At 68.8% G+C, this 54,079-nt stretch carries 61 protein-coding genes (1 of these 61 cut by a window edge); 34 read left to right on the top strand and 27 right to left on the bottom strand.

Annotated elements, in window-relative coordinates:
• From ACT54R_RS23820 to pdeM, 3 genes are all read left to right on the top strand, one after another.
• On the top strand, window positions 1-435 hold the final stretch of the coding sequence (locus ACT54R_RS23820) for a primosomal protein N' (RefSeq protein ID WP_476331049.1). Its footprint begins 1,746 nt before the window's first position; only the last 435 of its 2,181 coding nucleotides appear in the window; its start codon lies beyond the left edge, outside the window; its stop codon occupies window positions 433-435.
• Between the two features lie 5 nt (window positions 436-440).
• On the top strand, window positions 441-902 hold the full coding sequence (locus ACT54R_RS23815) for an NUDIX hydrolase (RefSeq protein WP_476331382.1): 462 nt from the start codon (window positions 441-443) through the stop codon (window positions 900-902).
• A gap of 67 nt (window positions 903-969) precedes the next feature.
• Window positions 970-1,671, top strand: coding sequence for a ligase-associated DNA damage response endonuclease PdeM (gene pdeM, locus ACT54R_RS23810; RefSeq protein WP_476331046.1), 702 nt, complete (start codon window positions 970-972; stop codon window positions 1,669-1,671).
• A 12-nt stretch (window positions 1,672-1,683) separates the two neighbouring features.
• Here the strand turns inward: pdeM and ACT54R_RS23805 are convergent, their stop codons facing one another.
• The 3 genes from ACT54R_RS23805 to ACT54R_RS23795 are packed head-to-tail and all read right to left on the bottom strand — an operon-like array spanning window position 1,684 to window position 4,286.
• Window positions 1,684-2,277, bottom strand: a complete 594-nt coding sequence (locus ACT54R_RS23805; RefSeq protein ID WP_476331043.1) for a Smr/MutS family protein — start codon at window positions 2,275-2,277, stop codon at window positions 1,684-1,686.
• Window positions 2,274-3,569, bottom strand: a complete 1,296-nt coding sequence (gene mltA / locus ACT54R_RS23800; RefSeq protein ID WP_476331040.1) for a murein transglycosylase A — start codon at window positions 3,567-3,569, stop codon at window positions 2,274-2,276. Before mltA ends, ACT54R_RS23805 begins: the two co-directional genes overlap by 4 nt.
• A 3-nt stretch (window positions 3,570-3,572) precedes the next feature.
• Window positions 3,573-4,286 carry a Tim44/TimA family putative adaptor protein gene (locus tag ACT54R_RS23795; protein ID WP_168457672.1) on the bottom strand — a complete coding sequence of 238 codons (714 nt, stop codon included), beginning with the start codon at window positions 4,284-4,286 and terminating at the stop codon, window positions 3,573-3,575.
• A gap of 518 nt (window positions 4,287-4,804) precedes the next feature.
• On the opposite strand from ACT54R_RS23795, the gene ACT54R_RS23790 reads away from it, so the two are divergent.
• Window positions 4,805-5,746 carry a glucokinase gene (locus ACT54R_RS23790; protein WP_476331037.1) on the top strand — a complete coding sequence of 314 codons (942 nt, stop codon included), beginning with the start codon at window positions 4,805-4,807 and terminating at the stop codon, window positions 5,744-5,746.
• A gap of 10 nt (window positions 5,747-5,756) precedes the next feature.
• Here the strand turns inward: ACT54R_RS23790 and ACT54R_RS23785 are convergent, their stop codons facing one another.
• The gene (locus ACT54R_RS23785; RefSeq protein ID WP_476331034.1) at window positions 5,757-6,605 is read right to left on the bottom strand and encodes a LysR family transcriptional regulator; all 849 of its coding nucleotides are present in this window, start codon (window positions 6,603-6,605) and stop codon (window positions 5,757-5,759) included.
• A gap of 106 nt (window positions 6,606-6,711) precedes the next feature.
• On the opposite strand from ACT54R_RS23785, the gene ACT54R_RS23780 reads away from it, so the two are divergent.
• On the top strand, window positions 6,712-7,638 hold the full coding sequence (locus ACT54R_RS23780; RefSeq protein ID WP_476331031.1) for a DMT family transporter: 927 nt from the start codon (window positions 6,712-6,714) through the stop codon (window positions 7,636-7,638).
• Here ACT54R_RS23780 and ACT54R_RS23775 read toward each other — a convergent pair.
• Window positions 7,626-8,540, bottom strand: a complete 915-nt coding sequence (locus ACT54R_RS23775; RefSeq protein WP_476331028.1) for a hypothetical protein — start codon at window positions 8,538-8,540, stop codon at window positions 7,626-7,628. The genes ACT54R_RS23780 and ACT54R_RS23775 overlap by 13 nt on opposite strands.
• A 193-nt stretch (window positions 8,541-8,733) precedes the next feature.
• Between ACT54R_RS23775 and ACT54R_RS23770 the strand changes: the two genes are divergently transcribed.
• A complete protein-coding gene (locus ACT54R_RS23770; RefSeq protein ID WP_168457119.1) occupies window positions 8,734-9,519 on the top strand; it encodes a Bax inhibitor-1/YccA family protein in 786 nt (261 codons plus the stop codon).
• A gap of 87 nt (window positions 9,520-9,606) precedes the next feature.
• Here the strand turns inward: ACT54R_RS23770 and ACT54R_RS23765 are convergent, their stop codons facing one another.
• A complete protein-coding gene (locus ACT54R_RS23765; RefSeq protein WP_476331024.1) occupies window positions 9,607-10,362 on the bottom strand; it encodes an SDR family oxidoreductase in 756 nt (251 codons plus the stop codon).
• A gap of 86 nt (window positions 10,363-10,448) precedes the next feature.
• Window positions 10,449-11,507 carry a GTP cyclohydrolase II RibA gene (ribA, locus tag ACT54R_RS23760; protein WP_476331020.1) on the bottom strand — a complete coding sequence of 353 codons (1,059 nt, stop codon included), beginning with the start codon at window positions 11,505-11,507 and terminating at the stop codon, window positions 10,449-10,451.
• Window positions 11,508-11,550: 43 nt separating this feature from the next.
• Between ribA and ACT54R_RS23755 the strand changes: the two genes are divergently transcribed.
• The 4 genes from ACT54R_RS23755 (at window position 11,551) to ptsN (ending at window position 14,619) form a co-directional block, all read left to right on the top strand.
• The gene (locus ACT54R_RS23755; RefSeq protein ID WP_476331017.1) at window positions 11,551-12,504 is read left to right on the top strand and encodes a RibD family protein; all 954 of its coding nucleotides are present in this window, start codon (window positions 11,551-11,553) and stop codon (window positions 12,502-12,504) included.
• Window positions 12,505-12,520: 16 nt separating this feature from the next.
• Window positions 12,521-13,012 (top strand): cytochrome b, encoded by a 492-nt coding sequence (locus ACT54R_RS23750; RefSeq protein ID WP_476331014.1) that lies wholly within the window; start codon window positions 12,521-12,523, stop codon window positions 13,010-13,012.
• A gap of 168 nt (window positions 13,013-13,180) precedes the next feature.
• Window positions 13,181-13,765 (top strand): ribosome hibernation-promoting factor, HPF/YfiA family, encoded by a 585-nt coding sequence (gene hpf / locus ACT54R_RS23745; protein WP_168457115.1) that lies wholly within the window; start codon window positions 13,181-13,183, stop codon window positions 13,763-13,765.
• A gap of 389 nt (window positions 13,766-14,154) precedes the next feature.
• Entirely contained in the window at window positions 14,155-14,619 is a 465-nt protein-coding gene (gene ptsN, locus ACT54R_RS23740; RefSeq protein WP_168457114.1) for a PTS IIA-like nitrogen regulatory protein PtsN, read from the top strand.
• A 90-nt stretch (window positions 14,620-14,709) separates the two neighbouring features.
• Here ptsN and ACT54R_RS23735 read toward each other — a convergent pair whose 3' ends face one another.
• From ACT54R_RS23735 to ACT54R_RS23700, 8 genes are all read right to left on the bottom strand, one after another.
• On the bottom strand, window positions 14,710-14,976 hold the full coding sequence (locus tag ACT54R_RS23735) for a BQ00720 family protein (RefSeq protein WP_168457113.1): 267 nt from the start codon (window positions 14,974-14,976) through the stop codon (window positions 14,710-14,712).
• A gap of 43 nt (window positions 14,977-15,019) precedes the next feature.
• The gene (locus ACT54R_RS23730) at window positions 15,020-15,445 is read right to left on the bottom strand and encodes an Hsp20 family protein (protein WP_476331008.1); all 426 of its coding nucleotides are present in this window, start codon (window positions 15,443-15,445) and stop codon (window positions 15,020-15,022) included.
• A gap of 140 nt (window positions 15,446-15,585) precedes the next feature.
• On the bottom strand, window positions 15,586-17,226 hold the full coding sequence (locus tag ACT54R_RS23725) for an FMN-binding glutamate synthase family protein (protein WP_476331379.1): 1,641 nt from the start codon (window positions 17,224-17,226) through the stop codon (window positions 15,586-15,588).
• Window positions 17,227-17,435: 209 nt separating this feature from the next.
• A complete protein-coding gene (locus ACT54R_RS23720) occupies window positions 17,436-18,359 on the bottom strand; it encodes a sugar phosphate isomerase/epimerase family protein (protein ID WP_476331005.1) in 924 nt (307 codons plus the stop codon).
• A 147-nt stretch (window positions 18,360-18,506) separates the two neighbouring features.
• Window positions 18,507-19,277 carry a glutamine amidotransferase gene (locus ACT54R_RS23715; RefSeq protein WP_476331002.1) on the bottom strand — a complete coding sequence of 257 codons (771 nt, stop codon included), beginning with the start codon at window positions 19,275-19,277 and terminating at the stop codon, window positions 18,507-18,509.
• A 10-nt stretch (window positions 19,278-19,287) separates the two neighbouring features.
• Window positions 19,288-19,764, bottom strand: coding sequence for a tellurite resistance TerB family protein (locus tag ACT54R_RS23710; RefSeq protein ID WP_168457109.1), 477 nt, complete (start codon window positions 19,762-19,764; stop codon window positions 19,288-19,290).
• A gap of 113 nt (window positions 19,765-19,877) precedes the next feature.
• The gene (locus tag ACT54R_RS23705; protein ID WP_476330998.1) at window positions 19,878-20,282 is read right to left on the bottom strand and encodes a DUF1398 domain-containing protein; all 405 of its coding nucleotides are present in this window, start codon (window positions 20,280-20,282) and stop codon (window positions 19,878-19,880) included.
• Between the two features lie 19 nt (window positions 20,283-20,301).
• On the bottom strand, window positions 20,302-20,763 hold the full coding sequence (locus ACT54R_RS23700) for a MarR family winged helix-turn-helix transcriptional regulator (RefSeq protein WP_476330991.1): 462 nt from the start codon (window positions 20,761-20,763) through the stop codon (window positions 20,302-20,304).
• Window positions 20,764-21,070: 307 nt separating this feature from the next.
• Between ACT54R_RS23700 and ACT54R_RS23695 the strand changes: the two genes are divergently transcribed.
• Together ACT54R_RS23695 and ACT54R_RS23690 are read left to right on the top strand one after the other, a co-directional pair.
• A complete protein-coding gene (locus tag ACT54R_RS23695) occupies window positions 21,071-21,613 on the top strand; it encodes a PRC-barrel domain-containing protein (RefSeq protein WP_476330988.1) in 543 nt (180 codons plus the stop codon).
• A 206-nt stretch (window positions 21,614-21,819) separates the two neighbouring features.
• Complete coding sequence (locus ACT54R_RS23690; RefSeq protein ID WP_476330985.1) at window positions 21,820-24,687, top strand: response regulator; 2,868 nt, start codon at window positions 21,820-21,822, stop codon at window positions 24,685-24,687.
• An 89-nt stretch (window positions 24,688-24,776) separates the two neighbouring features.
• Here ACT54R_RS23690 and ACT54R_RS23685 read toward each other — a convergent pair whose 3' ends face one another.
• Together ACT54R_RS23685 and ACT54R_RS23680 are read right to left on the bottom strand one after the other, a co-directional pair.
• On the bottom strand, window positions 24,777-25,100 hold the full coding sequence (locus tag ACT54R_RS23685) for a DUF883 domain-containing protein (protein ID WP_168457104.1): 324 nt from the start codon (window positions 25,098-25,100) through the stop codon (window positions 24,777-24,779).
• Between the two features lie 146 nt (window positions 25,101-25,246).
• Window positions 25,247-26,032 (bottom strand): response regulator, encoded by a 786-nt coding sequence (locus ACT54R_RS23680; RefSeq protein WP_168457103.1) that lies wholly within the window; start codon window positions 26,030-26,032, stop codon window positions 25,247-25,249.
• Window positions 26,033-26,470: 438 nt separating this feature from the next.
• On the opposite strand from ACT54R_RS23680, the gene ACT54R_RS23675 reads away from it, so the two are divergent.
• The 6 genes from ACT54R_RS23675 to metW all read left to right on the top strand — a co-directional run bounded on the left by ACT54R_RS23675 (window position 26,471) and on the right by metW (window position 32,574).
• A complete protein-coding gene (locus ACT54R_RS23675) occupies window positions 26,471-28,285 on the top strand; it encodes a sensor histidine kinase (RefSeq protein ID WP_476330981.1) in 1,815 nt (604 codons plus the stop codon).
• Window positions 28,286-28,482: 197 nt separating this feature from the next.
• Complete coding sequence (locus ACT54R_RS23670) at window positions 28,483-28,773, top strand: KGG domain-containing protein (RefSeq protein WP_168457101.1); 291 nt, start codon at window positions 28,483-28,485, stop codon at window positions 28,771-28,773.
• A 270-nt stretch (window positions 28,774-29,043) separates the two neighbouring features.
• On the top strand, window positions 29,044-29,583 hold the full coding sequence (locus ACT54R_RS23665) for a sigma-70 family RNA polymerase sigma factor (protein WP_168457100.1): 540 nt from the start codon (window positions 29,044-29,046) through the stop codon (window positions 29,581-29,583).
• 118 nt (window positions 29,584-29,701) lie between these two features.
• On the top strand, window positions 29,702-30,586 hold the full coding sequence (locus tag ACT54R_RS23660; protein WP_476330977.1) for an AraC family transcriptional regulator: 885 nt from the start codon (window positions 29,702-29,704) through the stop codon (window positions 30,584-30,586).
• A 126-nt stretch (window positions 30,587-30,712) separates the two neighbouring features.
• Window positions 30,713-31,918, top strand: a complete 1,206-nt coding sequence (gene metX / locus ACT54R_RS23655) for a homoserine O-acetyltransferase MetX (protein ID WP_168457098.1) — start codon at window positions 30,713-30,715, stop codon at window positions 31,916-31,918.
• Between the two features lie 2 nt (window positions 31,919-31,920).
• Window positions 31,921-32,574 (top strand): methionine biosynthesis protein MetW, encoded by a 654-nt coding sequence (gene metW, locus ACT54R_RS23650; protein ID WP_476331376.1) that lies wholly within the window; start codon window positions 31,921-31,923, stop codon window positions 32,572-32,574.
• An 18-nt stretch (window positions 32,575-32,592) separates the two neighbouring features.
• Here metW and ACT54R_RS23645 read toward each other — a convergent pair whose 3' ends face one another.
• The 3 genes from ACT54R_RS23645 to ACT54R_RS23635 are packed head-to-tail and all read right to left on the bottom strand — an operon-like array spanning window position 32,593 to window position 33,923.
• Entirely contained in the window at window positions 32,593-32,916 is a 324-nt protein-coding gene (locus ACT54R_RS23645; RefSeq protein WP_476330974.1) for a type II toxin-antitoxin system PemK/MazF family toxin, read from the bottom strand.
• Window positions 32,913-33,134, bottom strand: a complete 222-nt coding sequence (locus ACT54R_RS23640) for an antitoxin MazE family protein (RefSeq protein ID WP_476330971.1) — start codon at window positions 33,132-33,134, stop codon at window positions 32,913-32,915. Before ACT54R_RS23640 ends, ACT54R_RS23645 begins: the two co-directional genes overlap by 4 nt.
• A gap of 57 nt (window positions 33,135-33,191) precedes the next feature.
• The gene (locus ACT54R_RS23635) at window positions 33,192-33,923 is read right to left on the bottom strand and encodes a methyltransferase domain-containing protein (RefSeq protein WP_168457097.1); all 732 of its coding nucleotides are present in this window, start codon (window positions 33,921-33,923) and stop codon (window positions 33,192-33,194) included.
• A 118-nt stretch (window positions 33,924-34,041) separates the two neighbouring features.
• Between ACT54R_RS23635 and gloB the strand changes: the two genes are divergently transcribed.
• Both gloB and ACT54R_RS23625 read left to right on the top strand, forming a co-directional pair.
• Window positions 34,042-34,815 (top strand): hydroxyacylglutathione hydrolase, encoded by a 774-nt coding sequence (gloB, locus tag ACT54R_RS23630; RefSeq protein WP_476330968.1) that lies wholly within the window; start codon window positions 34,042-34,044, stop codon window positions 34,813-34,815.
• 3 nt (window positions 34,816-34,818) lie between these two features.
• Entirely contained in the window at window positions 34,819-35,259 is a 441-nt protein-coding gene (locus ACT54R_RS23625) for a cupin domain-containing protein (RefSeq protein WP_476330965.1), read from the top strand.
• A gap of 16 nt (window positions 35,260-35,275) precedes the next feature.
• Here the strand turns inward: ACT54R_RS23625 and ACT54R_RS23620 are convergent, their stop codons facing one another.
• The 3 genes from ACT54R_RS23620 to ACT54R_RS23610 all read right to left on the bottom strand — a co-directional run bounded on the left by ACT54R_RS23620 (window position 35,276) and on the right by ACT54R_RS23610 (window position 36,708).
• A complete protein-coding gene (locus ACT54R_RS23620) occupies window positions 35,276-35,494 on the bottom strand; it encodes a hypothetical protein (RefSeq protein ID WP_476330962.1) in 219 nt (72 codons plus the stop codon).
• Window positions 35,495-35,611: 117 nt separating this feature from the next.
• A complete protein-coding gene (locus ACT54R_RS23615; protein ID WP_476330959.1) occupies window positions 35,612-36,082 on the bottom strand; it encodes an SRPBCC family protein in 471 nt (156 codons plus the stop codon).
• A gap of 182 nt (window positions 36,083-36,264) precedes the next feature.
• Window positions 36,265-36,708 (bottom strand): hypothetical protein, encoded by a 444-nt coding sequence (locus ACT54R_RS23610; RefSeq protein ID WP_476330956.1) that lies wholly within the window; start codon window positions 36,706-36,708, stop codon window positions 36,265-36,267.
• A 68-nt stretch (window positions 36,709-36,776) separates the two neighbouring features.
• Between ACT54R_RS23610 and ACT54R_RS23605 the strand changes: the two genes are divergently transcribed.
• Window positions 36,777-37,106 (top strand): hypothetical protein, encoded by a 330-nt coding sequence (locus ACT54R_RS23605; RefSeq protein WP_476330953.1) that lies wholly within the window; start codon window positions 36,777-36,779, stop codon window positions 37,104-37,106.
• Window positions 37,107-37,133: 27 nt separating this feature from the next.
• On the opposite strand, the gene ACT54R_RS23600 is transcribed toward ACT54R_RS23605, so the two are convergent.
• Window positions 37,134-37,625: a type II toxin-antitoxin system HicB family antitoxin gene (locus ACT54R_RS23600; protein WP_476330950.1), complete on the bottom strand. Its 492-nt coding sequence runs from the start codon at window positions 37,623-37,625 to the stop codon at window positions 37,134-37,136.
• Between the two features lie 531 nt (window positions 37,626-38,156).
• Between ACT54R_RS23600 and ACT54R_RS23595 the strand changes: the two genes are divergently transcribed.
• Complete coding sequence (locus ACT54R_RS23595; RefSeq protein ID WP_476330947.1) at window positions 38,157-38,975, top strand: exodeoxyribonuclease III; 819 nt, start codon at window positions 38,157-38,159, stop codon at window positions 38,973-38,975.
• 7 nt (window positions 38,976-38,982) lie between these two features.
• Here the strand turns inward: ACT54R_RS23595 and ACT54R_RS23590 are convergent, their stop codons facing one another.
• Complete coding sequence (locus ACT54R_RS23590) at window positions 38,983-39,615, bottom strand: hypothetical protein (protein WP_476330944.1); 633 nt, start codon at window positions 39,613-39,615, stop codon at window positions 38,983-38,985.
• Between the two features lie 973 nt (window positions 39,616-40,588).
• Between ACT54R_RS23590 and phoR the strand changes: the two genes are divergently transcribed.
• From phoR to phoB, 7 genes are all read left to right on the top strand, one after another.
• On the top strand, window positions 40,589-41,827 hold the full coding sequence (gene phoR, locus ACT54R_RS23585) for a phosphate regulon sensor histidine kinase PhoR (RefSeq protein WP_476330941.1): 1,239 nt from the start codon (window positions 40,589-40,591) through the stop codon (window positions 41,825-41,827).
• A 121-nt stretch (window positions 41,828-41,948) separates the two neighbouring features.
• A complete protein-coding gene (gene pstS / locus ACT54R_RS23580; protein ID WP_476330938.1) occupies window positions 41,949-42,989 on the top strand; it encodes a phosphate ABC transporter substrate-binding protein PstS in 1,041 nt (346 codons plus the stop codon).
• A gap of 99 nt (window positions 42,990-43,088) precedes the next feature.
• The gene (pstC, locus tag ACT54R_RS23575) at window positions 43,089-44,066 is read left to right on the top strand and encodes a phosphate ABC transporter permease subunit PstC (protein ID WP_476330935.1); all 978 of its coding nucleotides are present in this window, start codon (window positions 43,089-43,091) and stop codon (window positions 44,064-44,066) included.
• A 17-nt stretch (window positions 44,067-44,083) separates the two neighbouring features.
• Window positions 44,084-44,917, top strand: coding sequence for a phosphate ABC transporter permease PstA (pstA, locus tag ACT54R_RS23570; RefSeq protein ID WP_476330932.1), 834 nt, complete (start codon window positions 44,084-44,086; stop codon window positions 44,915-44,917).
• An 84-nt stretch (window positions 44,918-45,001) separates the two neighbouring features.
• A complete protein-coding gene (gene pstB, locus ACT54R_RS23565) occupies window positions 45,002-45,826 on the top strand; it encodes a phosphate ABC transporter ATP-binding protein PstB (protein WP_476330929.1) in 825 nt (274 codons plus the stop codon).
• 20 nt (window positions 45,827-45,846) lie between these two features.
• Window positions 45,847-46,578 carry a phosphate signaling complex protein PhoU gene (phoU, locus tag ACT54R_RS23560; protein ID WP_476330926.1) on the top strand — a complete coding sequence of 244 codons (732 nt, stop codon included), beginning with the start codon at window positions 45,847-45,849 and terminating at the stop codon, window positions 46,576-46,578.
• 67 nt (window positions 46,579-46,645) lie between these two features.
• Window positions 46,646-47,347, top strand: coding sequence for a phosphate regulon transcriptional regulator PhoB (gene phoB / locus ACT54R_RS23555; protein ID WP_476330923.1), 702 nt, complete (start codon window positions 46,646-46,648; stop codon window positions 47,345-47,347).
• A 234-nt stretch (window positions 47,348-47,581) separates the two neighbouring features.
• On the opposite strand, the gene ACT54R_RS23550 is transcribed toward phoB, so the two are convergent.
• Window positions 47,582-48,949, bottom strand: a complete 1,368-nt coding sequence (locus ACT54R_RS23550; protein WP_476330920.1) for a flavin monoamine oxidase family protein — start codon at window positions 48,947-48,949, stop codon at window positions 47,582-47,584.
• Window positions 48,950-49,136: 187 nt separating this feature from the next.
• Here ACT54R_RS23550 and ACT54R_RS23545 point away from each other — a divergent pair, with 187 nt between their 5' ends.
• From ACT54R_RS23545 to ACT54R_RS23525, 5 genes are all read left to right on the top strand, one after another.
• Window positions 49,137-49,628 (top strand): MarR family winged helix-turn-helix transcriptional regulator, encoded by a 492-nt coding sequence (locus ACT54R_RS23545; protein ID WP_024281356.1) that lies wholly within the window; start codon window positions 49,137-49,139, stop codon window positions 49,626-49,628.
• Between the two features lie 215 nt (window positions 49,629-49,843).
• The gene (locus ACT54R_RS23540; RefSeq protein ID WP_476330917.1) at window positions 49,844-50,596 is read left to right on the top strand and encodes an SDR family NAD(P)-dependent oxidoreductase; all 753 of its coding nucleotides are present in this window, start codon (window positions 49,844-49,846) and stop codon (window positions 50,594-50,596) included.
• 8 nt (window positions 50,597-50,604) lie between these two features.
• Window positions 50,605-51,501: a DMT family transporter gene (locus ACT54R_RS23535; protein WP_476330914.1), complete on the top strand. Its 897-nt coding sequence runs from the start codon at window positions 50,605-50,607 to the stop codon at window positions 51,499-51,501.
• 81 nt (window positions 51,502-51,582) lie between these two features.
• Entirely contained in the window at window positions 51,583-52,452 is an 870-nt protein-coding gene (locus ACT54R_RS23530; protein WP_476330911.1) for a type 1 glutamine amidotransferase, read from the top strand.
• A gap of 108 nt (window positions 52,453-52,560) precedes the next feature.
• Window positions 52,561-52,983, top strand: coding sequence for a hypothetical protein (locus ACT54R_RS23525; RefSeq protein WP_476330908.1), 423 nt, complete (start codon window positions 52,561-52,563; stop codon window positions 52,981-52,983).
• Here ACT54R_RS23525 and ACT54R_RS23520 read toward each other — a convergent pair.
• Window positions 52,964-53,857, bottom strand: a complete 894-nt coding sequence (locus ACT54R_RS23520) for a DUF72 domain-containing protein (RefSeq protein ID WP_476330905.1) — start codon at window positions 53,855-53,857, stop codon at window positions 52,964-52,966. The genes ACT54R_RS23525 and ACT54R_RS23520 overlap by 20 nt on opposite strands.
• Between the last annotated feature and the right edge of the window lie 222 nt (window positions 53,858-54,079).

Raw genomic sequence — 54,079 nt, 5'->3', positions numbered from 1 at the left:
CGCGCCGGGCGCGGCAAGGCGGAGGGGCGCGGGTTTATCCAGACCCACATGCCCGAGCATCCGGTGATGCGTGCCCTGGTGACGGGCGATCGCGACGCCTTCTACGACGTGGAGATCGCCGCCCGCGAGGAGGCGCAGCTTCCGCCGTTCGGCCGCATGGCGGCGCTCATCGTCTCGGCCAGCGAGGCCCATGTGGCGGAAGGCCATGCCCGGCGCCTGATTGCCTCCGCACCCATCGTGCCGGAGGTGCGCATCCTCGGCCCGGCGGAAGCCCCCCTGGCACTGCTGCGCGGACGCCATCGCTGGCGGCTTCTGGTGCGTTCGCCGCGCAATTTTGATCTGCCGGCCTATCTGCGGGAATGGCGGTCCGTCGCACCGAAGGTGACGGGCAACATCAAGGTCGCCATCGACGTGGACCCGCAGAGCTTCCTGTGAGCGCCATGGACGACGCCATCGATCGCCCTGCCGCCCGGCTCCTCGTGCTCGACGCCGAGGACCGGCTGCTGCTGTTCCGCTTCGCTTATGCCGACGGCGCGCTGGCCGGAAACGTCTATTGGGCCCCGCCCGGAGGCGGTCTTGAGCCGGGCGAGACCTACGAGGCCGCCGCCTGCCGCGAGCTTCGGGAGGAAACAGGCCTCGCGATCGCCCACCCCGGCCCGGCCGTCGCCCATCGCGAGGTCGCGTTCATGATGCCGGACGGGCGCCCCGTGCGCTCGCGGGAGCGCTATTACCTCGTGCGCGCGCCCGGTCTCGTGGTCTCGTCGGCCGGCTGGTCGGAAGATGAGCGCAAGGCGCTGGTGCATCATGCGTGGTGGACGAGGGACGCGCTGGCCGCCCTCGCCGAGCAGGTGTGGCCGCAGGATGTCGCCGCCATGCTCGCGGAGGCCGGCCTCTGGCGGTGATGGTGCCTCAATGCCGGCACTACCGTTCCGCTTGCTCGCGGCGCGCCGTTGGGCAAAATCCGCCGCCATGCTCGCCCTCGCCGAATCAGCGGACCTCTCCCTCGCGCGGATCGACCTCCGTGGGGCGGAGCTGGAGCTTGACCCCTCCGGTGCCCTGCTCTGGCCGGACGAGCGGCTGATGGTGGTGGCGGACCTCCATCTCGAGAAAGGCTCCGCCTTCGCGCGGCGCGGCCAGATGCTGCCGCCCTATGACACACTCGACACGCTGAAGCGCCTCTCCGCCGTCGTCGCCCTGCACCAGCCGCGCATGGTGATCGCGCTGGGCGACAGCCTGCACGACCGCTGGGCGGGCGAGCGCATGGCGGACTCCCTTCGCGACGAGATCCGGCGCATCCAGACCGGCCGCACCTTCATCTGGATCGCCGGCAACCACGATCCCCTGCCCCACGACCTTGGCGGCGAGGGCACGGCCATGCTCGCCCTCGGTCCCCTTCTCTTCCGCCACGAGCCGGAAGAGGGACCCGCGCCGGGCGAGGTGTCCGGACATCTGCACCCGGCGGCGCGCGTGGTCACGCGCGGACGGGGCGTGCGGCGGCGGTGTTTCGTCACCGACGGCAGCCGCATGATCCTGCCCGCCTTCGGCGCCTACACGGGCGGGCTGAGCGTCGCCGATCCCGCCATCGCCCGGCTATTCCCGGCGCGACGCTTCACCGCCCACCTTTTGGGCGCAGGCCGAACGTATGGAATGCCTGCGTCGGCCTGCCTCTGACCTGAACGGCGCTCAGCGCCGGCGGCGGATGCGCACGTAGAGCGCGCCCTCCCCGCCATGGCGTCGTCCGGCGGATTCGAACCCGACCACCACCGCCCGGAGGTCCGGCTCCGCCAGCCACAGCGGCACCGCGCGCTTGAGCACCCCCCGCCCCTCACCGAAGGCCGGCCCGGAGCTCATCAGGCGTTCGGGATCTCCCTTGCCGGTGATGACCAGCACCAGCGAATGGCCGCTCGCCTGCGCCTCCATCAGGAACAGGCGCAGCCGGCGATGGGCGGCGGCCTGGGTAAGGCCATGCAGGTCCAGGCGCGCATCCACCTCGGCCCCGCGGGTGAGGCGGCGGCGGGTCTTCGGCTCCAGCGGGCTGAGAGGCGGTGGCGGCGGGGAAGCGGGGGCGGCGGCCCTGGGCGGGGTGCCGGCCTTGGCTTTCGTCTTCGACTTGATCTCCGGCGCCGGCTCGACGGGTGGCGGCGGCTCGGCGGCCGGCACCAAGGGCGGCGCGACAACCGGCTTTTCGGGCCGCAGGCGCTTCACCGAGCGCACCACATGGTCCCAAAGCGCACGCTCTTCCGCATCGAGCACCCGGCGGCGGCCCCGGCGACTCATGGCGCGCCCCCGGAATCCACCGGGGCGAAGCGCGGCACGAGCATGGTGAACACGCCACGATGCCGAATGCGGCCCGCCACCGCGCCCGCCGCATCGCCGGCGCCGAAAAAGAGGTCCGCCCGCGCCGGCCCGACGATGGCCGAGCCCGTATCCTGCGCGATCATCAGCCGCCGGAACGGCTCGGCGGCGCCGGGGGCAGACAGCGGCAGGTCCGCCTCCACGAAGATGGGCGTACCGTAGGTGTGGAGCTTGCGGTCCACCGCCAGCGAGCGCCCCGCCGTGAGCGAAACGCCCTGCGCGCCCATGGCACCCGCATCGACACCAAGCGTCAGGGCCTTGAAGAACGTGAAGGTCGGGTTCTCCCGCCGCAATGCGCGGCCCGCCGCGGGATCAGCCTCCATGAAGGCGCGGATGCGCGCCATGGACATCCCTTCCCGCGGCACCACCCCGCGCTGGATCAGGAGACGCCCCACCGCCACATAGGGCTGGCCGTTGAAGCCGTCATAGCCCAGCCGCAGGATGCGCCCATCCGGAAGGCGCACCCGGGCGGAACCCTGAATCTGCATGAAGAACAGGTCGATGGGGTCCTTGAGCCAGACAATCTCCAGCCCGCGCCCCGCCAAGGCGCCATCCTCGATGGCCGCGCGGTCATGATACGGCACGAGGGCGTCCCCCTCGCGGCGGAAGGCGGGGCCGGAATTGGGCGTGGCGCCGGGTCCCGTCATGAGGAGATCGTCGGGACGCCCATAGACCGGAACGTCGAAGCCGTTGCCCGGCTGGAGCGATCCTTCCAACTCCGGCTCATAGTAGCCGGTGTAGTAACCACCGTCGCCCCCGTCGGGGACCACCCTCCACGCGCGGAAATTGGCCTCGAAGAACAGGCGAGCGAGGCGCGTCGATGGTGCGGTTGGCCCCAGCCGCGCGGCGGCGGCACAGGCACGGCGCAAGCCGCGCGCGAGCGTCGGCACGGAAGGCGGGCCCACCTCCTTCGGCGGCGTCTTCAACGCCGCGCAGCTGGCGCGAAAGGTGGCGAAGGCCGCGGCATGGTCGTCGGCGGTCCAGCCGTCCAGCGCGGCAAAAGGGACGGGCTCAAGCCTGGCCCCGGCTAAGGCTGGAACGATGGGCTGGAGCGACATGGCCGGTGCGGAGATGGGCCGAGAGGCGGGGTCGGCGGCGCAGGCGGACGTTGCCACGAAGACCGCCCCCACGATCCCGGCGAGGGTCGCGCCGCGTGCGGCAACGCCGGGAGAGACGCGCCGCACGCCGGCTGTGACGGCGCGCGCCTGTGCCATGGGCTACTGTGCGGCTTCCGTGGCCACCAGCTTCCAGTTGGGGTCGCGCGTGCCGAGATCGCGGGCGAAGGTCCACACGTCGGTCACGTCGGCCACCGTGTCGGGGCTGCCGTCCACCACCGAGCCATCCGGGCCGCGGGTGACGGAAATGAGCTTCGACACGAAACGGACGGTGAGCTGCGCATTGGTCCCGCGCACCGTGACGTCCTGCAGGTCCGCCGATTCGATGGAAACGAAGCGGGATTCCATCGTCTCCTTGCGGCTTTCGCGATCGGCGATGGCAGAGACGAAACCGTCATACACGTCCTTGGCCAGGAGATCCTTGAGCTGCCGGCGATCACCTTCGGCAAAGGCGGTAACGATCATCTCGTAGGCTGCGCGGGCACCGGTGAGAAAGTGCTTGGCATCGAAATCCGGCTCGATGCGGGCGATCTCGTCGAGCGCGGCAGCGGTCGCCGATCCCTCGGCCGCGACGCCCTCCCACCGGAACGCCGGGGCCTCCACCTCGGCCGGGCCCGCGGCGGCGGGCGGCGGACCATTGCGCTCGGGCAGGGTCACGACCTTGCCCTCCGGCGCGGGCTGCGGCGGACGGGCGGTATCACGGGAATAGGGGTCGTAGGGCGGCCGTTCGCGCCCCGTCCTCTGCCCCAGCACGCTGCGCAGCCGCACGAAGATGAAGACCGCGAGGGCCAGGAAGATGATCGTATAGATATCCAGCACTGCGCTTCGCCATGCCTCTCGGGCGAGCCGGTTCTCCGGGCCGCCGGGTTGCCTCGACCAGTCACGCCCACCCCGCCGCGCGCGTTTCCGGTCCTTCAGCTTATGTACGTCGAAGCTGCCTTATCGCCAGCCCCTGCGCTTGGGAAGCGCACCTTTTCCAAGGAAGCTTAAGCCACCGCGGCCGCCCGCGCCACCTCCCGTCGCAGCGACGGACCCGACTGCGCCGCGGTTGATCCGTCACCCATCATAACGTTAGGTCATCCAAACGACCGGATTTGGGCGGGCGAGGTGATTTCACCAACGGACACAAGACAGCCTTGGAAGATGAAGCCCCTCTTTCAGCCGGCACGACCCCTGAGACAGGATCGCGGCCCAGACCTGCGACATGAGGAGAGGCACGGGGGAACCGCAACGGCCCCGTCGCGCTTGAGATCCGGCCGGCACCGGTGGGGCCGGCGCGCTTGCGTCCCGGCCACGCTTGGCGCAGTAGAAGCTCTCCACCATCGGGTTCACCAATGGCTCCCACAGTCCTGCTAGCGGATATCGGCGGCACCACCACCCGGGTCGCCCGGGCCGGCGCCGACGGCATCCCGTTCGATGTCCGGCTCGAAGCCAACGATTCTTATGCCTCGCTCGAGGATCTGCTGGGCACGTACCTCGCCTCCGTCAGCGGAGAGGCTCCCAGGTGCGGCGCTCTGGCGGTGGCGGGCCCCATCGACGGCGACGATGTGCGGCTCACCAACCGCAACTGGCGCTTCTCCACGCAAAAGCTCGCGGCCGATCTCTCGTTCCAGCTGCTCTCGGTGCTCAACGATTTCGAGGCATTCGCCCACGGTCTGCCGCTGCTCACCCGCGACGATCTGCTGGAGGTGGGCACCGGCCGTGCGGTTGCCGGCGCGCCCATGCTGCTGTCCGGCCCCGGGACCGGGCTCGGCACCGCCCTCATCCTGCCGCGGGAAGCCGGCTACGAGGTGCTCGCCAGCGAGGCCGGGCACATGCGCCTTGGCGCGGTGACCACCGACGAGGCCCGCATCGTCGCCCATCTGGTGCGCGACCTCGGCCCGGTATCGGTGGAGCACGTGCTGTCCGGCCCCGGACTGGTGCGCCTGCACCGCATCCTCTCCGGCGAGAGCCTGTCCTCCCACGCCATCATCAAGGCGGCGCTGGACGGTCAGCGGCAGGAGAAGGAAAGCTGCCACATCTTCCTGCGCCTGCTCGGCCGGGTGCTGGGCGACCTCGCACTCGCCGTGGATGCCAAGGGCGGCGTGTATGTGGGCGGCGGCGTCGGCCGGGCCATGGCGCATCTGTTCGCCGAAAGTCCGTTCCGCACCGCGTTCGAGGAGCACCCGCCCTATCACGACCGCCTGGCGCAGATTCCCATTCACGTGGTGATGCACGCGACGCCCGGGCTCGTCGGCATCGGAGAGATCGGCCGCCGCCTGCTGGTGGAGTGCTGACGCCGATTGGTCAGGCTGCGGCGCGGGCTTCCCGGCCGCAGAAGGCGGCGATGAGGCTTGCCAGCTCCCGTGAGGCGGAACAGGCGTTGCCGGCGGCGCGTAGAGCGAGTTCCGTTGGCGGGATCGCCGGCCAGAGGTCGGACGTGGGCAGTTCCTTGAGCCTGGGGTTGAGCGCAAGGTCGCTCAGGACCGTCACCCCCAAACCACCTGCAAGGGCCGCCTCGATGCCGATCAGGCTCGGGCATTCATAGGCCACCCGCCAGGAGCGACCGGCCCTCTCCAAGGCGTGGACGGCCCGGTTGCGATAAAGGCAGCCCTGCCGGAAGGCGGCGAGGCTGACGACCTCCTCTTCCGGCTCGAAGCCCGCCCCACAGACCCACATCAGGCGTTCCGGCCAAGCTGCCACCGCCGGTCCGGAGCCGGGCTCGCGCTTGAGCAGCACCACATCCAGTTCGCCGCGGGTAAAGCCGGCATCGAGATCGCAGCTGAGCCCGCACTCCACCGCAAGGCGCACCGCAGGACGCGCACGTGCGAATTCGGCCACCACCGAGGTCAGGGCCGCGAGGGCGAAATCGTCCGGGATGCCGAGCCGCACCACCCGGGCCGGCGCCACGCCGGACAAGGCGGCGCGAGCCTCCGCACCGAGCGCAAGAATCCGCCGGGCGTAACCGAGCAGACGCTCGCCTTCGGCGGTGACGCTCACCCCTCGGGCGTCGCGGATCAGCAGTTGGTGGCCGAGCTGATCTTCCAGCCGCCGCACCTGCTGGCTGACGGTCGACTGCGTGCGATGGACGCGCTCGCCCGCGCGGGTGAAGCCACCCGCATCCACCACGCTCACGAACGCCTTCAGGAGATCCATATCCAGCATCGGACGCCCACAACATTTAGATTTCCACTAGCTAATATTGAATCATTCGATTTTTCAATCCTCGATCGGCGTGCTTCTCTGCGGGTCAGGAGATGTCATGACCGCCACGCCCCTCCCCCTCGTCGCCTCGCGCCGGACAGACGCACTGCTGCCCGTCTTCATCGCAGCGTTCTGCATCATCTGGAGCTCGGCCTTTGCGGTCGCCAAGGTGGCGCTGGCGGATTGTCCGCCCTTGCTGCTCCTTTCCGGACGCTTCCTCGTGGCCGGGTTGCTCGTGCTGGGTGCCTGCCTGCTATTCCTCCCCGCCTCCCACTTCCGCCGCCTGAACCTGCGCGATATCGCAGCGCTCGCCGCAATGGGCATCCTCAACAACGCGGTCTATCTCGGCCTGAGCTATGTGGGCATGACTCATGTGTCGTCGGGCTTCACCGCCGTTCTCGTCTCCGCCAACCCGCTGCTGACGGCCCTCGGCGCGGCGATGCTGCTGGGAGAGCGGCTCACGGGGCGCAAGCTGCTCGGGCTGGTCCTCGGCATGATCGGCGTGGCGATCGTTGTGCGCTCACGCATCGTCTCCGGCCACGAGGATCCGCTCGGCACCACCTATGTGGTCGGGGCTCTTCTCGCGCTCACGGCGGCGACGCTGATGTTCAAGAAGGTTCGCACCTCGGCGTCCCTGTTCGTCGGCAGCGGCATACAGTCTTTGGCGGGCGGGCTCGCGCTGCTGCCGGTGGCGCTGTGGCGGGAGGACGTAGCATCCATTCACCCGACCCTCACGCTGGGCCTGTCCTTCGCCTGGCTGACGCTGGCCGGCTCGGTCGGCGCGTTCAGCCTGTGGTTCTTCATCCTCGGCCGCACCAGCGCTACCCGCGCGAGTGCCTTGCACTTCCTGATGCCGCCGCTTGGGCTGATGTTCGGATGGCTCCTGCTGGGCGAGCCGGTGCCGCCGCTCGATCTCGTCGGCATCGTGCCGATCGCCCTCGGCATCCGCCTCGTGACGACAACGCCATCGACTCAGAAGCGGTAATAGGCGGCGAGCACCACGCCGTTTTCCTGCGGCGCGTTGCGGGCGAAGGCGGTGCCGAACACCGATAATTGCAGGGTGACGGCCGCCGAGAGGTCGTAGGCCGCACCCATCTGCACCTTGTAATACTCGTAGGAGTCGCCGAAGTACGGCCCCGTCCCCGCCCCCTCAGAGATCACGTTGAACGACTGTGCGAGAAGCTGCCAGCGTTCGACAACCCGCCAGCCCAACGTGACATCGAGATGCAGTTCGTCCGGGGGCGGGCCGAAGCGCATGCGCTGGGCGAGCTGGACATCGAGGAAAGCGGGCTTTCCGAACATGGTGAAGGACAGGCCGTAGAGCAGCCGCAGGTCGATCTCGGGGTCCTCGTAGCCCACCGCGGCGGCGCTCTGGGAATTCCCGGTACCCGGAAAGCGGCCAACGAACTGCGCCGAGACCACGCTCGTGTCGTCGCGCCACAGCCGCACGCGCGCCCCGACATCCTGATAGCCTAGCCCCGTATAGGACGATGGCGAAGGCTCACCAAACGAGACCGAGAGGAACTGAGGCGCTGCGACCAGCGTCAGCCAGTCGGTCGCGCCGTACTCGAAGACGAGGGTGACCTCCGCCTTGTCATAGGGTCGGCTGGCATAGAGATCGTACGAGGGTCCGAATTCGGTCGCGGAATAGGCTGCCGAGCTTTGCAGGATGACCTGCCCGTGCCCTTCCTCCTGCGTCCAGGCGCCTCCGCGTACCGGCGCGGGGACCGCCAGAACGATCAGGACAATGAGCGCGCTTGCAGGGCAGAACCTGGTCCGCTCGAAAGCGAATTTGCCGAGGTGGATTTTTCCACGCGCCAGTCTCCAGGCGGCAAGACATGCCCGCCCGACCGTGATCCGGTGCTTCAGATAATCCCCCAACCGCATGCCCTGACCCCATGCGGGTTGAAACTATACCTTAACGCAGCCGCAACGGTATGCCTGACGTAAAGTGACCTTGCGTAAATTTCATCCAGCCTCGTCTTGCCGCCTCATCGCGAACCCACCATATTGACGGCGAACGCGCAGGCTCGGCCTCGGCCGGTCTTGGGCGTTTGAGATTTCTTCAAGGGGAACGACGATGTCCGATTATGATCGCAACGTCGCCGGGCGTTTCAACCCGTCGGTGGCACGCTCGCAGGCCGCGATCGACCAAGGGCTGCGGACGTACATGCTCAGCGTGTACAACTACATGGCGCTGGGCCTCGCCATCACCGGCGCGGCAGCGCTCGGCATCTACATGCTTTCGGTGACCACCGATCCGGCGTCGGCCGCGGGCCGTGTTGCCGGCGGCATCATGCTGACGCAGTTCGGTTACGCTCTGTTCGTGAGCCCGCTGAAGTGGGTGGTGATGCTGGCCCCGCTCGCAGCGGTCTTCTTCCTGAGCTTCCGCATCGAGCGCATGAGCGTATCGGCTGCCCAGCTGACCTTCTGGGTCTATGCGGCGCTGGTGGGCATTTCGCTCTCGACGATCTTCCTCGTGTATACCCACGAGAGCGTCGTGCGGGTGTTCTTCATCACCGCCGCCTCGTTCGGTGCGCTGAGCCTCTACGGCTACACCACGCAGCGTGATCTGTCCGGCATGGGCTCCTTCCTGATGATGGGCCTGTTCGGCATCATCATCGCCTCGCTGGTGAACATCTTCCTCGGCTCGACGATGCTTCAGTTCATCGTGTCCGTGGTCGGCGTGCTGGTTTTCGCGGGCCTGACCGCCTACGACACGCAGCGCATCAAGGAAATGTACTTCGTCGGCGACGACGTCGCCGTCGCGGGGAAGAAGGCCATCATGGGCGCTCTCGCGCTCTACCTGGACTTCATCAACATGTTCATGATGCTGCTGCAGCTGTTTGGCAACCGCAACAACTGATGCGATGCCCCGCAGGGGCAAGCCCGAAACAGGAAGGCCCCGGCAATGCCGGGGCCTTTTTCTTTGGCAGGGAGCTCGAACGGGGAGTCAGCCGCGGCCGATGAAGGGCATCTTGGTCGCCATCACCGTCATGAACTGCACGTTGGCCTCCAGCGGCAGGCTGGCCATGTAGACCACGGCGCTCGCCACATGGGCCACATCCATCACCGGCTCCACCTTGATGGAGAGGTCGGCCTGCGGCACGCCCGCCTTCATCTTCTGCGCCATGGGGGTGTCGGCATTGCCGATATCGATCTGTCCGCAGGCGATGTCATAGGCCCGGCCGTCCAGCGACGTGGACTTGGTGAGCCCGGTGATGGCGTGCTTGGTCGAGGTGTAGGGGGCCGAGAACGGCCGCGGGGCCGTCGCGGAGATGGAGCCGTTGTTGATGATGCGACCGCCGCGCGGTTCCTGCGCCTTCATCACCCGGAACGCCTCCTGGGTACACAGGAACGGGCCGGTGAGATTGGTGGAGACCACCTGCTGCCATTGAGCGAAGGTGAGTTCATCAAGCGGGATCGCCGGCGCACCGGTGCCGGCATTGTTGAACAGGAGATCGACGCGGCCGAACTTCTCCACGGTCGCCGCGAACAGCGCCCGCACGGACTCCGGATCGGTCACGTCGGTTGCCACGGCCACGTAGGGCGCATCGCCGAGCGTCGCCGCGGTCTCCTCCAGGGCATCGAGCCGGCGGCCGGCGAGGGCCACGGCATAGCCAGCCTCGGCCAACGCCACGGCCACCGCCCGGCCCACGCCCGAGCCGGCTCCGGTAACGATGGCGACCTTCCGTCCTGCCTTGCTCATATGCTTCCTCCCGGTTCTTGGCCGGGCGGTTCTAAATCGTTTTGAAGCCCCGCGACAAGACGCTTTGGACCGGGAGTGCGCCGCTTTCAGTCCGGCGCGCGCGCCGCGAGGGCATCGAAATCGATGTAGTGGCCAGCCCGATCCCGCTTGGAGGCGAGGTAGCGGACATTTTCGGCCGTCGGGCGACCCAGAACCCGTTGGTCGGCGACCACATCCAGCCCGGCCGCTTTCAGAGCATCAATCTTCTGCGGATTGTTGGTGAACACCCGAACCGCCGAAACGCCGAGCTGGCGCAGCATCGCGGCGGCGAAATCAAACCGCCGCTGGTCGAGGTCGAAGCCGAGCGCGGCGTCCGCGTCATACGTGTCGTATCCCTGCGCCTGGAGGGCATAGGCGCGCATCTTGTTGGAGATGCCATTCCCGCGCCCCTCCTGATCCAGATAGAGCAGGATGCCGCCATCGCCCTCGGCCATGCGGCGGACGGTGTCTCGCAGCTGGTCGCCGCAGTCACACTTCAGAGAGCCGAAGAGGTCGCCGGTCAGGCACGCGGAATGCAGCCGCACGGCCACCGGCCGCGACAGGTCCGGACGACCGACGATGATCGCAACCTGGTCGCGAAGGCCGTCACCGCCGCGGAAGACGACAAATTCGGTCTCAGGCGCGCCTTCGAGCGGCACCGGCGCGCGGCCGACGATGGCCAGCCGCGCAACCTCCGCGGCCCGGAAGGCCATGATGTCGTCCGCCTCCACCGTCACCAGGCCAGCGGCCATGGCCTCCGGGACGGAGCAAACCACCGCCGCCGGAAGCACCAGGGCGAGCGCCAGCAGCTCCAGCGCTGCGACCTGAGCCGGCGTCGCAGGCGCGACCGGAGCATCGAGCCGGGCGTCGGGCTTGAGCGCGAGAAGGGCGACGCGGGCGGCATCGAGATGCGGCAGCGCGACAGCGCCCGCCAAGGCGCGTGGCGATCCCATCCGATTCAGCCGAGGCGCCGCGAGCACAAGGCTGGCATCGACCGCATGGGCCGTCTCGAGCACTCCGGCCATTGCCGGATCGAATGCCTCGGCTGCGACGACCACCGCGCGAACGTCGCCCGCCGCGATCACAACGGCGCGAGCGGAGCGAACCTCCGCGATGGCGCGCTCCACGGAAAGCCGCCCGGCGTCTGGCGCAAACCCAAGACCCTCAACGATGGACGCCATATTGACCTCTCACAGCGGGAAACACGGGCCGCTCGGCGGCATGAACGATCTGTCGTATCGGCAGGAGCGTAACAAACGGCATGATGACGCGTTCCTGATCGAGCCGTCTCCTTACGCCGGGCGAGGACCGATGGATGACATGACCCTGCGGCCCCGGTCGCACAAGCGAGTGAGTGGATCGCCGGTGAACGACAAGGGAAAGCAGGCGGACTTCCGCCCGTACGTCATCGCCCAGCTCGGCCAGTCCCTGGACGGCCGCATCGCCACGACATCGGGCGACTCCAAATATATCAACGGCCCGCACGCGCTCGATCATTTGCATGCCCTGCGCGCGTCGGTAGACGCGGTTGTGGTCGGTGTGGGAACGGTCTGCGCCGATGATCCCCTGCTCACGGTGCGCCGCATCGCCGGTACCAGTCCGGCGCGGGTGGTGATTGATCCATCGGGCCGCGTCGATCCCAAGGCGCGCTGCTTTACGAACGACGGCGTTCGCCGGCTGGTCCTGCGGCGGAGCGGGATCGCCACCCCGGTCCCTTCGGGAGTAGAGGTTGTCACGATCGAGAGCGGGCCGGCTTTCGACCCTTCCATCGTCCTTGCCACCCTCGCGCAGCAAGGCTTCCGGCGCATTCTCGTGGAAGGTGGGCCCACCACGCTCTCGGTTTTCCTGGAAGCGGGACTGATCGACCAGCTTCACGTTTTCGTGTCGCCGGTCATCCTCGGCGCCGGTCGCATCGGCTTGTCCCGCAAGGCGTGCGACACTCTGGCCCAAGCGCTGCGCCCCAGGGCACAGGTGCATGTTTTTGCCGACGGAGACGTCCTGTTCCGGTGCGATCTGCGGGAAAGCGCCCGCGGTGCCGGTTCGCGCGACGCGCCGTCGCCCGTGGAGGCCAGCCCCGCCGATGACAAGCCCCTCGAATCTTGCGCCCTACGCGCCGCCGGCTAGGCGGATCCACTGGATCATGGCGGTCCTGGTGATCCTCGTGATCCCGCTCGGGTTTGCCATGATGAACATGGATTCCGGCCCAACCCAGGATCGCCTGTTCGACCTCCACCGGTCCATCGGCTTCACCATTCTGTGCCTTGCCGTGCTGCGGGTCGTGGTGCGCATCCTCAATCCGCCTCCCGCACCGCCGGAAGGCATGCCGAAGTCCCTGTGGATCGTCGCCAACACGGTCCACTTCGCGCTCTATGTCCTGATCTTCGTGATGCCCGTTCTGGGCTGGCTTGCGTCCAACGCCTTCGGCAGCGCGGTCAGCATCTTCGGGCTCTTCACGCTGCCCAACATCGTCGCGAAGAACGACGCCCTGGCCGATCTCTTCGGTGACTGGCACGCGCGCCTTGGCTTCGTCATGACGGGTCTCGTCATCCTACACGCGGGCGCCGGGCTGTGGCATGGCGTTGTCCGCCGCGACGGCGTGCTCTCACGCATGTGGCCGGGTCTGTCGCGCTGATCCCACGGCTTGCGGGCGCGGCCGGCGGCGCCGTCCAGGAAACCGCTTGGTTTCGGGTCCCGGTTGCCGTTGACATGCCGGCGAAGCACTCCTACCACTTAACTAGCCGGCCGGTTTGCAATGCATGAGACGGTCCCTCACGGGACCGTTCATAGGGGATCAAATCGCATGGCCCTACGCGTGTCCGGAAAGAATATCGATGTCGGCGAAGCTCTTCGCCAGCGTCTGACCGAGCGGGTCTCGGAAGTCCTCGGCAAATATTTCGACGGTGGATGGTCAGGACACGTCACCGTCACGAGGGACGGCTCCGGCTACCGATCCGAATGTATGCTCCATCTCGATTCCGGCGTGAACCTCCAGGCGCATGGCAATGCGCAGGACCCGAACGCCTGCGCCGATGTTGCGGTGGAGAAGATCGAGAAGCGCCTGCGCCGCTACAAGCAGCGCCTCAAGGATCGTCACGGGCATGGCAACGGCAATGGTGCCGAGCATGCCGCCCAGAGCTACATCCTCAGCGCCGCGCCGGAGACGGAGACCGAGGAAGAACTCGCCGGCTGGAGTCCGACCGTGGTGGCCGAGCAGGTCACCCGCCTGCGCACCCTCTCGGTTGCCGACGCGGTTGTGGAGCTCGACATCACCGGCGCGCCGGTCGTGGTCTTCCGTCATGCCGGCCATGGCCGGGTGAGCGTCGTCTATCGTCGACCCGATGGCCACGTGGGGTGGATCGATCCGGGTTCCGAGGAACTGCACTAGAAGTCGCGACGGGGAGCCTGTTCGCAGGCTCCCCGCGTTGCGCACCTAAGACTGATGGCCGGGGCGGGATCAGCGGCCGTCTCGGATGAAGGCAATGCCGGGGGGCATGTCCTGAACGCTGTGCCGGTGAGCCCAAGGGGGCGGCCTGAGCGCGTCGGATCTGCATCGACCCGTACCGACGAACCTCTGCGCTCCCGCTCCCGGCTTGAGCCCGAAGCGGGTTAACGCTAGATGGAGGCCGCAGTGACGACCTCCGGGAGGGGTAGCCCTCCGCGTTTTGAATGGGGACGGGGCAATGCAACGGCGCTTTGGGGGCGCCGCCGGCCTTGACCGTTCCTCGCGTCCGCCGCTTTACCGAGCCTCGGCCGCTCGCCCCAGGGACCTGATCGATGCCGCTCGCCGACCTCCTTGCCCCGGACGCAGTGTTTCCGATGCTACGGGCGAGCAGCAAGAAACAGGCCCTGCAGGAGCTTTCCCATCATGCGGGCCAGCTGATGGGCCGCGACCAGCGGGACATCTTCGATACCCTGCTGCAGCGCGAGCGCCTCGGCTCGACGGGCGTCGGCAATGGTATCGCCATCCCACATGGCAAGCTGCCCGGCCTCACCAAGCTATTCGGCCTGTTTGCCCGGCTGGAGAAGCCCATCGATTTCGAATCGCTGGATGGCGCGCCGGTCGACCTCGTGTTCCTGCTGCTGGCTCCTGAAGCGGCCGGCGCGGATCATCTCAAGGCGCTTGCGCGGGTCGCCCGCATGCTGCGCGATCCCGATGTTGTGGAAAAGCTTCGGGCGACGCGGGACGCCGGCGCGATGCACGCGCTGCTCACAGCCGCCTCGGCCTCCAACGCCGCCTGATCAGGCGGGGGGTCGCAAACAAAAACCGGGCCCTTGCAGGCCCGGCTGAAAAACTTTGCGAAATATTCGCCGCTTCCCGACGCTGCGTCGTCAGTGAACGCTGACGGTCACCAATTCGTGCTGCATGGCATTTGCCAGCGCGGCCTCGCGGCTGTCGGTGAGCATGATTGGGGTGCCATCTGCTGCGTGCAGCGTGAACAGGGTCATGCCGGCAGCGATCTGCGGCGCCTGCGGGAACAGGGACGGCACGTCTTCCGACTTGATGCTGCGCACGTAGGCGATCTCGCCGCCGCCGAGGACAGCCAAAGCCTCCGGCGTGATATTCTCAAGGGCCTCGTTTTCGATATCGTGGGTCATCGATCTACTCCTTTACTCCTGGCAAATCCGGCATCCCTCCCCTTCAGGAGCGGGAGACGATGTCGATTCGCTTGGCGTGGCGGGCCGGCTCGGGGCGAACCAGGTCCACGGACAGGAGGCCGTGCTTCAATTCGGCGCCCAGCACGTTCATGCCCTCTGCGAGCACGAAGGTGCGCTGGAACTGCCGGGCGGCGATGCCCCGGTGCAGGAAAATCCGGCCCTGCCCATCCTCGACCTGACGGCCGCGAATGGTCAGTTCCTTCTCCTCCAGCACAACCTCAAGCTGCTCCGCCGTGAAACCCGCCACCGCCAGGGTAATCCTGAGGCGCAGCGGCTCACTGGCGGCTTCGATCCTCTCCACATTGTAGGGAGGATACCCGTCCGCGCTCTTGGCCACCCGGTCGAGCGCCCGCTCGACCTCGTCGAACCCCAGGAGAAAGGGGGACGACAGGGAAGACATCCGCGACATCGGCCAAAGCCCTCGTCAAGCGACTTTGCATTGCCGGGCATGCACCTATCCGGCCATGCCCGCCGGGACCCTTTCGGCATCCCGACCAGCCGCATATGGGGACCGCCGGCTGCCGCCGCAAGGCTGGATGCCGATCCGACTCAGGCGGCGCGGCGCGGGCCCACGGTTTGCCGTGGCGCGAAGCTGTCGGCGTCGGCCGCATGCCACTCGGCGGCATAGGGCGTCTCGTCCGGCGCATCCAGAAGAGCGCCGGATTCGAGGAAGGTGTAGATCCGGTCGAGCGCCTTCACCTCGATGGGGCTGACCCGGTGCCAGACATGGTGGGGCAACAGCTCGCGCGGATGCTCCAACCCTGCGGCGGCAACCAGTTCCGCCAGCGCATGGACGCTGTGGCGGTGGAAGCTCGCCACCCGCTCCGCCTTCTCGTCCACCACGAGTCCCCGCTGCAGATGGGGATCGTTGGTGGTCACCCCCGTGGGGCAGGTGCCGGTGTGGCAGCGCATGGACATGACGCAGCCGAGGGAGAACATGAAGGCACGGGCCGCGTTGCACCAGTCCGCGCCGATGGCCATGTTCGCCGCCATGGAGAAGCCGGACGTCACCTTGCCGGAAGCGGCCAGGCGCACCTCCTGCCGAAGCCCGGTGCCGACCAGCGCATTCCGCATGAGGATCAGGCCTTCGCGGAGCGGCATCCCCAGGTGATCGGCCAGTTCGTGCGGCGCGGCGCCGGTGCCGCCTTCGGCGCCGTCGACCACGACGAAATCCGGCTGGATGCCGGTCTTCACCATGGCCTTGGCGAGGGCGAACACCTCGCTCGGGTGGCCGACGCACAGCTTGATGCCCACCGGCTTGCCGCCGGACAGCTCGCGCAGCTGCGCCACGAATTCCATCATCTGCGCCGGGGTGGAGAAGGCCGAGTGACGGGAGGGCGAGATGCAGTCCTCGCCCAGGGGGATGCCACGGATTTCGGCGATCTCCGGTGTCACCTTGGCGGCCGGCAACACGCCCCCATGGCCGGGCTTGGCGCCTTGGGAGAGCTTGATCTCCACCATCTTCACCTGATCGTCCGTGGCGCGCTCGGCGAAGCGCTCGGGCGAGAAGGTGCCGTCGCGGTTGCGGGCGCCGAAATAGCCGGAGCCCAGCTCCCACACGATGTCGCCGCCATGCATGCGGTGATAGGGCGAGAGTCCGCCCTCGCCGGTGTCGTGATAGCAGCCGGCGGTCTTCGCACCGAGGTTCAGCGCCTCGATGGCGTTGCGTCCCAGCGAGCCGAAGCTCATGGCGGAGACGTTGAGAACCGAGGCGGAGTAAGGCTTCGCGCAGGCGCTTCCGCCTACCGTCACCCGGAAAGGCTCGTGCGCCACCGGCGCCGGCGCGAGGGAATGGGTCATCCACTCGTATTCAGCCGCGTAGGTGTCGAGCTCGGTGCCGAAGGGCTGACGATCCTCCTCGTTCTTCGCGCGGGCGTAGATGATGGAACGGTCTTCGCGGTTGTAGGGTCGCTCGGACTGGTCGTCCTCCATCAGATACTGGCGCAGATAGGGCCGCAGGGCCTCGAAGATCCAGCGCACCGAGCCGATCACCGGATAGTTGCGCAGCAGCGAGTGCTCGGATTGGGTGACGTCGAAAATCCCAACGAGAACAAGGGGAAAGAGCACGCAGAAGACGATCAGCCAGGCCTGATGCGAAGCGAAAGAGAGGAGGAGGCTGATGAGCGCGATCACCGTCACGGCGATGAACACGCTCCACCGCTTCAGCAACGCACGGGTGCTCGAGGACATGAACAGTCCATCGGCGCCGCCCTCCGGCTGCGGGGAAGACTTGTATTCGGGCTTGGTGGCGACGGGCATGGGCGGACTCCTTCGCCGCCAAGCTAGTCGATTTGGCCCCGGAGGGGAGCACCGGCGCGAATTAAAAGGCGCATCAAATCAAAGGCATGAGTGTGCAGTGCGGCATCGAGGGGCCCACCCTCCGCCGCACCGCACCCATCTCAGGCCGGGGCGCCGGCGCGGCTGGCGAAGGTCTCGGCGAGGGCGCGCAGGCGCACGATCTGGTCGGGCAGCTCGCGCCAGTAGCGGCGGTTCAACTCCAGGTTCACGATGGTGCCGGCCGGAAAGGCGCAGCGGCGGGCGACGAGGTCCCAGTCGATGCCGCCCCAGCCGAGGGGCAGATGCAGGTCGCCCTCGCCGAGGCCTGCCCGCTCGGCGTCGTCGATGGCCCAGCTTTCCTGAGGCCTGCCAAAGCTTTCGTGCACATGGACATGGCGGGCGTAGGGGGCCAAAGCGGCGATCTCGGCGGCGAAATCCACCCGGGCGTCGGTGGACCGCAGGAGGGCGTGGCTGACGTCCAGAGTGGCGCGGACGTGGGGATGATCGATGGCGTCCAGCTCCCCGGCGAGGCGCGAGGGCAGCGCCGTCTCGCGCATGGATTCGTAGCGGAAGATGTTTTCCACGCAGAGGGTTACACCCGCCGCGCCGGCCTTGTCGCCGGCCCGCAGGAGGGCGTTGCGCTGGCGCTCGTAGGCCACCGCCACATCATCCTCTCCCCGCACGCAACCGGTGTGGAGGACGAGGTGGGGGGCGCCTAGTGAGCCGGCTATGGAGATCATGGCGTCCAGAAGGGCCTCGTGGCGGGGGAGGCGCTCCTTGGGGGACATCAGGTTGATGGCCAGCGGGCCGTGGACCGTGTAGCCGAAGGGGCGGTCGCGGGTGGCGGCGACGAGGCGGTCGAGGCGGTCCTCCCGCACCCGTCCGTCCACCACCAGCGTCCAGGCGAAGGCGGGAAGCTCAACGAAATCAACGCCCAAGCCCTCGGCCTCATCGAGGGCGGCGGGGAGGTCGTCGAACTCCGGCGACGTGGTGCGGATGGAATAGCCGATGCCGCGGATGGCGGGGAAAGGCGTGCGCGCGTCCATGGATTTATCCCCCTCGCGATTTTTCGAGGGACACTAGCGCAGCCACATGAGGGGGCTGTGACGGCCGGCTGACACCCGGCTTGTCAGCGGCGATATCGGTGCCGTTCGGGAGGGGTTCAGGCGGGGTATCGGTGCCGTTCGGCGCCGTCAGTCCCGAACACCCACTCTGTTACCATCAAGCTCCCCCTCCCCGCGGGCAACGGCCCGCCCATCCTCCGAACCGAAGACTGTGGCGAGGAAGGCATCGAGCCAGCTCACCACCGCGCCGTCGTGCAGCGCCCATCCGGCGAGGTGGGCGTCCCCCGGCTGGGCCCCCTTCCGGGTGAAGCGGTGGGCGCCGCGCTCGATCCAGGTCACCATCATGTCCCGCGTCACCTCGGGATGGAATTGCACCCCGAAGGACGCCCCCGCCCGGAAGGCCTGGTTGGGGAAGACGGTGCCGGTGGCGAGCAGGTCCGCACCGGGGGGCACGTCGAAGCCCTCGGTGTGCCAGTGGTAGACATGGCCCGGCCACGGCATCAGGGCGGCGCCGGCCGCGGTGGCCTGGAGCGGGTAATAGCCCATCTCGCAGATGCCCTCGGCATGGGGTGCCACCTGCCCGCCCAGCGCCCGGGCGAGGATCTGCGCGCCGAGGCAGATGCCGAGGCTGGGGAGGTTCGCGGCCAGCGCCCGCTCCATCAGCCGGGTCTCGGCGCGGATGAAGTCGCTGTCGTCATTGGCGCTCATGGGGCCGCCGAAGACGAGGAGGCCCGCATGGTCCGCGAACGTCTCGGGCAGGGGATCGCCCAGCGCCGGGCGGCGGATGTCGAGCGTGAAGCCGCGCGCCTTCAAGCGCTCGCCCACACGGCCCGGGGTGGAGCGCTCCTGATGGAGCACCACCAGCAGGGTTCCCGCACCCGGTTCCGGAGGTTGGCCCACGGCGGCGCCCTCAGGCCGGCGTCTCGCCGCCTTCGCTCTCCTCGCGCACCTCGCGGCGGATGCGGATGCGGTCGCGGGAGCCGACGTTCAGAAGCTCGGCGGCGCGCCAGACGAGGTTGTCCTCGAATTCGGACAGGCCGCCGTCGGCATAGGCCACCTCGAACATCATCTCGACCACCCGCAGCCGCCCCTCGTCGTCCAGCGCGCGGTTCAGCACGCTGGTGAAGGCGTAGAGGTCGACCGCCTCGGCGTCCTTGGCGATGGCCAGCTCGACCAGCTGCTCGGTCTCGCTCTCGTCGAGGGCGAAGCGGCCGGCGAGGATGGTCTTGAGCACGGCCTGCTCTTCCGGGGTCACCGCCCCGTCGATGGACATGACATGGACCAGCAGCGCCGCAGCGGCGAGGCGATAATCGCTCTCGTCGAAGGCGGCGGCCTCGCGATGGCCTCCGGTGATGTCGGAGATGAAGTCGGAGAGGGTGCGGAACATGCCTCTGGGTCCTGGGGCTCGGGGCGGGGCTCGGGGCTCGGGCTCCTTTCGCCTGTGCCATGCCGATTGCGGCGGTGCAAGGGAGGAGACTGGGCCGACTGGCAGAACGCGTCTCACGACCCCCGAAACAGCTCCACGTGGGTCTCCCCCGTGCGGGCGAAATAGACGGCGCGGCGGCCGGGGAAGGAGACGATGTAGCCGGCGCAGCCGGCCGCCGCGGCCTTCTCGCAGAAGCCGCGATAGGTGTAGCCGGGGGCCTGCTGCTGGGCCTCGCGGATCGCCGCCGTGAGACGGCCGGCATCGAGGGTAGGGGCGATGGCGGTGGCCGCCTTGTGGGTGGGCAGTTCCAGGCTGTGGCCGCTCGGCAGGTAATAGGTGGCCGTGGCGCGCCGGAGGTCCACCGCGTAGCTCTCGAACCCGGCAGCGATGAGCGCCCCGACGATCTCGGGGAAGTTCGCGGTGTCGCTCTCGGCGGCGGCGAGGCAGGCCCGGGCCACTTCGGTCTGGTCTTCGGTCATCGGAGGTTTCCTCGGGTGGTCATTCCACGGGAACCGCGGTTATCCGGCCGTGCTCGGCCACCTGGCGCAGCAGGCGGTCCAGCGTCGCCCGCTCGGCCGCCGTCAGGCAGTCGAAGAAGGCGGCATCGTTGGCGTCGGCGAGGGCCGCCAGCTCCGGCACGAGATCGCAGCCGGCCGCGGTGAGGGCCAGCGTCTGGGCGCGGCCGTCGCTGGCGCTGGCGGTGCGCACCAGCAGGGCCTTGGCGATCAGCCGATCGGCGAGGCGGGTGATGGCCCCGCGGGTCATGCCCATCTCCTCGGCGATCCGGCTGGGGGGGAGCGGTTCGCGGCCATGGAGGGTCCGCATCAGGCTCCACTCGGCCACCGTCACGCCCCGCCCGGCGAGGCGCGCCGCGAAGGCGTGGGAAACGTGGTTGGACACGCGCCGCAGCCAGAAACCGAGGTGCCGGGTGAGATCGGGAACCGCAGCGGGGGAAGTCATGGGCGCCTCATTGATTGACTAGGAAACTAACTGAAGTTCTGTGTCCTAGTCAACTATCCCTGACCGGCGACGCGCAGAAGCATCGCACCCAAGGGAACCGCCCCGCGCGGATCGAGTTGATAGGCCAGCAGAGACAAGACTTAAGCTTCTGAACTTCAACTTGTCTGTGCGCGCTGGCCAGTCTATCCGGCGCACCTTTTTCAAGTAGAGGACGGCATGGCCTTGGGCGATTGCGCTCACGGCAAGTGCTTCTCTGCACCTTGAACCGGGCCATAGGGCTAGAACACGTTCCTACGAGGAGGATCACATGAAGATGATGCCGATCTACGCTGCGACCGCGGCTGTTCTTCTTTCCACCACCGCCATGGCGCAGACGGCGGCCCCCACCACGACCGCCCCGCAGGCGACCCCGGCCCCCACCGGCACCATGGGCGCCACCAGCGGCGCGGCTGCGGCCACCGGCGCGGCGCCCACTTTCGTCACCCGCCAGATGGCCGATCAGCACATGGCGTCCAACCTCATCGGCAGCGCCGTGCGCGGCCCGGCCGACGAGAATCTCGGCGACATCAACGACCTGCTCATTGACCGCTCGGGCAATGTGGCGGCGGTGGTGATCGGCGTGGGCGGCTTCCTCGGCATCGGCGAAAAGGATGTGGCCGTGCCGTTCCAGTCGGTCGAGGTGACCCGCGCCGACGGCAAGGACCGCCTGGTGCTGCGCAAGACCAAGGACGAGCTGAAGAACGCCCCGACCTTCACCGAGGCGGACAAGGCCCCGACCACCACCGGCACGGTGAACACCAACAACCGCCCGGCCACCACTCCGCCGGCCACGGCTCCGGCTGCCCGCTGATCCCACGCGGCGGCGGGGAGGCCCAGCCCATAGGGCCTCCCCGGTAGCCCTTGGAATTCAGCGTTCGCCGGCCCTGGCCCCCTGGCCCGGGCCGGCTTCGTCATGTCCGGCGACGGGGCCGGGACGAAATGAACAGGGCCAGCGGCGGTTGATCCCGCGGCAGTTGCGGGGGCAATGTGGCGGCCCGATCGCCACAGGGAGCAGGGATGAACCTGTCCAGTCGAGGCCCCGCCGGCCTCTTCCTGAGAATCATCGCGGAGCCGCGGCCCCTCTGGTGGCGCCTCGCCTTCGCCGGCACCGTCGTCGGGACGGCGCTGGCGCTCAGGCTGGGGCTTATCGCCTGGCTGTTTGAATTCCCGCCCTATCTGCTGCAATTGCCCGCGATCATCGTGGTGGCGCTGGTCTGCGGCGTGGAGTTGGGGCTGGCGGCCATCGCGGTGCTGGTGGCGGTCAACGCCGCGCTGGTGCCGGAAGGGCCCACCGGCGGGGTGGCCGTGCCCGCCCTCGCCTCCCTTCTCTCCTTCGCCATCAACGCCCTCGCCGTCTGGGGCATTGCGGGGCTGATCCGGACCATCCTGCGCCGGCTCGATTCCGCCCATGCCGCCCTGCTTTCGGCGGCGACCGAGCAGACCGCCGTGGTGGCGACGCTGGAGGCCTTGCTGGCGCATGCCCCCGTGGGCTTCGCCTTCTTCGACGCGCAGCAGCGCTTCATCCGCGTCAACGAGATGCTGGCGCGGATCGACGGCATCCCCGCCCGCGAGCACGCCGGCCGCTCCCTCACCGACATGCTGCCCCAGCTCGCACCCGCCGTGACGCCCGCGCTGGAGCGCGTACTCGCCACCGGCGAGGTGATCGCCGACGTGGAGCTGGAAGGCGCGACGCCCGCCGCCCCGGGCATCTGGCGGCATTTCCTCGTCAGCTATTTTCCGGTGCGCACGGGCCAGGTCATCAATCTCGTGGGCATGATCGTGGTGGAGATCACCGAGCGCAAACGCGCCGAGAAGGCGATTGCCGCCAGCGAGCAGCGCTATCGCCTGCTCGCCGAGGCGCTGCCGAAGATGGTGTGGACCTCCTCCCCGACCGGCACCGGCGACTATTACAACCGCCGATGGACCGACTACACCGGCGTCGAGCCCCCGCCCGGCGAGGTGGTGGAATGGCACGCCTTCCTTCATCCGGAGGAGAAGGGCGGCGTGATGGAGGCATGGAAGGGGAGCCTCGCCAGCGGCAATCCCTTCTCGCGCGAATGCCGGTTCCGCGCCAAGGATGGCAGCTATCGCTGGTTCCTCTGCCGCGCCGTGCCGGTGCGCGACGAGGACGGCCGCGTCGATCGCTGGTACGGCAGTTGCACCGACATCTCGGAGATCGTCGCCGCCCGCGAGGCGCTGTCGCGCACCAACGAGGACCTCGAACGCCTCGCCGCCGCCCGCACCGTTCAGCTCGCCGAGGCCAACACCCTGCTCAAGCAGGAGATGGAGGAGCGGCTGCGGGCCGAATCCCAGCTGCGGCAGGCGCAGAAGATGGAGGCGGTGGGCCAGCTCACCGGCGGCATCGCGCACGATTTCAACAATTTGCTCACCATCATCATCGGCAACATCGAGGCCGCCGAGCGCCGGGTGCCGGCCGACCCGAAGGACACCCGTACCCAGGAGATCAAGACCGAGGAGATCCGCCGCTTCCTCGACTACGGCCGGCAGGGGGCGCTCAGGGCCGCCATCCTCACCCAGCGCCTGCTCGCCTTCTCCCGCCGCCAGCCCCTCGATCCCCGCCCGACCGACGCCAACCGCCTCGTTACCGGCATGTCCCACATGCTGCGCAGCGCCTTGGGCGAGCGGGTGATGGTGGAAACCGTGCTGGCCGGCGGCCTGTGGCGCACGGAGATCGACCACAACCAGCTGGAGAACGCCATCCTCAACCTCGCGGTGAACGCCCGCGACGCCATGGTCGAGGGCGGCAAGCTCACCATCGAGACCGCCAACGCCTATCTGGACGAGGCCTATTGCGCCGAGCACGAGGATCTGGAGCCCGGGCAGTATGTGGCGATCTTCGTCAGCGACACCGGCATGGGCATGTCGGACGACGTGCGGGCGCGCGCCTTTGAGCCGTTCTTCACCACCAAGGGACCCAAGGACGGCACCGGGCTCGGCCTCAGCCAGGTCTACGGCTTCGTGAAGCAGTCCGGCGGCCACGTGATGATCTATTCCGAGCGGGGCGAGGGCACGACGGTGAAGGTCTACCTGCCGCGGCTGGAGGAGACGGCCGGCCTGCCCGAGCCCGCCCCCGCGCGCGCCGAGGGCGAGCCCCGCGCCGCGCCGGCCATGGTGCTGATGGTGGAGGACGACGACCAGCTCCGGGCCATGGGTGCGGCCACCCTGCGGGAGGCCGGCCATACGGTGATCGAGGCCGCCGATGCCTCCGCCGCCCTCGACGCCCTGTCACGCGGCAGCCGCCCCGACCTGCTCTTCACCGACGTGCGCCTCGGCGACGGGATGGACGGACGGGGCCTCGCAGACGAGGTGAAGCGGCGGACGCCGCGGACGCGGGTGCTGTTCACCACCGCCTATGCCCGCAACGCGGTGGTGCATCAGGGACGGCTCGATCCGGGCATGAAGCTCCTGACCAAGCCCTACAGCCAGTCGGAACTGGTGGCGAAAGTGAATGGAATGCTGGACGAACCCGCCCTCAGGGGGGCCGTCCTCCTGGTGGAGGACGAACCCTTCGTCGCCATGGTGGCGAGCCAGATCCTGGAAGACCAGGGCTTCAAGGTCACCATCGCCTCCCACGGCGAGGCGGCGCTGTCGCATGCCCGCACCGCCAAGGAGGACATCGGCCGCGACGCGCTGGTGCTGGCCATCGTGGACATCGGCCTGCCGGACATGCGCGGCGACGAGGTGGTGCGCCGGCTGGGTGAGATCGCGCCGGAACTGCCGGTCATCATCGCCACCGGCTATGCCACGCAGGATCTGTCCCAGTTGTTCGGCGGCCGCCCGGACGTGGGGGTCATCTCCAAGCCCTATGACGGGGCGACGCTGGTGGCGGCGCTGGAGCGCCTAGGCTTCCGGCCGAAGGACTAGCACCGCTCCCACGAACGAAAACGGCCGGCGGGAAGGTCCCGCCGGCCGTTTTTAAGATGGCACCCGAGGCGCCGCGCGATGGGCGCCGCTCAGCGGCGCAGCAGGATCTGGCCGAGGATGACGCCGACGCCCGCGGCGATGGCGCAGGCCTTGATGGGCTGCTCGCGAATGCTCTCGCGCAGGCTGACGACCTGGTCCTCGGCCCAGTCGCCCATCTCGCCGGCGGCGCTCTCGGCCTCGCCCTTGGCGCCCCTCACGGAGTGCTTGGCGGTCTTGCCGAGGGTTTCCAGCAGCTTGGTGAAATCGGCCCTGAGCTGGTCGAGGTCGGACTTCACGTCCTTGAGGTTGGCCTCGGCGGCGGAGCCCGAGGCGGAGGCGGCGGGGGCGGTCACGATCTGCGGCTTGTCGACCATGGTTGTCTCCGGCAGGGTTTGTCACGCGCGGTGGGAGCAGCCGCCGATCGGGGCTCGCTCCGGGTCCGCTCGGGAGTGTAACGACCGACACGGCAATTGCGTGCCCGGGAAAGTTCGTAGTCCGCGCGATTTCCGCGAAGAGGTGTTCAGGCGCTGCGCGCGGCTTCGGGCTCGGCGCGGGCCTCGTGGAAGAACAGGGCCTGCGCCACCGTCGCCTTCACCGTCTCGGTGAGGAACGGCTTGGTGATGAGATAGGTGGGCTCCGGCCGCTCGCCGGTCAGCAGGCGGTCGGGGAAGGCGGTGATGAAGATGACCGGCACGTTGAAGCTGCCGAGGATTTCCGTCACCGCCTCGATACCGGACGAGCCGTCGGCGAGCTGGATGTCGGCCAGCACGAGGCCGAAATTGCCGCCCTGCGCCAGCTCCACCGCCTTGGAATGGGTGGGGGCGACGCCGATCACCTCATGCCCCAGCTCGGTGACGAGGGTCTTCAGGTCGAGGGCGATCACCCATTCGTCCTCGATAATGAGAACGCGCGTGGCGAGCTGGCGGTCGATCTCGCGCTGGGCCGCCACCACCTGGGCCTCCACGTCGGAGAGGGTGGTGCCGAGAATGGTCGACGCCTCGGCGAAGGAGAAGCCCTCCATGGCGGTGAGCAACAGCGCCACGCGCGAGCCGGGGTCCATGGCCTGGAGCCGGGCATCGGCGCGCGAGGGCACCTGACCGCCGGAGGACTGGCGGTTCCACGTCTCGTGGAACGCCTTGTAGAGCGCGACGCGCGGCGAGACCGCCGGATCAACCGCGACCTTGCCGTCGAGAATCGCCTGGAGCGTGTTCTGAACCAGGAGGTCGCCGGCCGCCTGCGATCCCATCAGGGCGCGCGTGTAGCGGCGCAGGAACGGGAGCTGCTTGATGAGCGGATTGGAAGCCATGCGAGAATTCCCTGCCAATCTGGAACGGGCCGAAGGTCTTATGGCCTGTTTTGAGCCACGTGTGTGTCGGGCCGAGTTTAAGCCAACGCCCGGTAACGCTTGCGTGCGCGACAAGTTCCCCTTGCGTGGAACCGAGGCGGCGCAAAACGCATTATAGTCGGACCCGAGCCGAGCGGGAGCGGCACGGTGGACGCGCGTCCGAGGGCACCCCGCTCCGGACGGGAGCGGAACGGAACTTGGCCGAACCCCTGCGGGTCACGCTTTTTTCAGGCGAGCCCCATGGGAACGTTCCTCGCCTGGGGCGTTCATCCAGGGTCATGGGAGGGGCGTAACCCGCAGGATGGCGCTTCGGCGCGGTGCTGATGCGGTCGCGATCCCGGCAGCGGACCGGCGACGGGTGCCCACAGGCGCTCCTTGGAGTTGTGTAGCGGAGCGACGATGGATCTGGAACGGGCACAGGCCGCCAAATCCCGCGAGGAGGGGTCGCGCTCAAGCGACGCGCGCGGGGAGCAGTCCCGTTATGACGCCGGGCTCCGTCAGGGGGAGCGCGGCTCCCTGTTTGCCTCCGCAACCGCGCGGCCCCGCAGCCTGTTCGACAGCGTGCGCCGCCGGCTCATCCTCATGGTGCTACTGGCGCTCACGCCCATCGCGACACTCAATATCATCCAGGGCGTGATGCAGCTGTCCGCCGCCGAGGAGGACGCCCGGCAGAACCTGCTCCGCCACGCGCTGGCCGCCGCCGCCTCGCAGCAGAGCGTGGTGTCCTCGGCGGAAAACGTGCTCTACGCCCTGCAGAATGTGGACGAGGTGCGCAGCTCCGGACCCACCTGCCGGGCGACGCTGCGCGGGGCGACCGTTTCCCTGCCGTTCGTTGCCAATATCGGCGTGGTCGATGAGACGGGACGGATCACGTGCTCCGCCCTCCCGGTGACCGATACCGACATGAGCGATGACGCCTGGTGGCTGTGGGCGGTGCGGCAGCCCGGCTTCAGCCTGTCCGGGCGCGTGCGCAGCACCGCCACCAACAAGGACGTGCTGGTGGGCTTTCTCCCCCTGCGCGATGCGGCGGGCCGGCTCGAGGGCGGGATGGCGCTGGGCATCGAGACCGGCTGGCTGGACAATCTGCTGCGCCAGCAGGTGCCTCCGGCCGATGGCGTGGTGGCGGTGTTCTCGGCGTCGGGCGAAGAGCTCGTCTCCAATGCCCGCACCCTCAGCGGCGCGCTGTTCCAGGCCGCCCCCTTCGCCGCGCCGGACAACGCGCTCCGGGAAAGCACCGATCCGTCGGGACGGCGCTGGACCTACGCCACCACGCCGCTCGGACGGGAGGGCATGGTCGTCGCCTATGCCTCGCCCTCCGACCGCCTGTTCGGCTGGACGCTGGTGACGGTGGCGGCAAGCTTCGCCCTGCCGGCGCTGGTCATGGTCGCCTCGCTCATCGCCCTGTGGGTGGCGGTGGACCGCATCGTGCTGCGCTGGCTGCTCTATCTGCGGCGGGTCACGGCGGTCTACGCCCAGGGCCACTACGGCTTCCGCCCGACGCGGCTCGATGCCGCGCCGAGCGAATTCCGCATGCTCGGCCAGTCGGTGGAGAACATGGCCTTTGCCGTGCGGCAGCGCGACGCGCGCCTCCGCGAAAACCTCGCCGAGAAGACCGCGCTGGTGCGCGAAATCCACCACCGCATCAAGAACAGCCTTCAGGTGGTGGTCAGCCTGCTCTCGCTCTATGGCGGCGGCATCGGCAAGGGCGAGGACCGGCGGCGCTTCGACCAGCTGCGCACCCGCGTGAACACCCTCGCGCTCGTCCACCGCATCCTCTACGAGGCGAGCGACGGCTCGCAGGTGCGGCTGCGCGAGCTGCTCGGGGAACTCGCCTCGCTGATCGAGGGCTCCTCGGACAAGAATCTGCGCCTGATGGTGGAGGCGGAGGAGGCGCGGCTGCCCACCGACATGGCCGTGCCCCTCGCCCTCATGGTGGTGGAGCTGGTGCTCGGGCTGAACCTCAGGCCCGGCAGCACCTCCCTCGGCCTCCTCATCAGCGGGACCGTGGACGCCGACCGGCTGCGCCTCGTCCTCACCGGCGCGGCCGACGCGCCCGAGGAGCCCTCCGGCCTCGCCGGTGGCTTCGCCGCCCAGCTCGGCGGCACGCTGAGCCGCGACCGGTCCGGGGAGGCGCTGGTGATCGTCGGGGATTTCCCTTGTCCCTCAATCGCTTCCCCCGATACCACAGACGCCGGCAGCCCCACCGGCACCTGAAGCGCGACGAAAGCGCGATTTCCTCGGAACCACAGCCCTCCCCGCTTCGTTACTGCTTGGACCGTCCTGGCCACCCCACCGGCCGGAGGGCGGCTTATTGGCTTCAGTGCGGGCCGTTTCCGCTCCGGCACACAGCGCCGGACAGACCGGCCGGGTGCCGCGACGAGCGGCCGATCGCAGTCGGAGGAACAGGGCAGATGGACAAGGCGCGAACCAAGGGCACCTCCCAGCGCGGCTTTGCGGCGATGGACGCGGAAAAGCAGCGGGCCATCGCGCGCAAGGGAGGCGAGAGCGTCCCGGCCGAGAAGCGCAGCTTCTTCCAGAACCGCACGCTGGCCGCCGAGGCGGGCCGCAAGGGCGGGCAGAGCGTCGCCGACGACCAGCGCAGCTTTTCCCGCGACCGTACCCTCGCCTCGCAGGCGGGACAGAAGGGCGGGCAGAAGAGCGGCCAGACCACCGGCACGGGAACCGGCAACGGCGGCGCCTGATCGCGCCGTTCCTCGGGGCGTACCGGATTCCGCCGTCCGCAACGTCGTTGCGGACGGGAACCGGAAGCGCAGCCGCAGCGTTAGGCTCAGGTCACGCGGAAAGTCGCCCACCCGGATCGCCCGGGACTGGCTTTCGCGGATGCCCGCCACCGCCTCCGCCCGCAAGGATGAGCCGGACGCGGACATCGCCGCCACATAAAGTCACGATTGCCGGAAAGAATAGGCCGCCTGATGGACCTGCCCGCGCCGAGCGAAAGGACCCGCCAAGAGATGGACGCTGCCGCCCTGCGCACGCAGGTGCTGGAGTTCCTGCCAGCGGTGCGCGCCTTCGCGCGGTCGCTGACGCGCAACCGCACGGAAGCCGACGATCTCGTCCAGGAGACGCTGCTGAAAGCGCTCTCCAACATCGACAAGTTCGATCCCGGCACCAATCTGCGGGCGTGGCTGTTCACCATCCTGCGCAACACCTATTACACCGAGATCCGCAAGCGGCGACGCGAGAACGACGGCATGGCCGCGCTCGCCCAGCAGGACACCAACATCGGCCCGAGCCAGGAATGGTCGGCCACCCTCACCTCCCTCAAGGACGCCCTCGCCCGGCTGCCCGACGACCAGCGCGAGGCGCTGGTGCTGGTGGGCGCGGCGGGCCTCTCCTATGAGGAAGCGGCTGAGGTGTGCGGCTGCGCGCTCGGCACCATCAAGAGCCGCGTCAACCGCGCCCGCGCCAAGCTTCTGGTGCTGATGGGCGCGGAAGCCACCGCCGACGTGGTGGAAGGTGACGCGGTCGCCCTCTCCGCCGCCCGCAGCTAGAGCCGCAGCGGCCGCCCGGCGCGGGCGGTTAAACTGAAATCCGTGGCAATCCCGCAAGATCGGTCGAGCGCGTCACCCCTGCGCGCGCTTATCTGGTGCGGCCATGGAGACAGGGACGATGAAGGCGGCGGCGCTTCGAGACCACCACGCCCGGATGTTGCGGGTGCTCGATCACATCGACCGGCATCTGGACGACCATCTGGACCTCGACGCGCTGAGCGCCATCGCGGCCTATTCCAAATATCACTTCCACCGGCAGTTCACGGCGACCTTCGGGCTGTCCGTCCATCGCTATATCCAGCTCGCGCGCATGAAGCGGGCCTCCTACCGGCTCGCCTACCGGGAGGCCCAAAGCGTCACCGCCGTCGCGATGGATGCCGGCTACGAGGCACCCGATGCCTTCGCCCGCGCCTTCCGGCAACGGTTCGGGCAATCGCCGTCCGCGTTTCTGAAATCTCCCGACTGGGAGCCGTGGCTTGCGGCCTTCGGGCCTCTCGACGATGCGAGGAGCAAGCGCATGCAGGACACCTTTACGACTGACGACGTGACGATCCGCGACGTGGCCCCCATCCCGGTGGCGATCATGGAGCATCGCGGCGATCCGGAGCGGCTCGGCGCGACGATCCAGCGGTTCATCGCGTGGCGCAAGGCCGCCGGCCTGCCGCCCAGGACCAATCCGACCTTCACGGTCTGGCGGTCCGAGCGGCGTCCAGCCGCGCCGGCCGACTACAGCGTGGACCTGTGTGTCGGGATCAGCCAGCCGATCGAGACGGACGGTCCCGGGATCAAGCTCGGCGAGATCCCGGGCGGACGCTGCGCCGTGCTGCGGGTGGTCGGCAACACCGACAATCTGGAGCCGGCCGCGCTCTATCTCTATCGCGAATGGCTTCCGGCCAGCGGCGAGGAACCGCGCGACTTCCCGATCTATTGCCAGCGGCTGAGCTTCTTTCCGGAGGTGCCCGAGCACGAGACGGTCGCGGACCTGTTCCTGCCGCTGAAATAGCGCCTTCGGACAGCGAGCCTGCCGCCCGCAGGCAGGCTGCCGTCCGCCCCGGGGGTGGAATCCAAACTGAGTCACCGGCGGGCCAGGGTGCTTGACAGGCGGGCCCGGCCGTCGCTTGGTTCGGCCATGACATCTTTCGTCCGGAAGGACGTCGCCCCGAACACAGCCGCCGAGGCGCGGCGCGAGGCGGACGAGCCCCATTCCCCCGTGGTGCGTTTCGGCACCGGTGCCCCGCTCAGGCTGGATGCGGGCGTCGAGCTGAACCACCTGCAGATCGGCTACCAGACCTACGGCGAGCCCAATGCCGCCGGCACCAATGCGGTGCTGGTGTGCCACGCGCTGACCGGCGACCAGCATGCCGCGAGCCTCAATCCCGTCACCGGCAAGCCGGGCTGGTGGGAGACCATGGTCGGCCCCGGCAAGCCCATCGACACCGAGCGCTTCTTCGTCATCTGCGCCAACGTGCTCGGCGGCTGCATGGGCACCACCGGCCCCGCCTCCACCGATCCTTCGACCGGGCGGCCCTACGGCCTCGAGATGCCGCTCGTCACCATTCGCGACATGGTGAACGCGCAGGCCATGCTGCTCGACCATCTCGGCATCGAGAAGCTTCTGTGCGTCGCCGGCGGCTCCATGGGCGGCATGCAGGTGCTGCAATGGGCGGCGAGCTATCCCGAGCGGCTGTTCGCGGCCATGCCGATTGCCACCGGCGCGCGCCACTCGGCGCAGAACATCGCCTTCCACGAGGTGGGCCGGCAGGCGGTGATGGCCGATCCCGACTGGCGCGGCGGACGCTATCTGGCGGAAGGGGTGACGCCCCATCGCGGGCTCGCGGTGGCGCGCATGGCGGCGCACATCACCTACATGTCGGACCAGTCGCTGCACAACAAGTTCGGCCGCCGGCTGCAGAACCGCGAGATGCCCACCTTCGGCTTCGATGCCGATTTCCAGGTGGAAAGCTATCTGCGCCATCAGGGCGAATCGTTCGTGCAGCGGTTCGATCCCAATTCCTATCTCTACGTGACGCGGGCCATGGACTATTTCGACCTCGCGGCGGACTACGGCGGCGTGCTGGCCAATGCCTTCCGCGGCTCGAAGACGCGCTTCTGCGTCGCCTCCTTCACCTCGGACTGGCTGTTTCCCACCGAGGAATCCCGCGCCATCGTCCATGCGCTGAACGCCTCGGGCGCCAGCGTCTCCTTCACCGAGATCGAGAGCGACAAGGGCCACGACGCCTTCCTTCTGGAAGAGCCGCAATTGTTCGCCATCGCCCGCGGCTTCCTCGACAGCGCGGCGCGCGCCCTGGGCCTGCCGGCCGGGAGGGGTTCGTGAGCATCGCCTTGCGCCAGCCGGTGCTGGATGAAAGTGCCGTCCGCGATCAGGGCGGCCGCGTCGATCTCGTGGTGGTGGCCGAAATGGTCGCCCCCGGCTCGCGCGTGCTCGACGTGGGCTCCGGCGACGGGGCGCTGCTCGAACTGCTCGCCACCACCCGCAATTGCGACGCGCGCGGCATTGAGCTGTCGCGCGAGGGCGTGAACGCCGGGGTGGCGCGGGGCCTCGCCATCATCCAGGGCGATGCGGACGTGGACCTCGCCCATTACCCCGACGACGCCTTCGATTACGTCATCCTCTCCCAGACGCTGCAGGCCACCCGCCGGCCGCGCTGGGTGCTGGAGCAGATGCTGCGCATCGGCCGCCGGGCGGTGGTGTCCTTCCCCAATTTCGGCCACTGGCGCTCGCGCCTCGACCTCATGGTCAACGGCCGCATGCCGGTGACGGACAACATGCCCATCGCCTGGTACGAGACCCCCAACATCCACTTCTGCACCATCCGCGACTTCGTGGCCCTGGTGGAGCTGCTGGACGCCCGCATCGAAAAGGCCGTGGCGCTGGATTCCTCCGGCCACCGCGTGCGGGTGAACATGCCCTGGTGGGTGTGGAATTTGCTCGGCGAGCAGGCGGTGTTTCTGCTGACGCGGAAGGTGTGAGGGCGGAGCGATACCGCCTCAGGCGAAGCCGAGGAACAGGGCCAACGCCCGGGTCACGCGCAGCATGTCCGCATCGCTCGCCCGACCGATGGGGGCGCCGATCTTGTCGCGCGGCACGGTGTGCGTCTTGTCCACCATGATCTCCGATGGAAGGCGCAGGCCATTCTCTGGTGTCGGCTCAAGTCCGATGCGGAAGAGCGGTGCTTCTCGCAGATCGCTGGTGATCGGCAGGACCGTCACCGAGGGATGATCGTCAAAAAGGTCTGACTGGATGACAAGAGCAGGTCGCGGCTTGCCGTAGGCTCCCGGCAAGGCAATGAGGACGATGTCCCCGCGCCTCACTGCCAGCCCGAGTGATCGGCCACAGCCTCAATCTCATCGAGAACATCCCGCTCGGCGGCATCCCCGGCGACCAGGGCCGACTGCCGGCGGCATTCCTCGGCGAAGCCGGGTTGGGAGGTGTCGGGTACCCAGAGCCGCAGCTGGCGCAACCCCTTGCGGCGGGCCGCGACACTCGTCGCGTGGGCCGTCCGAGGTTCGGCGCGGTTGATGCGGGCCATGAGCGTCACTCCTTACGGCAGCAAATATGGCCCGCCTCTGCCGGCCCCGCAATGCGCTCACCCCGCCGGCACCCCGCCGGGCACCAGCACGGGTTCCAGCGCCGGTTCGGCGATGCGGCTGGGGCGGCGGACGGCGACGGGGCGGTAGAGCTGCTTGGTGGCTTCCACCACCAGCACGCCCGAGAAGGGCAGCGACAGGCGTGCGCCGATGCGCTCCCAGGCCACCGCCGTATTCAGGAACCAGCGGCTGGGCGGGGCATAAAGCGCCTCGTCCCACCCCACGGGGGTGAACAGGGCCTCGCGCAGCAGGCTCACCACCTGTCCCCGCGAGAAGGGGCGGCCATTGCCGAAGGGGGTGGTATCGAGCCGCGCCCACACGCCCCGCCGGTTCGGCACCACCGCCAGCAGCCGCCCGCCCGGCGCCAGCACGCGCCAGACCTCGCGCAGCATCTCGGCGGCGTTGGGGGTCATCTCCAGCGCATGGACGATCACCACCCGGTCCATGCTGGAGGTGGGAAACGGCAGCAGCGTCTCGTCGGCAAGGGTGGCGAGCGTCGGCGCGGCGGAGGGCCAGCGCACCACGCCCTGCGCCGCCGGCATCACCGCGAGGCAGCGCTCGGCCTCTTCGCGGAACACGCCGAGATAGGGCGTGGGATAGCCGAGGCCCAGCACGCGCATGCCGGTCACATTGTCGAAGCGGGCGCGGATGGCGCGGCCGAGCAGGCGGCGCGTCATGATCCCGAGGGGCTGGGCGTAGAAATTGCGCAGGTCGACGACGTCGAGAAACATGCACCCTCGCTGTGGACAGCGGCCGGCCGGCCACACTTCCGCTCGCTCCCTTAATAGAGGATCATGCGCGCCGGGTCCGCAACCCGAGCCGCCGTCCATCCTCCCGGAGATCGACACCGTGCCGGCCGACATCCGCCTGATCCCCTGCCTCGGCGACAATTACGCCGTCCTCATCCACGATCCCGTCACCGAGGCCACGGCGGTGGTGGACGTGCCCGAGCCGGGGCCGGTGATGACGGCGCTGGAGAAGGAAGGCTGGACCCTCACCCACATCTTCGTCACCCACCATCATGCGGACCACACACAGGGCATCCCGGCGGTGAAGGCGCGCTATGGCGCCACCGTCGTCGGTCCCAAGGCGGAGGCGGACAAGATCCCCGGCCTCGACGTGGCGGTGGTGGACGGCGATCCCGTCGCGGTGGGCTCGCTGGTGGGGCGCGTGCTGGAGACGCCCGGCCATACCGCCGGCCCGGCGTCCTATTTCTTCGAGGGCGAGAAGCTGCTGTTCGCGGGCGACACGCTCTTCACGCTGGGCTGCGGCCGGGCGCTGGAATGCGAGCCGCCGGTGCTGTGGCATTCGCTGCAGCGGCTGCGCGCCCTGCCGGAAGACCTCGATGTCTATTCCGGCCATGAATACACCCTCGGCAACGCCCGCTTCGCCCTCTCCGTCGATCCGGACAATGCGGACCTCGCCGCCATGTACGCCAAGGCGCAGGAGCAGCGGGCCAAGGGCGAGCCCACCATGCCCTCCAAGCTCGGCGACGAGCTGAAGGCCAATCCCTTCCTGCGCGCGGACGATCCGGCCATGGCGGAGCGGCTGGATATGCCCGGCGCGGACCCGGCCGAGGTCTTCACCGCGCTGCGCGAGCGCAAGAACAGCTTCAAGGGCTGAGGGATGGGTGACGCCACGCTTCAGGGGCTCACCGCCGAGGCGGTGATCGCCCTGCTCGCGCTTCAGCCCCATCCCGAGGGTGGGTTTTTCCGGGAAACATTCCGCGAGACGGCACCGGATGGCGGGCGCGGCGCGTCCACCGCCATCTATTTCCTGCTGCGCGCGGGAGAGCGCTCCCACTGGCACAAGGTGGATGCCTCCGAAGTCTGGCACTGGCATGCCGGTGCGCCGCTGAAGCTCCGCATCGCCGATGCCGGGGGCAAGCGCGACGTGCTGCTGGGGCCGGATCTTGCGGCCGGGGAGCGGCCGCAGGGCGTAGTGCCGCCCTGCGCGTGGCAGGCGGCGGAAAGCCTCGGCGCCTGGACGCTGGTCGGCTGCACCGTGGCGCCGGCCTTCGATTTCGCAGGGTTTGAACTCGCCCCGCCCGGCTGGGAGCCGGACTAGCCTTAACGGCCCGCCCTCACACCATCGCGCAGAGGGCTTCCATGCGGGCGCACACATCGCCGAGGCTCGGCGGGTTGGCACCGCTGCGCTCAGCCATGAGGAAATCGGCGAGATCGCCGGCTTCCTGCTGGCGCAGGAACTTCACCACGTCCTCGACGCTGGACACCCGCGTCTCGGCGTCTCCGATCACGATGCGCAGAGAGGTCGGGGTATTCAGAGGAAGGCTCTGGCCCATCATCGTCTCCGTTCGTCGGTTGCCGCCTCCCGGACGGAGGCCAGCACCATCAGCCGCATAGTAAACGCGGCCTTATGGCGACGGTTCCAGCCCATGGCGGGATCGTGCGCAAATTCCTCACGCGCCGTGGGCGATGAGGTCCGGCAGGCGGCGCGTCAAAGTGCGCAGCACGCTCTGGGAGCCCTTGGACATGACATCGAACACCCCGTCATTGGCGCTGTCCGTGCCGAAGCCGTCATGGAAGAAGCGGAAATGGGTGCCGCCCGCGGGGGTGGGCGTCAGCGTCCAGGTCACCAGCGTGTCGATATAGTGGCCGAAGCCCTTCAGTTCCTCGTGCCCGCCCTTCCAGGTGAAGGACAGTTCCTTTTCGGGAATGCAGCTCTTTACCTGGCACTGGAATTCACCGTCCCACCGCTCGATGGGCCGGCCCCAGATGGTGAATTTGTGCCCCTCCAGCGGCTGGATGTCGTTGGGAAAGAACCACACCGCGAGCCATTCGGAATCGGTGATGGCGCGCCACACGACGTCCACCGGCTGGTCGAACTCGGCTTCGGTGAGAATGGAGCGGGTTTCGACGACATCCGACATGGGGGTCTCCAAAAGCCATCAATGAAACGGGCGCGCGGGCCTGTGTCGGCTGAAGCAAAAAATGGACCCGGAGCGCGATCCGATCAGACCGGACTCGGTCTGATCGGTGAATCGCCCTCCAACGTGAAGCTGGAGCAAGCACTTTCCCCTCGGCCCGCTCAGCAGGCCGAGGGGAAAGTGCTTTAGGCGGTTTGCGACAGAGGCTCCCGCCCCGCGAGCGCGTCCGCGAAGGCCAGCGCGAAGGCGGCACGGTCGGCCTCCTCAGGGAAACGGATGTCTACGCTCCACTCGGTGGTCACCGTCCCGCCCGGCCAGTCACGCGCGGCGCGGTGCCAGTGAAGGGCGGGCCAGCGCGGGTTGCGCTGGGTTTCGCCGGCTTCGTCGCGCCACGCGGGGCGGCCGAGGGTGGCGGTGAGCCACGCCATCACCTCGGGGCCGAAGGCGAGGGCGAAGGCGACGCCGTGGCGGATGCTGCGCGGCGGGGGCCGCAGCAGCGTCTGGCCGATCACCGCATAGGCGGGCGGACCGTCGTCGAGCGCCAGCTCGCGCATCAGCAGCAGCCGGACGCCGCCCGCGATGGGGAGCGCCGGCACGGCGGCAATGGTGGTGGGATCGTCCGCGCTCATGCCCCGCGCTCCGCCGCTGGCACCGATCCTGCTACGCCGATGCAAAGCCGGAAACCGACGGAGGCGGCGTGACCAAGGCGGACTACATTCCCGAGCTGAGCGAAGTGCGCATGGAGCGCCGCGCGCCGGAAACGCCGTTTCAGCTCGACACGGAAGATCATCTCTATGTCCATGGCTGCCTCCGGCAGGTGGAGGCGGCGTTCGGCCTCGATGGATTTCCCGGCGTGCCGTTCGACGCCATCCCGGGGCGGGCACTGATCCACCGCTTCATCGTGTGGTGGCGGACGCTGGAGCCGGAGACCCCGGGGCAGGTGGAAGCCCATGCCCAGCTTCCGGGCGCCATCCGCCTGCTTGATACGGTCTCCGCCTTCCTGGAGGAGCGGGCCGGACGCGGCTGAGCCGGGGGAGATAACGCGGGGCATCGCCTACGCCTTCGCCGCTCCCGGCTCCGGCGGGGCGCGGTCGGCGGCCTTCAGGGCATCGATGGCGGCGAACAGCGCGAGCCGCCCGTCCGCTTCCGCCGCCTCGGGCGTATCGCCGACGCCGAGGCAGCCGGGCACGTCGGCAAAGCTCACGACAAACCCGCCGCCATCGTCCTCCGGGATGGGCGCGACGGCCGAGGGATAGGCGGCGACATCGGCCACCGCGCCGGGGGCTAGCGCCTTGTAGCGCACCGGCGCGCCACCCTCGTCCATGCGGTCCACCATGGCGACGAAGGCCCGCACATGGGCCGCGCGGATGGGGTTCTTCATGGGCACCGCCACGCAGTTCGGCACGGACGGATGGGTGAAGACCACGTGGGTCCCCGTCACCTTGCGGAACTTGATGGCATATTGCGAGGCGGTGATCTCCAGATCCGCCGGCCGTCGCGCGTCGCCGGGGCTGGCCCGCAGGGCCTCGAGCCTCTTGTTGTGCATGACGATGAACCCATCAAAGAACGAAGCGTTGGGAAAAAACGCGGGAACTGGAAAGGCTTCAGTGTAGGCCTGCCGCGAAAGGCGGCAAGCCGAAATGGTGGGCAGCGACATTCCCCCGGACAAGCGACGGCGTCAGCCGGAGCGCACCGTGCAGTCGCTGGCCGAGATCGACGGCCCTCTTTTGAAGACCTTCTGCGCCCGCGTCGCAGCCATCGCGAAGAGTCCGTCGGCCGGGTCTCCGGCAGGTCCGGCTGCGGAGGCTTCTGCCGCCCGTTCAGCCTGAACCGCCCCCTCATCCGTCACGCGGCGCCGCCGCGTGCCACCTTCTCCCGCAAGGGGAGAAGGGACGGACCGCTCTCGCTGGTCCCAAATCTCCTGGTAGGAGCCTCCCCTCTCCCCTTGCTGGAGAGGGGCCGGGGGTGAGGGGTTGGGTTCGCCCTGACGCACGCCCCTCGGTGCCCCGCCTTGCCTCCCCCGCCCGCGCAGGTGTAAGCCTCGATCTTCCCGTCCTTTTTCAGTCTGCCATTGCCCGTGTCCCTCACCGTCTGCACCTGGAACATCAATTCCGTCCGCATCCGCCTCGACATCGTGCGCGCCGCCGTGGAGCGGCTGCAGCCGGATGTGCTGTGCCTGCAGGAGACCAAGTGCCAGGACGACAAGTTTCCCCTCAACGCCATCCGTGACATGGGCTTTCCCCACATCGCGCTGAACGGGCAGAAGGGCTGGCATGGGGTGGCGACGTTCTCCAAGCGCCCTTTCGCGCAGGTGGAGAAGGGCAATTTCTGCGGCAAGGGCGATGCCCGCCACATCGCGGTGACGCTCGATGGCGCCCATGCGCTCGGCCAGCCGCTCACCATCCATAATTTCTACGTGCCGGCCGGCGGCGACGTGCCGGACCCGGAGCTGAACCCCAAGTTCGCCCACAAGCTCGCCTTCCTCGACGAGATCACCACCTGGGCGCCGCTGAAGGCCCATGCCGCCGGCAGCGCGCACGCCATCGTGGTGGGCGACCTCAACATCGCTCCGCTCGAGACCGACGTGTGGAACCACAAGCAGCTGCTCACCGTGGTCAGCCATACCCCGGTCGAGGTGGAGCGGCTTGCCGCGTTCCAGGCGTCCGGCCCGTGGGTGGACGTGATGCGCCGCTTCGTGCCGCCGCAGGAGAAGCTCTTCACCTGGTGGAGCTACCGCTCGCCCGACTACACGGCGAACGACCGCGGCCGCCGCCTCGACCATGTCTGGGCGTCGCAGGGCCTTGCGCCCGCCGCCCGCGCCATGACCGTGCTGAAGGACGCGCGCGGCTGGGAAAAGCCGTCCGATCACGTCCCCGTGGCGATGACCTTCGCGTAGAGGCCCCTCAGGGCTTCGCGGGCGATGGGGCGGGGGGCGTCAGGGGCGTTTCCGCCGGCCCGCCGAGGCCGGGAATGCCGAGTGCCGCGCCGATCTTGCCCTTGGGCACCTTCATCACCTGAATTCCGGGCGGCAACTGGAACTGCTTCTGGTCCTGCGGCGCGCGCGCGAGGGATGTCGCCTCGAACACCGTGTGCTTCGCGCCCTTGATCTCCACCACCGTGCGCAGGGCGATGCCGTCCGGCGTGATGCAGGCGGTGGTGGGGCCGAGGACCGATTTCATCTGCGGATCGACCTTCCACACGTCGCAGGGCTCCCCCGCCACCGTGTCCTCGCCCACCCTGAGGCCGGTGCCGGAGAGGGCACCGAGCACGTATTCCGGCGGCAGCTCGATCTCCACCGCCATGTTGGGCAGGTTGGGGGTGCGCACCACCATGCTGCGCGCCTTCAGGTCGATGATGCCCACCATGCTGCCGGGAATGTTGGGCTTCTGGATCTCCACCCGCATCCGGCCCCCGCTGTGGGCGATGTCGACGGTGCCGCCGCGCTTGAGGTCCGCCTTCAGGGCGAAGTCGGTGCTGGGCAGGGGCACGGGATCGGCGCGGGCCGGGGAGACCGGCGGCAGCAGGGCCAGGGCCATCACCCCGGCCGCAAGGGTGAAGACCGGCCCTGAAAGACCCGTGACGGCACGGCGGCGGCCGCATCCGCCCGCTTGGCGCCGGCAATCATGACCCATCGTCAACTCCTCCGCCCCCGGCCCGTCATACCAGATGGACCTGACCGTTGGGCAAGGGCATGTCGGCCCGACACGCCTTTCCAAACGCCTCGGGGAATGCCCCAGAGGCACCTGATGCAACGGTATGGCGCAGCAGACGCGACCCGGGCCGCCGGCGCAACCCACCCGCGTGGGCGGGTGGCGCAGGACTGGCGAAAATCGCGCTCGATCAAATATCCGGAGGGTTGGTTGTCGTAATGCCTTCTTGGAGGGGCGCGAGCATCACCCCCCAACCAAAGGGCTGCCGGACCGGGGCGATTCGCCACAGGTGGACGGGTGGACAGGCGGCCGCGAAATGCGCCGGGAAGAAGCAGCGAGGCCGTGTAGGATGACGCGAAAAGGAGGGCGCGCCAGAATGATGCCGGAAGGGCCAGCGCAGGAGGGTCGCGAAGCTGAAGGACGCGAGGCCGGCGCACGCGAGCCCGGGAGCCGCGAGCCGGAGAAGCGCGAGGCGGGCAAGCCCGTGCGGGCGCCGCGCGCGGCCGAGCGGCGTGCGCAGGCGGCCGAAACGCCGGTGCTGACGCCCGCCTCCACCGCGCCCTCGCCTGCGCCTTCCAGTCCGGCGGCATCCCTCCCCGCTATGTCCCTGCCGGCCATGTCCCTCCCCGGCGTGCCCCTGCCCGCCTCGTCCTTGTCGGCGACGCCCCCGGCGGCGCCAGCGGCGACGACCAGCCCGCTGCCCGAGAGCGGGCCTGCCCCCGCCCCCCTGCCGGAACCCGCGGTCGCGGCCGCCGCAGCTGCCTCTCCGCCCGCGGCTGCGCCCCCCGCCCAGCCGAGCCTGGGTATATCCCCGTTTGCTGCGCCAAGTGGCCGGAGCGGACGGCGGAGCCTCGCGCTGGTGGGCGCCATCGCCGCGGTGGTCATCGGCGGCGCCGCCGCCGGCGTGCTCGAACCGCTGCTGGCGATCGTCCTGGCGGCGCTGCTGGTGGCGCTCTGGCTGTCGCTGCGGACAGCGCCGCCGGCGCCGCTTCCCGTGGTGACGCCCCTGCCCCCGCCGCAGCCGCCCCCGTCGCGGGATTCCCAGGCCTGCGCGGTGGTGGCGGCGCTGCCCGAGCCGGCGCTGCTGCTCTCGGCCGCCGGCAACATCATCACCGCCAACCAGCGGGTCGCCCTGGCGCTCGGCCCGACGCGGGTGGGCGATCCCCTCTCCTTCGTGGTGCGCGTGCCGGAGGTGCTGGACGCGGTGCGCGCGGCGGCGGCGGACGGCGTGCCCCGGCGGGTGGAGTTCGCCGAGCGCATCCCCCTCGACCGCTGGCTGGAAGCCCATGTGGTGCCGCTCCGGCTGCACGTCTCCCCCGAGCGCGCGCCCGACGCGGTGCTGCTGACCTTCCGCGACCTCACCCAGCAGCGCCGGGTGGAGCAGATGCGGGCGGACTTCGTGGCCAACGCCAGCCACGAGCTGCGCACGCCCCTCGCGTCCCTCTCGGGCTTCATCGAGACGCTGCAGGGCCCGGCGCGCAACGACACGCCGGCCCGCGAGCGCTTCCTCGCCATCATGTCGGCGCAGGCCCGGCGCATGTCGCGCCTCATCGACGATCTGCTCTCGCTCTCGCGCATCGAACTGAACGCCCACGTCCAGCCGCAAACCAAGGTGGACCTCGGCGCCATCATCGCCCACGTCTGCGACACCCTCTCCCCCCTCGCCCGTGACCGCGGGGTGGAGCTGGAGCAGGTGCGCGAGTCCGGCGACCTGGAAATCCTCGGCGATCGCGACGAGCTGATCCGCCTGTTCGAGAATTTGGTGGAGAACGCCCTCAAGTACGGCGCCGCCGGCAAGACGGTGCAGGTGCGGCTCGCCCGCGAGAACGGTACCGCCGTGGTGAGCGTGCAGGACTTCGGCCCGGGCATCGCGCCGGAGCACCTGCCGCGCCTCACCGAGCGCTTCTACCGGGTGGACGTGGCGGCCAGCCGCGACCAGGGCGGTACGGGGCTCGGGCTCGCCATCGTCAAGCATATCGTCGCCCGCCACCGTGGCCGGCTCACCGTGGAAAGCGAGCTGGGCCGGGGCGCAATCTTCTCCGTACGCCTGGATACTTTGCCGAACCCGGAACAAATGTTAGAAAAAGCAAAGACCTAGGCTGTCATGCCCGTGTCACGCACGCGTCATAGAACCTTGGCGCGCCGGGGCTAAGAGTCCTGAGCCCAGAGTTGCCCCGGCGCCTGCCGGAGCGGCAACCGATTTGGCAAGGAGAGATATCTTGAAGCTCACCACCGCTCTCGGCGTGATCGCCGTAGCCGGCTCGCTGTTTGCCGGCAGCGCCCAGGCTGTCGATTTCACCGGCGCTGGCGCGTCCTTCCCCGCCCCCGTCTACCAGTCCTGGGGCGCGAAGTTCAAAGAGAAGACCGGCTCCACGCTGAACTACCAGTCGATCGGCTCCGGCGGCGGCCAGAACCAGATCATCAACCGCACGGTGGACTTCGGCGCCTCCGACGCGACGGTCCCCGGCGAGAAGCTCGCCGCCAACAACCTGCTGCAGTTCCCGACCGTGATCGGCTCGGTGGTCGCCACCGTCAACCTCGACGGCATCGCCACCAACCAGCTCAAGCTCACCGGCCCGGTGCTCGCCGACATCTATCTCGGCAAGATCACCAAGTGGAACGACAAGGCCATCGCCGACCTGAACCCCGGCGTGACCCTGCCCGCGAACGCCATCGTCCCGGTCTATCGTTCGGACTCTTCGGGCACGACCTCCATCTTCACCGCCTACCTGTCGGCCGTCAGCCCCGACTGGAAGTCCAAGGTCGGCTCTGCCACCTCGGTCCAGTGGCCCACCGGCGCCGGCGCCAAGGGTAACGAGGGTGTCACCGGCACCGTCAAGAACACCAAGGGCGGCATCGGCTACGTCGAGTTCATCTACGCCGCCGCCAACAAGCTGGTCGTGACCCAGCTGCAGAACAAGGCCGGCAAGTTCGTCAGCCCCGAGGTCGCCGGCTTCCAGGCCGCCGCCGCCTCCGCCGACTGGAAGGGCGCCAAGGACTTCGCCGCTTCCATGATCGACGCCCCGGCCCCCGAGGCTTGGCCGATCGTCTCCCCCACCTACATCCTGCTGCCGAAGAACCCGACCAACGTCGAGGCTTCCCGCGAAGTGATGAAGTTCTTCGAGTGGGCCTACACCAAGGAAGGCGCCGACATCGCCGAGAACCTGCACTACATCCCGCTGCCCGCGGCGGTGGTCGAGCAGGTGAAGGCCGCCTTCAAGGCCGAAGTGAAGGGCCCGGACGGCAAGCCCGTCCTCTGATCCGACGCGATCGCGCCGCCCTCCCAAAGAGGGCGGCGCTTTTCCTTAAGGTGACAGGTCCGGTAGCGCACGCATCGACAAGCCGGGGCAGGGGATAAAATGGACGCGACGGTGGAAGGCATGCGGTCTGGCTCGGCAGAGCCCATCAGCAAGGCCAAGGGAACGGGGCGGATCGCCGATCCGATCTTCATCGGCCTCCTCTGGGCGAGCGGCATCTTCGTCCTGATCCTGCTCGGGCTCATCATCGCCGAGCTGTTCAAGGGCGGCCTGCCGGCCCTCCAGCACTTCGGGCTGGACTTCATCTGGTCGTCCGCCTGGAACCCGGTGACCGAGAATTTCGGCGCCCTGGTGATGATCTACGGCACGCTGTTCTCCGCCATCATCGCGGTGATCGTGGCGCTGCCGCTCTCCTTCGGCATCGCCTTCTTCCTCACCGAGATCGCGCCCCAGCCGCTCAAGCGGCCCATCGGCGTCGCGGTGCAGCTGCTCGCCGCCGTGCCGTCCATCATCTACGGCATGTGGGGCTTCTTCGTCATCGTCCCGCTGATGGCGGCCTACGTGCAGCCGCCCCTGATCGACCTGTTCGGCGACATCCCGGTGATCGGCGCGCTGTTCGCCGGCCCGCCGCTCGGCTCCGGCATGCTCACCGCCGGCCTCATCCTCGCCGTGATGATCCTGCCCTTCATCACTGCCATGTTCGTCGAGACGCTCGAGAGCGTGCCGCCCATGCTGAAGGAATCCGCCTACGGCATCGGCGCGACCACCTACGAGGTCTACAAGAACGTCTCCGTGCCCTACGGCAAGACCGCCATGGTGGGCGCCATCATGCTTGGCCTCGGCCGCGCTCTGGGCGAGACCATGGCCGTGACCTTCGTCATCGGCAACGCGACGCGCATGTCCGCCTCCCTGTTCGCGCCGGGAGCCACCATCGCCTCCACCATCGCCAACGAATTCCCCGAGGCCCCGATCGGGTCGCTGAAGCTCACCTCGCTCCTGCAGCTCGGCTTCATCCTGTTCGTGATCTCCTTCATCGTCCTTGCACTGTCCCGGGCGCTCGTGCGCTCGCGGCTCGACTGATCGGGGGCTCGAACGTCATGGCTTCCCTCGCTGCGCGCCGCGCCGTCGACAAGACCGTCAAGGCGGTATCCACCGGCTTCGCCGTCTTCGCCCTGTTCCTGCTGGGCTGGATCCTCTGGACCCTGCTCTCGCGCGGCCTGCCCGCGCTGGGCACCAACGTCTTCACCCAGGTCACCAAGCCGCCGGGCCAGGGGGGCGGCCTTCTCAATGCCATCGTCGGCTCGCTGATCCAGATCGCCATCGCCATGGCCATCGGCGGCCCCATCGGCATCTTCTGCGGCACCTTCCTCGCCGAGAACGGCAAGGGCACCAAGATCGGCGCCGCCGCCCGCTTCGTGAACGACATCCTGCTGTCGGCGCCGTCCATCCTGGTCGGCCTGTTCATCTACACTTTGCTGGTGGTGCCGCTCGGCGGCTTCTCCGGCTGGGCCGGTGCCATCGCCCTCGCCATCCTGGTGATCCCGGTCATCGTGCGCACCACCGAGGACATGCTGAACCTCGTTCCGGTGGGCCTGCGCGAAGCCGCCTTCGCGCTCGGCGCGCCGCAGTGGAAGGTGGTCATGTTCATCACCTGGCGGGCGGCCCGCGCCGGCATCGTCACCGGCGTGCTTTTGGCCATCGCCCGCGCCGCCGGCGAGACCGCCCCGCTGCTGTTCACCTCGCTGGGCAACAACGCCATGTCGACCGACCTGTCGAAGCCCATGGCCAGCCTGCCCATCGCCATCTACCAGTTCGCCGGCAGCCCGTTCGACGACTGGGTGGCCCTCGCCTGGGCCGGCGCGCTGCTCATCACGGTGGGCGTGCTGGTGCTGAACGTGGCCTCCCGCCTCTTCCTGGCCCGCAGCCACTGATTTCAAGGCGCGGGCCATGGCCCGCCGCCTCTCCGCCCCTTCCATTTCCTCCGAAGCACGGCCACAAGCCCAAGCGAGGACAAGATGACTTCAGCCGTCGATCCCACCTTCAATCTCGCGTCCGCCGTGGGGGCCAAGCCCGACGCGCCGCAGGCTCCCGCCAAGATCAAGGTGGAGAACCTGCAGTTCTACTACGGCAGCAACCACGCGTTGCGGAACATCAACTTCCAGGTTCCCGAGAAGCGCGTGACGGCCATGATCGGCCCGTCGGGCTGCGGCAAGTCCACGCTGCTGCGCGTGTTCAACCGCATGTTCGATCTCTATCCCGGCCAGCGCGCCGAGGGCGCGGTGATGTTCGACGGCGTGAACATCGTCGGCAAGGAGCTGGACCCCACCATCGTGCGCACCCGCATCGGCATGGTGTTCCAGAAGCCCACGCCTTTCCCCATGTCCATCTACGACAACATCGCCTTCGGCGTGAAGCTGCACGAGAAGCTCTCCAAGGCGCAGATGGACGAGCGCGTGGAATGGTGCCTGCGCAAGGCCGCCATCTGGGACGAGACCAAGGACCGCCTGCACACCTCGGCCCTCGGCATGTCCGGCGGCCAGCAGCAGCGCCTGTGCATCGCCCGCACCATCGCGGTGAAGCCCGAGGTGATCCTGCTGGACGAGCCCACCTCGGCGCTCGACCCCATCTCCACCTCGAAGATCGAGGACCTGATCGACGAGCTGAAGCAGGACTTCACCATCGTCATCGTCACCCACAACATGCAGCAGGCCGCGCGCTGCGCCGACATGACCGCCTTCTTCTACCTGGGCGAGCTCATCGAGATGGCCCCCTCGGACGTGATCTTCACCAATCCGAAGGAGATCAAGACGCGCGACTACATCACCGGCCGCTTCGGCTGACCGATTGAAGGATCACTGAGATGCCGGATCATATCGTCGCCTCCTTCGATCAGGAGCTGAAGGAAATCGGCCGCAAGGTCGTCGAGATGGGCGGGCAGGCCGAGCGCCTGGTCGCCGACAGCGTCACGTCCCTCATCCGCCGCGACACCGCCCTCGCCCAGAAGGTGGTGCTGCTCGACGCGACCGTGGATCAGGTGCAGCGCGAGATCGAGGACCGGGCCATCCTGGTCATCGCCAAGCGCCAGCCCGTGGCCGTCGACCTGCGCGAGATCGTCGCCGCCATCCGCATCGCCAACGACCTCGAGCGCATCGGCGACCTCGCCAAGAACGTCGGCAAGCGCGTCATCGCCATCGAGGGCGAGTACCATCCGGCGAAGCTGGTGCGCGGGGTGGAGCACATCTCCGACCTCGTGCTCGAGCAGCTCAAGGAAGTGCTCGACGCCTACGCCGCCCGCAACGAGGCGAAGGCGCTGGAAGTGTGGGGCCGCGACGGCGCCATCGACACCATGTACACGTCGCTGTTCCGCGAGCTCCTCACCTACATGATGGAAGACCCGCGCAACATCTCCGTGTGCACGCATCTCCTGTTCTGCGCCAAGAACATTGAGCGTATCGGCGACCACGCGACCAACATCGCGGAGATCGTCTACTACATGGTGACGGGCCAGAACCTGCCGGAGAGCCGCCCGAAGGCGGACGCCTCCAGCGATACCACCCTGCCCTTCCCGGGCCGCACCACCGTTCAGAGCTGATCGCCAAAGGCGACCCGCACACGCTGAAGACGGGGCGCAGAGCCCCGATAGTGACGGATAGAGCAAAGTGCCGGCGCGTATTCTGATCGTCGAGGATGAAGAGCCGTTGACCCTCCTGCTCCGGTACAATCTGGAGTCGGAGGGCTACGGCGTCGAGAGCGTGGGACGCGGCGACGAGGCCGAGACCCGGCTGCGCGAAAGCGTGCCGGATCTCATCATCCTCGACTGGATGCTTCCCGGCCTTTCGGGCATCGAGCTGTGCCGGCGCCTGCGCACCCGGCCGGAGACCGAGCGCCTGCCGGTCATCATGCTCACCGCCCGCGGAGAGGAGACCGAGCGGGTGCGCGGCCTCGCCACCGGCGCCGACGACTATGTTGTGAAACCGTTCTCGGTACCCGAGTTGCTCGCCCGCGTGCGGGCCCTGCTGCGCCGGGCCAAGCCCGAGCACGTGGCGACCCTCCTGCGCGCAGGGGACATCGAGCTCGACCGCGAGACCCACCGGGTGCATCGCGGCGGGCGCGAGATCCACCTCGGCCCCACCGAGTTCCGCCTGCTCGAATTCCTGATGCAGAGCCCCGGCCGCGTCTTCTCCCGCGAGCAATTGCTCGACGGCGTGTGGGGCCAGGACGTCTATATCGACGAGCGCACGGTGGATGTTCACGTGGGCCGCCTGCGCAAGGCCATCAACCGCGGCCGCCAGTCCGACCCCATCCGCACCGTGCGCGGTGCCGGCTATTCCTTCAACGAGATGTTCGCCCGCGCCCATTGAGCGCGGCTTTCGCTCAGGCGGAGGGCGGGCTTTAGGGCGTTGTCTTCGCTCAGGCGCCGCGCGGGCTTTTTGCACCGTCATCCCCCGGCTCGTCCGGGGGATCCACGTGTCCGCTCGTCCGGGTGGTCCGAAATCCGGGCACCCCTCCGGCCCATAAGTGGATCGCCCGCACGAGGCGGGCGATGACGGTCCTGAAAAGGGAAGAAGCGAAGACGGCCGTACGGCCCGCCCCCCTCACCCCGTCCGCACGCCCAGCAGCCCCAGCGCCTGCTTCGCGGCGCGCTCGCCCGAGAGCCAGGCGCCGCCCACCGTGCCCCAGAGGGTCTCGTGGGTGTGCTCGCCGGCGAAGACGAGGCGCCCGCCCACCGTCTCTGTGAAGGCGCGGCGCATGTTGCCGAAGCCCGGCAGGGCGCAGGAGAAGGCGCCGAGCGCCCACGGCTCCTTGCTCCAGCGGGTGGCGAACACCTTGGTCACGCGCGCCGCCGCATCCGCCCCGAACTCGCGCGTCAGCGCCGCCTTCACGAAGGCGGCGGCGGCCTCGGGCGGGCTGTCGGCGAGGCCGGCGGCCACGTCGCCGCCCACCTCCAGGCTGTAGAGATCGGTGCCGCCGATGCGGGCGCGCAGGGCATAGGCGCGCGAGCCGTCGGCGCGGAAATAGATCAGTTCGTCGGCGCCGAGATTGCCGGGATTGCGCGGCATCCGGAAACCGATGTGGTCGAAAGCGCCGAGCGTGATCTTCTCGATCGCCGTGCGATAGCGCGGCGGCAGGTTCGGCCCGATGCGCAGCTTGCCGGCGGCGATGACGCTCGGCGGCACCGCGACGATCACCGTGCGGCCGGTCACGCTGCCCTTGCTGGTCTGCACCGAGACGAGGCGCGGGCTGAGGTCGATGGACCGCGCCACCACCTCGAGCCGCACCGTGAGCGGCCGGGCGAGCTGCGCCACCAGCGTGCCCACCCCCTGCCGGCAGATGTCCTCGCTCTCGCGCTCGTCGGCGCGGGACACGTCCACGGTGGAGACCTGATCCAGCTCCTTGGCGCAGTTGAACGGGCCGAGGACGAAGCGGGCGCTCGGCCCCCACGGCCCGAGGTCCGGCAGGGCACGGGAGGCGGCCATGTCGCGGTTGGCGTCGCCCGCGGCGACGATGGCTCGCTCGCCCCGGCGCACGGTGGCGACGAAATCCTCGTAATCGGTATCGCCCGCCTCGCGCCCGTTCACATAGAGCCGGCCGCCCTCCGGCGCGCGATAGATGTCGAGCCCCTCGGCCCGGCCGAAGGCGGCCATGGGGCGCGCCGCCGGCATGTTGAGGCGCGGCGCGCCGAGGTCGAACGGCACGCCGAACTGACTGGTGTCTGTCACCGTGCGGCCGCCCACCTGCTTGCCGGCCTCCAGCAGCACATAGCTGCGCCCGGCCTCGGCGATGCGCCGCGCGGCGGCGATGCCGGCGGCTCCGGCACCGATGATGATGACATCCGCCTCGATCTGCTGGCCGAGCGCGCGCGAGGTCGCGAGGCTCAGGCCGGCGAGCGGCGCAGCCGCCAGCGCGGCACCACGGGCCAGCAGCGCGCGGCGGGAAAGGGAAAGGCGATCGGGTCCGGTCACGGGCGGAACGCTACCATGGGGCGCAGAGCGGGGCGAGAGGGCGGGCCGCCCTCAGCGGTAAACGCGCGACAACACGGACTTTCCGGCGTTTTCCGCTCCAACCTTCGCAAAATTGTAAGCCGGCATGTGGATAAAGGGGCGCGCGGACGGGCCGCCCCGCTCGCGCTCAGGAAGGGCGGGGAGACCCATGAAAGACCCGGTTCAGAAGACCATCGGCTACAGGCTCACCCACACGGCGCGGCTGCAGAAGGCGCTGTCGGCCCGTCTCCTCGCCGGTCTCGGGCTGTTTCCGGGGCAGGAATCCGTGCTCAAGCTGCTGTGCGAGGCCGACGGCCGCACCATGGGCGATCTCGCCTCGGCGCTGCGGGTGCGTCCGCCCACCGCCTCCAAGACCATCGCCCGCCTCACCACCCAGGGCCTCGTGGAGCGCCGCGCCACCGACGGCGACGGCCGCCTCGTGCGCGTCTTCCTCACCGATGCCGGCCGCGAGCGCGGCGCCTCCATCGACCATGTGTGGGACCAGCTGGAGGCCGAGATGGTGGTCGGCCTCGACAGCAAGGAGAAGAAGCGGCTGCGCAAGCTTCTGCGCAAGGTGGAGAAGAATCTCGCCCTGCGGCTCGGCGCCGACGGCGGCCTCGACGATGAGGCCGAGCCCGGCGACGAGGACGAGGACGCCTGAGGGTCGTCCGCCCCCTCACGCCACCGGCCTTGCGCCCGGCGCATGGAGCGCTGCGCGACCATGCGCCTGACCGCCCTTTTCTCCCGGCCCGTCCCGCGCTATGCGTTGGCTGATCGGTTTTTCAATCGATTAAAGCCACACACCGGCAAAAGCCGCCGCGCCAACGGAAAAAACCTCAGAACGCCGGCCAGATCCGGCGCCGCACCGGGGGAAACATGTCCAACGCCATCGATCTCAAGGACCGCTTCGCCATCGTCACCGGCGGTGCGCAGGGCATCGGCCGCGCCGTGGTGGAGCGCTTTCTCGCCTCCGGCGCCCGCGTCGCCATCTTCGATCGCGACACCGACCTCGTGGTGAAGACCGCCGACGAACTGGGCCGCGCCCGCGTGATGCCCGTCACCGTCGACGTCAGCCGCCTCGCCGACGTGGAGCGCGCGGTGGCCGAGGTGCATGCCGAATTCGGCCGCATCGACATCCTCGTGAACAATGCCGGCGTCGCCGGGGCGAACCACAAGGTGTGGGACTATCCCGAAGCGGAATGGAAGAAGGTGATGGCCATCAATCTCGACGGCCCCTTCTTCTGCTGCCGCGCCGTGGCGCCGCACATGATCGCGCAGAAATACGGGCGCATCGTCAATGTCGCCTCCATCGCCGGCAAGGAGGGCAACCCCAACGCCTCGGCCTATTCGGCCTCGAAGGCGGGCGTGATCGCCCTCACCAAGTCGCTGGGCAAGGAGCTGGCCGAATTCGACATCGCAGTGAACTGCGTGACGCCCGCCGCCGCGCGCACCGCCATCTTCGACCAGATGAGCCAGCAGCACATCGACTACATGCTCTCCAAGATCCCGCGCGGGCGCTTCGTGCAGGTGGACGAGGTGGCCGCGACCATCGCCTTCGCCGCCTCGGCCGATTGCTCCTTCACCACGGGCGCGGTGTTCGACCTGTCCGGCGGCCGCGCCACCTATTGAGGACCGCCATGCGCGCGCCGGGAGACAGTCACGTCACGCCCGCCCCGGCGCCGCTCGTCGGCATCGCGCTCATGTGCCTCGCGGTGATGAGCTTCGCGCTGACCGACACCACGGCCAAATGGCTGAGCGCCCACATCAATGTGCTGATCGTGGTGTGGGCGCGCTATGTCATCCACTTCGCCTTGTCGCTGGTGGTGTTCAACCCGTGGACCGTGCCGGGGCTGATGCGCACCAAGCGGCCGGGGCTGCAGATCGTCCGCTCGGCCCTGCTGTTCGCCACCACGGCATTGAATTTCACGGCCCTCCAGTTCCTGCAGCTGGACCAGACCGTCTCCATCATGTTCTCCATCCCCTTCTTCGTGGCGCTGTTTGCCGGGCCGCTGCTGGGGGAGCGGGTGGGGCTGGAGCGCTGGCTCGCCATCATCGTGGGCTTCGCCGGCATCCTGCTGGTGGTGCGGCCGGGGGCCGGGGGCATCCATCCAGCCGCCGTCCTCTCGCTGGTGGCGGCGGCTACCTACGCGCTTTATTCCATCACCACCCGCATGCTGGCGCGCACGGACGCCAGCAAGACGACGCTGTTCTACACCGCGCTCGTCGGCTCGGTGGTGGCCAGCATCCCCCTGCCCTTCGTGTGGGAAACACCGCGCGACCCGGCGGTGATCGGCGCCATGGTCGGCCTCGGCGCGGTGGCCGGCGCGGGCCATTTCGTGCTGATCCTCGCCCATGCGCGGGCGCCGGCGGCGACGCTCGCGCCCTATATCTACACGCAGATCCTGAGCATGATCGCGCTCGGGTGGCTGGTGTTCGGCCAGGTGCCGAGCCTGTGGACGCTGGCCGGTGCCGCCATCGTCATCGCCTCGGGTGCCTATCTTCTGGTGCGCGACGCGCAGATGCGGCCCCATTGACCGAATAAAGCGAAAGCCTTCTCTGTTTCGTCAAATTGCACCTTATGCTGGGCCTCACTCTTCCCAGCTCGCAGGATCATCATGAGCGCCGCCCGTCTTCTCGTCGTCGAAGGAAACACCGCGGAGGCCCGCGCGCGGCAGGTGGCTTTCGGCGGACAGGCGGCGAGCGAGGGCTATGCGCAGCTGCTGCGCGAGCTGTTCCCGGGCACGGTGACGGTGGACATCTGCTACCCCGCCGATGCCGGCGCGAACCTGCCCGACGCGGGGGGCCTCGAAGGCTATGACGGCATCGCCATCACCGGCTCCTCGCTGAACATCTATCACGGCGGCCCCGAGATCACGCAGCAGATCGAGCTGATGCGCACCGCCTTCACCACGGACGTGCCCGTCTTCGGCAGTTGCTGGGGCCTGCAATTGCTCACCGTGGCGGCGGGCGGCGCCGTGCGGCGCAATCCCCGCGGGCGGGAGGTGGGCTTCGGCCGGCGCATCCGCATGACGGTGGACGGCGCCGCGCACCCCATGTTCGACGGCAAGCCCGCCGTGTTCGAGGCCATGACCGTGCATCTCGACGAGGTGGAAACGCTGCCCGAGGGGGCGCGTCTGCTCGCCAGCAACGACCATTCGGTGGTGCAGGCGGCGGAGATTCCGGTGGGGCGCACCACGTGCTGGGGGGTGCAGTATCACCCCGAATATCCCTTCCGCGAGATGGCCGCCATCTTCCGCCGGCTCCAGCCCTCGCTGGTCGCGGAGGGCTTCTTCCCCGACGAGGAGGAAGAGGCCGCCTTCATCGCCGACCTGGAGCATTTCGAGCGCGAGCCCGGCAATGTGGCGCTGGCCTGGCGTCACGGCATCGATGGCGCGGTGATCCGCAAGGATGTGCGCACCCTCGAGATCGCCAACTGGATCACCCACCAGGTGCTCCCCGGCCGCGCCCGCCGCAATCGGGGCTGAAGCCCTCCATCGCGACCTTGGCAATTGTGCCTGACCCGCGTTGCGGCGAGACTTGCCGCGACGGCGGAGCCGATGCGGATGCTGAGCCGCCGGTTTGGGAGGGGCACCATGAAGACCATTTTCGCTGCAGGGCTGCTGCTGGCGGCCGGAACGCTCGCGGCGCAGGCCGCCGACGCGCCGCGCGTCGTCGGAAACTGGGCCAGCAACGGCGATTTCGCCGCCGCCCGCATGGGCAAGGGGCCGTTCTTCGACCCGTCCAAGCTCACGCTCTACAAGGACGAGAAGGTCATTTCCTACCGGATCGAGATGCAGGACGGGCGCGCGTTTGCGGGCGTCGTCATCGGCACCGGCGGCAAGGAGGCGCCGTTCGCCGGCGTGTTCCAGATGGACGGGAAGAGCTTCATCTTCTCCGATTCCTTCGGCTCCGGGTTCGGCACCGTCGACGGCACGCGCATCGAGCTGTGCTGGGCTGACAGCCTGCCGGACTATGTATCCGCCGCCTGCGGAACCTTCACGCTTTCCGCGAAATAGCTTCGGCCGCGGGCCGACGGACGCCCAGCCGCGCTGCCAGCGCCTGCGCATCCTCCGGCGCATGCCTTTTGTCCGTATTGTCGAAGAAGACGAAGACGTCCCGGGGCTGTGGTGGCGCGGGCGTCTTCGAGATCATCCGGGCCTTGGGCGCCGGATGTCCCCGGGTCCAGGCGCGAACCCGTCTGGCCCAGAGGTCGAGCGCATCCGGCTCATAGCGGCTGCGATAGAGTTCGGAAGAGCCGTGCAGCCGGCAGTAGACGAAATCCGCCGTCAGATCCATGCGGCAGGGCCACTCCACCGAATCGGCAATCACCAGGGCGACCCCGTGGGCGCGCAGCAGCGCGACGAAGTCTTCGGTGAGGAAGCTCTCATGGCGGATTTCCACGGCGTGGCGGAGGGGACGCACAGCATCGGTTTGCGTCAGAGCCCGGCCGTCGAGCCGTGCATCGCGTCCGCGAGCGAGGCTGGCGGCCTGTTCGGTGTCCCGGGGCAGGCACTGGAGGAACGCTTCCATCCGCGCGTCGAACGGCAGGTTTGGCGGGAACTGCCAGAGGAGGGGGCCGAGCTTCTGCTTCAGGGCGAGCACGCCGGACGCGAAGAAATTGGCCAGCGGCGTTTCGATGTCCTCCAGCCGGCGCAGGTGCGTGATGTAGCGCGGCCCCTTGAGGGCGAAGAGGAAATCGTCCGGCGTCTCTTCGGCCCAGCGCGCGTAGGTCCGAGGGGTCTGCAGCCGGTAGAAGGAGCCGTTGACCTCGAGCGCGCGGAACATCGACGCGGCATAGGCGAGTTGGCGCCGCGCCGGCAGTCCGGTGGGGTAGAAGTGGCCCGCCCACGGGGCATAGGTCCAGCCCGAGAGTCCGACTCGCACATCCATGCGCCATCAACGGCGATTGCCGGTGAAGGGTTCGGTTCGCCGCGATGGCTTGCGCCGGGAAATCGGAGGCTGGACATCAGTGCGCCGGACCTGGACCGGCCGAAACGGGAGTGTCGATCAACCACCAAGCCAAGGACCCGGTAGGCACACAAAAGCCCCCGCCTGTTTAGGGTCGGGGGCTTTTGGGATGTGGATAGGGCATTATGCGCATGTGCTTTGCAG

It is taken from the genome of Xanthobacter sp. DMC47 (assembly GCF_056313845.1).
Note: the sequence above shows the minus strand (reverse complement) of the source record. Positions and strands in the feature narration are given on the sequence as shown.

Bases quoted from the DNA above. Each gene is read 5' to 3' on its own strand.
- pdeM (WP_476331046.1), top strand. From the start codon at position 970: ATGCTCGCCCTCGCCGAATCAGCGGACCTCTCCCTCGCGCGGATCGAC.
- ACT54R_RS23705 (WP_476330998.1), bottom strand. From the start codon at position 20,282: ATGACCGAAGACCAGACCGAAGTGGCCCGGGCCTGCCTCGCCGCCGCC.
- ACT54R_RS23520 (WP_476330905.1), bottom strand. From the start codon at position 53,857: ATGGATGTGCGAGTCGGACTCTCGGGCTGGACCTATGCCCCGTGGGCG.
- ACT54R_RS23540 (WP_476330917.1), top strand. From the start codon at position 49,844: ATGTCCAACGCCATCGATCTCAAGGACCGCTTCGCCATCGTCACCGGC.
- ACT54R_RS23680 (WP_168457103.1), bottom strand. From the start codon at position 26,032: ATGGCTTCCAATCCGCTCATCAAGCAGCTCCCGTTCCTGCGCCGCTAC.
- ACT54R_RS23660 (WP_476330977.1), top strand. From the start codon at position 29,702: ATGAAGGCGGCGGCGCTTCGAGACCACCACGCCCGGATGTTGCGGGTG.
- ACT54R_RS23620 (WP_476330962.1), bottom strand. From the start codon at position 35,494: ATGGGCCAGAGCCTTCCTCTGAATACCCCGACCTCTCTGCGCATCGTG.
- ACT54R_RS23735 (WP_168457113.1), bottom strand. From the start codon at position 14,976: ATGACCCACGATATCGAAAACGAGGCCCTTGAGAATATCACGCCGGAG.
- ACT54R_RS23775 (WP_476331028.1), bottom strand. From the start codon at position 8,540: ATGCGGTTGGGGGATTATCTGAAGCACCGGATCACGGTCGGGCGGGCA.
- ACT54R_RS23625 (WP_476330965.1), top strand. From the start codon at position 34,819: ATGGGTGACGCCACGCTTCAGGGGCTCACCGCCGAGGCGGTGATCGCC.
- ACT54R_RS23530 (WP_476330911.1), top strand. From the start codon at position 51,583: ATGAGCGCCGCCCGTCTTCTCGTCGTCGAAGGAAACACCGCGGAGGCC.
- ACT54R_RS23805 (WP_476331043.1), bottom strand. From the start codon at position 2,277: ATGAGTCGCCGGGGCCGCCGCCGGGTGCTCGATGCGGAAGAGCGTGCG.
- pstA (WP_476330932.1), top strand. From the start codon at position 44,084: ATGGCTTCCCTCGCTGCGCGCCGCGCCGTCGACAAGACCGTCAAGGCG.
- ACT54R_RS23785 (WP_476331034.1), bottom strand. From the start codon at position 6,605: ATGGATCTCCTGAAGGCGTTCGTGAGCGTGGTGGATGCGGGTGGCTTC.
- ACT54R_RS23670 (WP_168457101.1), top strand. From the start codon at position 28,483: ATGGACAAGGCGCGAACCAAGGGCACCTCCCAGCGCGGCTTTGCGGCG.
- ACT54R_RS23720 (WP_476331005.1), bottom strand. From the start codon at position 18,359: ATGGACGCGCGCACGCCTTTCCCCGCCATCCGCGGCATCGGCTATTCC.
- ACT54R_RS23755 (WP_476331017.1), top strand. From the start codon at position 11,551: ATGGACGCCATATTGACCTCTCACAGCGGGAAACACGGGCCGCTCGGC.
- ACT54R_RS23770 (WP_168457119.1), top strand. From the start codon at position 8,734: ATGTCCGATTATGATCGCAACGTCGCCGGGCGTTTCAACCCGTCGGTG.
- hpf (WP_168457115.1), top strand. From the start codon at position 13,181: ATGGCCCTACGCGTGTCCGGAAAGAATATCGATGTCGGCGAAGCTCTT.
- ACT54R_RS23615 (WP_476330959.1), bottom strand. From the start codon at position 36,082: ATGTCGGATGTCGTCGAAACCCGCTCCATTCTCACCGAAGCCGAGTTC.
- ACT54R_RS23545 (WP_024281356.1), top strand. From the start codon at position 49,137: ATGAAAGACCCGGTTCAGAAGACCATCGGCTACAGGCTCACCCACACG.
- pstB (WP_476330929.1), top strand. From the start codon at position 45,002: ATGACTTCAGCCGTCGATCCCACCTTCAATCTCGCGTCCGCCGTGGGG.
- ACT54R_RS23665 (WP_168457100.1), top strand. From the start codon at position 29,044: ATGGACGCTGCCGCCCTGCGCACGCAGGTGCTGGAGTTCCTGCCAGCG.
- ACT54R_RS23635 (WP_168457097.1), bottom strand. From the start codon at position 33,923: ATGTTTCTCGACGTCGTCGACCTGCGCAATTTCTACGCCCAGCCCCTC.
- ACT54R_RS23535 (WP_476330914.1), top strand. From the start codon at position 50,605: ATGCGCGCGCCGGGAGACAGTCACGTCACGCCCGCCCCGGCGCCGCTC.
- ACT54R_RS23685 (WP_168457104.1), bottom strand. From the start codon at position 25,100: ATGGTCGACAAGCCGCAGATCGTGACCGCCCCCGCCGCCTCCGCCTCG.
- ACT54R_RS23750 (WP_476331014.1), top strand. From the start codon at position 12,521: ATGGCGGTCCTGGTGATCCTCGTGATCCCGCTCGGGTTTGCCATGATG.
- ACT54R_RS23710 (WP_168457109.1), bottom strand. From the start codon at position 19,764: ATGTTCCGCACCCTCTCCGACTTCATCTCCGACATCACCGGAGGCCAT.
- ACT54R_RS23610 (WP_476330956.1), bottom strand. From the start codon at position 36,708: ATGAGCGCGGACGATCCCACCACCATTGCCGCCGTGCCGGCGCTCCCC.
- ACT54R_RS23675 (WP_476330981.1), top strand. From the start codon at position 26,471: ATGGATCTGGAACGGGCACAGGCCGCCAAATCCCGCGAGGAGGGGTCG.
- mltA (WP_476331040.1), bottom strand. From the start codon at position 3,569: ATGGCACAGGCGCGCGCCGTCACAGCCGGCGTGCGGCGCGTCTCTCCC.
- ACT54R_RS23765 (WP_476331024.1), bottom strand. From the start codon at position 10,362: ATGAGCAAGGCAGGACGGAAGGTCGCCATCGTTACCGGAGCCGGCTCG.
- ACT54R_RS23790 (WP_476331037.1), top strand. From the start codon at position 4,805: ATGGCTCCCACAGTCCTGCTAGCGGATATCGGCGGCACCACCACCCGG.
- ptsN (WP_168457114.1), top strand. From the start codon at position 14,155: ATGCCGCTCGCCGACCTCCTTGCCCCGGACGCAGTGTTTCCGATGCTA.
- ACT54R_RS23725 (WP_476331379.1), bottom strand. From the start codon at position 17,226: ATGTCCTCGAGCACCCGTGCGTTGCTGAAGCGGTGGAGCGTGTTCATC.
- metX (WP_168457098.1), top strand. From the start codon at position 30,713: ATGACATCTTTCGTCCGGAAGGACGTCGCCCCGAACACAGCCGCCGAG.
- ACT54R_RS23690 (WP_476330985.1), top strand. From the start codon at position 21,820: ATGAACCTGTCCAGTCGAGGCCCCGCCGGCCTCTTCCTGAGAATCATC.
- ACT54R_RS23590 (WP_476330944.1), bottom strand. From the start codon at position 39,615: ATGGCCCTGGCCCTGCTGCCGCCGGTCTCCCCGGCCCGCGCCGATCCC.
- ACT54R_RS23700 (WP_476330991.1), bottom strand. From the start codon at position 20,763: ATGACTTCCCCCGCTGCGGTTCCCGATCTCACCCGGCACCTCGGTTTC.
- ACT54R_RS23780 (WP_476331031.1), top strand. From the start codon at position 6,712: ATGACCGCCACGCCCCTCCCCCTCGTCGCCTCGCGCCGGACAGACGCA.
- ACT54R_RS23815 (WP_476331382.1), top strand. From the start codon at position 441: ATGGACGACGCCATCGATCGCCCTGCCGCCCGGCTCCTCGTGCTCGAC.
- ACT54R_RS23600 (WP_476330950.1), bottom strand. From the start codon at position 37,625: ATGCACAACAAGAGGCTCGAGGCCCTGCGGGCCAGCCCCGGCGACGCG.
- pstC (WP_476330935.1), top strand. From the start codon at position 43,089: ATGGACGCGACGGTGGAAGGCATGCGGTCTGGCTCGGCAGAGCCCATC.
- ACT54R_RS23525 (WP_476330908.1), top strand. From the start codon at position 52,561: ATGAAGACCATTTTCGCTGCAGGGCTGCTGCTGGCGGCCGGAACGCTC.
- phoU (WP_476330926.1), top strand. From the start codon at position 45,847: ATGCCGGATCATATCGTCGCCTCCTTCGATCAGGAGCTGAAGGAAATC.
- ACT54R_RS23695 (WP_476330988.1), top strand. From the start codon at position 21,071: ATGAAGATGATGCCGATCTACGCTGCGACCGCGGCTGTTCTTCTTTCC.
- ACT54R_RS23640 (WP_476330971.1), bottom strand. From the start codon at position 33,134: ATGGCCCGCATCAACCGCGCCGAACCTCGGACGGCCCACGCGACGAGT.
- ACT54R_RS23730 (WP_476331008.1), bottom strand. From the start codon at position 15,445: ATGTCGCGGATGTCTTCCCTGTCGTCCCCCTTTCTCCTGGGGTTCGAC.